The organism is Aeromicrobium sp. UBA7512, from assembly GCF_002476985.1.
Taxonomy (GTDB): Bacteria; Actinomycetota; Actinomycetes; order Propionibacteriales; family Nocardioidaceae; genus Aeromicrobium; species Aeromicrobium phoceense.
In genome coordinates, this window is record NZ_DLNK01000005.1 from 286,467 (window position 1) to 342,141 (window position 55,675).

The 55,675-nt window shown below is 71.3% G+C and carries 58 protein-coding genes and 3 tRNA genes (2 of these 61 only partly in view); 44 read left to right on the plus strand and 17 right to left on the minus strand.

Translation table 11 applies throughout. From position 1 onward, the window contains the following. The 4 genes in view from glpK to B2363_RS07820 are tightly spaced (at most 19 nt apart) and all read left to right on the plus strand, a layout consistent with a single transcriptional unit that may run on beyond the window. Nucleotides 1-975, plus strand: partial view of a glycerol kinase GlpK gene (gene glpK / locus B2363_RS07805; RefSeq protein ID WP_286929512.1) — the 3' portion only. Its footprint begins 534 nt before the window's first position; 975 of the gene's 1,509 nt are visible here — the last part of the coding sequence; the start codon falls outside the window, past its left edge; its stop codon occupies nt 973-975. Beyond that, complete coding sequence (locus tag B2363_RS07810) at nt 972-2,030, plus strand: alpha/beta hydrolase (RefSeq protein ID WP_286929513.1); 1,059 nt, start codon at nt 972-974, stop codon at nt 2,028-2,030. The genes glpK and B2363_RS07810 overlap by 4 nt, the downstream gene beginning before the upstream one ends. Nucleotides 2,031-2,049: 19 nt before the next feature. Beyond that, the gene (locus tag B2363_RS07815; RefSeq protein WP_286929514.1) at nt 2,050-3,777 is read left to right on the plus strand and encodes a glycerol-3-phosphate dehydrogenase/oxidase; all 1,728 of its coding nucleotides are present in this window, start codon (nt 2,050-2,052) and stop codon (nt 3,775-3,777) included. Next, nucleotides 3,774-4,328, plus strand: coding sequence for a nucleosidase (locus tag B2363_RS07820; RefSeq protein WP_286929515.1), 555 nt, complete (start codon nt 3,774-3,776; stop codon nt 4,326-4,328). The genes B2363_RS07815 and B2363_RS07820 overlap by 4 nt, the downstream gene beginning before the upstream one ends. Before the next feature lie 2 nt (nt 4,329-4,330). Here B2363_RS07820 and B2363_RS07825 read toward each other — a convergent pair whose 3' ends face one another. The 3 genes from B2363_RS07825 to orn form a co-directional block, all read right to left on the minus strand. Further along, entirely contained in the window at nt 4,331-4,753 is a 423-nt protein-coding gene (locus tag B2363_RS07825) for a DUF1801 domain-containing protein (RefSeq protein WP_286929516.1), read from the minus strand. A 48-nt stretch (nt 4,754-4,801) separates the two neighbouring features. After that, nucleotides 4,802-4,877, minus strand: a tRNA-His gene (locus B2363_RS07830). 54 nt (nt 4,878-4,931) lie between these two features. Continuing rightward, on the minus strand, nt 4,932-5,540 hold the full coding sequence (gene orn, locus B2363_RS07835) for an oligoribonuclease (RefSeq protein WP_286929517.1): 609 nt from the start codon (nt 5,538-5,540) through the stop codon (nt 4,932-4,934). A gap of 88 nt (nt 5,541-5,628) precedes the next feature. Here orn and B2363_RS07840 point away from each other — a divergent pair, with 88 nt between their 5' ends. Both B2363_RS07840 and B2363_RS07845 read left to right on the plus strand, forming a co-directional pair. Further along, nucleotides 5,629-6,381 (plus strand): DsbA family protein, encoded by a 753-nt coding sequence (locus tag B2363_RS07840; protein WP_286929518.1) that lies wholly within the window; start codon nt 5,629-5,631, stop codon nt 6,379-6,381. Nucleotide 6,382: 1 nt separating this feature from the next. Beyond that, entirely contained in the window at nt 6,383-7,120 is a 738-nt protein-coding gene (locus tag B2363_RS07845) for a DsbA family protein (RefSeq protein WP_286929519.1), read from the plus strand. An 11-nt stretch (nt 7,121-7,131) separates the two neighbouring features. On the opposite strand, the gene B2363_RS07850 is transcribed toward B2363_RS07845, so the two are convergent. Then, nucleotides 7,132-7,350, minus strand: coding sequence for an amphi-Trp domain-containing protein (locus B2363_RS07850; protein ID WP_181755159.1), 219 nt, complete (start codon nt 7,348-7,350; stop codon nt 7,132-7,134). Between the two features lie 21 nt (nt 7,351-7,371). Then, nucleotides 7,372-7,448: transfer RNA gene (locus B2363_RS07855), tRNA-Arg, on the minus strand. 57 nt (nt 7,449-7,505) lie between these two features. Here B2363_RS07855 and B2363_RS07860 point away from each other — a divergent pair. From B2363_RS07860 to secA, 10 genes are read left to right on the plus strand one after another with little or no spacing between them, the layout of a single operon-like run. Continuing rightward, a complete protein-coding gene (locus B2363_RS07860) occupies nt 7,506-8,666 on the plus strand; it encodes a PrsW family intramembrane metalloprotease (RefSeq protein ID WP_286929520.1) in 1,161 nt (386 codons plus the stop codon). A 50-nt stretch (nt 8,667-8,716) separates the two neighbouring features. Then, nucleotides 8,717-10,144: an adenosylhomocysteinase gene (gene ahcY, locus B2363_RS07865; RefSeq protein WP_286929521.1), complete on the plus strand. Its 1,428-nt coding sequence runs from the start codon at nt 8,717-8,719 to the stop codon at nt 10,142-10,144. A 2-nt stretch (nt 10,145-10,146) separates the two neighbouring features. Beyond that, nucleotides 10,147-10,845, plus strand: coding sequence for an MtrAB system response regulator MtrA (gene mtrA, locus B2363_RS07870; RefSeq protein WP_181755162.1), 699 nt, complete (start codon nt 10,147-10,149; stop codon nt 10,843-10,845). After that, the gene (mtrB, locus tag B2363_RS07875; protein ID WP_286929522.1) at nt 10,845-12,374 is read left to right on the plus strand and encodes an MtrAB system histidine kinase MtrB; all 1,530 of its coding nucleotides are present in this window, start codon (nt 10,845-10,847) and stop codon (nt 12,372-12,374) included. Before mtrA ends, mtrB begins: the two co-directional genes overlap by 1 nt. Further along, nucleotides 12,371-14,023 (plus strand): LpqB family beta-propeller domain-containing protein, encoded by a 1,653-nt coding sequence (locus B2363_RS07880; protein ID WP_286929523.1) that lies wholly within the window; start codon nt 12,371-12,373, stop codon nt 14,021-14,023. Before mtrB ends, B2363_RS07880 begins: the two co-directional genes overlap by 4 nt. 60 nt (nt 14,024-14,083) lie before the next feature. Next, nucleotides 14,084-14,776 carry a ComF family protein gene (locus B2363_RS07885; protein WP_286929524.1) on the plus strand — a complete coding sequence of 231 codons (693 nt, stop codon included), beginning with the start codon at nt 14,084-14,086 and terminating at the stop codon, nt 14,774-14,776. A 42-nt stretch (nt 14,777-14,818) separates the two neighbouring features. After that, on the plus strand, nt 14,819-15,442 hold the full coding sequence (gene hpf, locus B2363_RS07890) for a ribosome hibernation-promoting factor, HPF/YfiA family (protein ID WP_286929525.1): 624 nt from the start codon (nt 14,819-14,821) through the stop codon (nt 15,440-15,442). A gap of 28 nt (nt 15,443-15,470) precedes the next feature. Continuing rightward, nucleotides 15,471-16,133: a response regulator gene (locus tag B2363_RS07895; protein ID WP_286929526.1), complete on the plus strand. Its 663-nt coding sequence runs from the start codon at nt 15,471-15,473 to the stop codon at nt 16,131-16,133. Next, nucleotides 16,130-17,344 (plus strand): winged helix-turn-helix domain-containing protein, encoded by a 1,215-nt coding sequence (locus B2363_RS07900; protein ID WP_286929527.1) that lies wholly within the window; start codon nt 16,130-16,132, stop codon nt 17,342-17,344. Before B2363_RS07895 ends, B2363_RS07900 begins: the two co-directional genes overlap by 4 nt. Before the next feature lie 21 nt (nt 17,345-17,365). After that, the gene (gene secA / locus B2363_RS07905) at nt 17,366-20,095 is read left to right on the plus strand and encodes a preprotein translocase subunit SecA (RefSeq protein ID WP_286929769.1); all 2,730 of its coding nucleotides are present in this window, start codon (nt 17,366-17,368) and stop codon (nt 20,093-20,095) included. Nucleotides 20,096-20,122: 27 nt separating this feature from the next. Here secA and B2363_RS07910 read toward each other — a convergent pair whose 3' ends face one another. The 3 genes from B2363_RS07910 to B2363_RS07920 all read right to left on the minus strand — a co-directional run bounded on the left by B2363_RS07910 (nt 20,123) and on the right by B2363_RS07920 (nt 21,488). Continuing rightward, nucleotides 20,123-20,566: an Rv3235 family protein gene (locus B2363_RS07910; protein WP_286929528.1), complete on the minus strand. Its 444-nt coding sequence runs from the start codon at nt 20,564-20,566 to the stop codon at nt 20,123-20,125. After that, on the minus strand, nt 20,563-21,045 hold the full coding sequence (locus tag B2363_RS07915) for a LysM peptidoglycan-binding domain-containing protein (RefSeq protein ID WP_286929529.1): 483 nt from the start codon (nt 21,043-21,045) through the stop codon (nt 20,563-20,565). The genes B2363_RS07910 and B2363_RS07915 overlap by 4 nt, the downstream gene beginning before the upstream one ends. 131 nt (nt 21,046-21,176) lie before the next feature. Beyond that, nucleotides 21,177-21,488: a MerR family transcriptional regulator gene (locus B2363_RS07920; RefSeq protein WP_181755171.1), complete on the minus strand. Its 312-nt coding sequence runs from the start codon at nt 21,486-21,488 to the stop codon at nt 21,177-21,179. Between the two features lie 91 nt (nt 21,489-21,579). Here B2363_RS07920 and B2363_RS07925 point away from each other — a divergent pair, with 91 nt between their 5' ends. Continuing rightward, nucleotides 21,580-22,008 (plus strand): Hsp20/alpha crystallin family protein, encoded by a 429-nt coding sequence (locus tag B2363_RS07925; protein ID WP_286929530.1) that lies wholly within the window; start codon nt 21,580-21,582, stop codon nt 22,006-22,008. 47 nt (nt 22,009-22,055) lie between these two features. Further along, a complete protein-coding gene (locus B2363_RS07930; RefSeq protein WP_286929531.1) occupies nt 22,056-22,547 on the plus strand; it encodes a hypothetical protein in 492 nt (163 codons plus the stop codon). Here the strand turns inward: B2363_RS07930 and B2363_RS07935 are convergent. Further along, on the minus strand, nt 22,504-22,749 hold the full coding sequence (locus B2363_RS07935) for a helix-turn-helix domain-containing protein (protein WP_181755173.1): 246 nt from the start codon (nt 22,747-22,749) through the stop codon (nt 22,504-22,506). The genes B2363_RS07930 and B2363_RS07935 overlap by 44 nt on opposite strands. A 101-nt stretch (nt 22,750-22,850) precedes the next feature. Here B2363_RS07935 and B2363_RS07940 point away from each other — a divergent pair, with 101 nt between their 5' ends. Next, a complete protein-coding gene (locus B2363_RS07940; RefSeq protein WP_181755174.1) occupies nt 22,851-23,483 on the plus strand; it encodes a hypothetical protein in 633 nt (210 codons plus the stop codon). Beyond that, complete coding sequence (locus B2363_RS07945; RefSeq protein ID WP_286929532.1) at nt 23,480-24,595, plus strand: AAA family ATPase; 1,116 nt, start codon at nt 23,480-23,482, stop codon at nt 24,593-24,595. The genes B2363_RS07940 and B2363_RS07945 overlap by 4 nt, the downstream gene beginning before the upstream one ends. Before the next feature lie 8 nt (nt 24,596-24,603). Here the strand turns inward: B2363_RS07945 and B2363_RS07950 are convergent, their stop codons facing one another. Beyond that, the gene (locus tag B2363_RS07950) at nt 24,604-25,326 is read right to left on the minus strand and encodes a hypothetical protein (RefSeq protein WP_286929533.1); all 723 of its coding nucleotides are present in this window, start codon (nt 25,324-25,326) and stop codon (nt 24,604-24,606) included. Between the two features lie 158 nt (nt 25,327-25,484). On the opposite strand from B2363_RS07950, the gene B2363_RS07955 reads away from it, so the two are divergent. After that, nucleotides 25,485-26,891, plus strand: coding sequence for a wax ester/triacylglycerol synthase family O-acyltransferase (locus tag B2363_RS07955; RefSeq protein ID WP_276568722.1), 1,407 nt, complete (start codon nt 25,485-25,487; stop codon nt 26,889-26,891). Beyond that, complete coding sequence (locus tag B2363_RS07960; protein ID WP_181755178.1) at nt 26,888-27,184, plus strand: hypothetical protein; 297 nt, start codon at nt 26,888-26,890, stop codon at nt 27,182-27,184. Before B2363_RS07955 ends, B2363_RS07960 begins: the two co-directional genes overlap by 4 nt. A gap of 3 nt (nt 27,185-27,187) precedes the next feature. Here the strand turns inward: B2363_RS07960 and B2363_RS07965 are convergent, their stop codons facing one another. Genes B2363_RS07965 through B2363_RS07980 form a run of 4 tightly spaced genes read right to left on the minus strand, consistent with a single transcriptional unit; the run spans nt 27,188 to nt 30,599 of the window. Then, nucleotides 27,188-27,670: a DUF2505 domain-containing protein gene (locus B2363_RS07965; protein WP_286929534.1), complete on the minus strand. Its 483-nt coding sequence runs from the start codon at nt 27,668-27,670 to the stop codon at nt 27,188-27,190. Continuing rightward, a complete protein-coding gene (locus B2363_RS07970; RefSeq protein WP_286929535.1) occupies nt 27,667-28,413 on the minus strand; it encodes a PspA/IM30 family protein in 747 nt (248 codons plus the stop codon). Before B2363_RS07970 ends, B2363_RS07965 begins: the two co-directional genes overlap by 4 nt. Before the next feature lie 36 nt (nt 28,414-28,449). Continuing rightward, nucleotides 28,450-29,868 (minus strand): sensor histidine kinase, encoded by a 1,419-nt coding sequence (locus tag B2363_RS07975; protein ID WP_286929536.1) that lies wholly within the window; start codon nt 29,866-29,868, stop codon nt 28,450-28,452. Continuing rightward, a complete protein-coding gene (locus B2363_RS07980; protein WP_286929537.1) occupies nt 29,868-30,599 on the minus strand; it encodes a response regulator transcription factor in 732 nt (243 codons plus the stop codon). Before B2363_RS07980 ends, B2363_RS07975 begins: the two co-directional genes overlap by 1 nt. Before the next feature lie 155 nt (nt 30,600-30,754). Between B2363_RS07980 and B2363_RS07985 the strand changes: the two genes are divergently transcribed. The 3 genes from B2363_RS07985 to B2363_RS16320 all read left to right on the plus strand — a co-directional run bounded on the left by B2363_RS07985 (nt 30,755) and on the right by B2363_RS16320 (nt 35,003). Further along, nucleotides 30,755-32,500, plus strand: coding sequence for an Ig-like domain repeat protein (locus B2363_RS07985; RefSeq protein WP_286929538.1), 1,746 nt, complete (start codon nt 30,755-30,757; stop codon nt 32,498-32,500). Between the two features lie 38 nt (nt 32,501-32,538). Further along, complete coding sequence (locus B2363_RS07990) at nt 32,539-34,470, plus strand: TIGR03960 family B12-binding radical SAM protein (RefSeq protein ID WP_181755183.1); 1,932 nt, start codon at nt 32,539-32,541, stop codon at nt 34,468-34,470. Between the two features lie 149 nt (nt 34,471-34,619). Further along, entirely contained in the window at nt 34,620-35,003 is a 384-nt protein-coding gene (locus B2363_RS16320; RefSeq protein ID WP_422652871.1) for an Lsr2 family DNA-binding protein, read from the plus strand. Between the two features lie 68 nt (nt 35,004-35,071). Here the strand turns inward: B2363_RS16320 and B2363_RS07995 are convergent, their stop codons facing one another. Continuing rightward, nucleotides 35,072-36,265: an ATP-binding protein gene (locus B2363_RS07995; RefSeq protein ID WP_286929539.1), complete on the minus strand. Its 1,194-nt coding sequence runs from the start codon at nt 36,263-36,265 to the stop codon at nt 35,072-35,074. Nucleotides 36,266-36,638: 373 nt separating this feature from the next. Here B2363_RS07995 and B2363_RS08000 point away from each other — a divergent pair, with 373 nt between their 5' ends. Continuing rightward, nucleotides 36,639-37,037, plus strand: coding sequence for a hypothetical protein (locus B2363_RS08000; RefSeq protein WP_286929540.1), 399 nt, complete (start codon nt 36,639-36,641; stop codon nt 37,035-37,037). Between the two features lie 4 nt (nt 37,038-37,041). Here B2363_RS08000 and B2363_RS08005 read toward each other — a convergent pair whose 3' ends face one another. Then, entirely contained in the window at nt 37,042-38,241 is a 1,200-nt protein-coding gene (locus tag B2363_RS08005) for a CynX/NimT family MFS transporter (RefSeq protein WP_286929541.1), read from the minus strand. A 2-nt stretch (nt 38,242-38,243) separates the two neighbouring features. Then, nucleotides 38,244-39,056, minus strand: a complete 813-nt coding sequence (locus B2363_RS08010) for a CAP domain-containing protein (RefSeq protein ID WP_286929542.1) — start codon at nt 39,054-39,056, stop codon at nt 38,244-38,246. 64 nt (nt 39,057-39,120) lie between these two features. Here B2363_RS08010 and B2363_RS08015 point away from each other — a divergent pair, with 64 nt between their 5' ends. The 18 genes from B2363_RS08015 to B2363_RS08100 form a co-directional block, all read left to right on the plus strand. Then, nucleotides 39,121-39,897, plus strand: coding sequence for a TIGR03936 family radical SAM-associated protein (locus tag B2363_RS08015; protein ID WP_286929543.1), 777 nt, complete (start codon nt 39,121-39,123; stop codon nt 39,895-39,897). A gap of 134 nt (nt 39,898-40,031) precedes the next feature. Then, entirely contained in the window at nt 40,032-42,287 is a 2,256-nt protein-coding gene (locus B2363_RS08020; protein ID WP_313600951.1) for an Rne/Rng family ribonuclease, read from the plus strand. Between the two features lie 97 nt (nt 42,288-42,384). Continuing rightward, nucleotides 42,385-42,690, plus strand: coding sequence for a 50S ribosomal protein L21 (gene rplU / locus B2363_RS08025; RefSeq protein ID WP_078701245.1), 306 nt, complete (start codon nt 42,385-42,387; stop codon nt 42,688-42,690). Nucleotides 42,691-42,702: 12 nt separating this feature from the next. Next, the gene (gene rpmA, locus B2363_RS08030) at nt 42,703-42,957 is read left to right on the plus strand and encodes a 50S ribosomal protein L27 (protein ID WP_181755190.1); all 255 of its coding nucleotides are present in this window, start codon (nt 42,703-42,705) and stop codon (nt 42,955-42,957) included. A gap of 82 nt (nt 42,958-43,039) precedes the next feature. After that, nucleotides 43,040-44,620: a GTPase ObgE gene (gene obgE / locus B2363_RS08035; RefSeq protein WP_286929544.1), complete on the plus strand. Its 1,581-nt coding sequence runs from the start codon at nt 43,040-43,042 to the stop codon at nt 44,618-44,620. Then, complete coding sequence (gene proB / locus B2363_RS08040; RefSeq protein WP_181755192.1) at nt 44,617-45,702, plus strand: glutamate 5-kinase; 1,086 nt, start codon at nt 44,617-44,619, stop codon at nt 45,700-45,702. Before obgE ends, proB begins: the two co-directional genes overlap by 4 nt. Before the next feature lie 62 nt (nt 45,703-45,764). Continuing rightward, on the plus strand, nt 45,765-48,755 hold the full coding sequence (locus tag B2363_RS08045; RefSeq protein WP_286929545.1) for a hypothetical protein: 2,991 nt from the start codon (nt 45,765-45,767) through the stop codon (nt 48,753-48,755). A gap of 56 nt (nt 48,756-48,811) precedes the next feature. Further along, the gene (locus B2363_RS08050; RefSeq protein ID WP_181755194.1) at nt 48,812-49,351 is read left to right on the plus strand and encodes a QsdR family transcriptional regulator; all 540 of its coding nucleotides are present in this window, start codon (nt 48,812-48,814) and stop codon (nt 49,349-49,351) included. A gap of 19 nt (nt 49,352-49,370) precedes the next feature. Beyond that, nucleotides 49,371-50,507, plus strand: a complete 1,137-nt coding sequence (locus B2363_RS08055) for a serine hydrolase domain-containing protein (RefSeq protein WP_286929546.1) — start codon at nt 49,371-49,373, stop codon at nt 50,505-50,507. Nucleotides 50,508-50,529: 22 nt separating this feature from the next. Then, complete coding sequence (locus B2363_RS08060; RefSeq protein ID WP_286929547.1) at nt 50,530-51,774, plus strand: glutamate-5-semialdehyde dehydrogenase; 1,245 nt, start codon at nt 50,530-50,532, stop codon at nt 51,772-51,774. A gap of 13 nt (nt 51,775-51,787) precedes the next feature. Continuing rightward, nucleotides 51,788-51,937, plus strand: coding sequence for a hypothetical protein (locus B2363_RS08065; protein WP_286929548.1), 150 nt, complete (start codon nt 51,788-51,790; stop codon nt 51,935-51,937). Nucleotides 51,938-51,939: 2 nt separating this feature from the next. After that, complete coding sequence (gene nadD / locus B2363_RS08070) at nt 51,940-52,566, plus strand: nicotinate-nucleotide adenylyltransferase (protein ID WP_286929549.1); 627 nt, start codon at nt 51,940-51,942, stop codon at nt 52,564-52,566. Next, a complete protein-coding gene (gene rsfS, locus B2363_RS08075) occupies nt 52,563-52,922 on the plus strand; it encodes a ribosome silencing factor (protein ID WP_181755200.1) in 360 nt (119 codons plus the stop codon). Before nadD ends, rsfS begins: the two co-directional genes overlap by 4 nt. Next, complete coding sequence (locus B2363_RS08080) at nt 52,919-53,626, plus strand: histidine phosphatase family protein (RefSeq protein WP_286929550.1); 708 nt, start codon at nt 52,919-52,921, stop codon at nt 53,624-53,626. Before rsfS ends, B2363_RS08080 begins: the two co-directional genes overlap by 4 nt. A 19-nt stretch (nt 53,627-53,645) precedes the next feature. Beyond that, a tRNA-Ala gene (locus B2363_RS08085) sits at nt 53,646-53,718 on the plus strand. 62 nt (nt 53,719-53,780) lie between these two features. Further along, nucleotides 53,781-54,722 (plus strand): quinone oxidoreductase family protein, encoded by a 942-nt coding sequence (locus B2363_RS08090; protein WP_286929551.1) that lies wholly within the window; start codon nt 53,781-53,783, stop codon nt 54,720-54,722. Nucleotides 54,723-54,797: 75 nt separating this feature from the next. Then, nucleotides 54,798-55,349 carry a DUF4956 domain-containing protein gene (locus tag B2363_RS08095; RefSeq protein WP_181755202.1) on the plus strand — a complete coding sequence of 184 codons (552 nt, stop codon included), beginning with the start codon at nt 54,798-54,800 and terminating at the stop codon, nt 55,347-55,349. Then, nucleotides 55,346-55,675, plus strand: partial view of a polyphosphate polymerase domain-containing protein gene (locus B2363_RS08100; RefSeq protein WP_286929552.1) — the beginning only. The gene runs 426 nt beyond the window's last position; 330 of the gene's 756 nt are visible here — the first part of the coding sequence; its start codon is at nt 55,346-55,348; its stop codon lies beyond the right edge, outside the window. Before B2363_RS08095 ends, B2363_RS08100 begins: the two co-directional genes overlap by 4 nt.

Below are 55,675 nucleotides of genomic sequence, written 5' to 3' on the forward strand. Positions count from 1 at the left end.
GGCGGGGTGCACGTCACGGACGTCACCAACGCGAGCCGCACGATGCTGATGAACCTCGAGGACCTCGCGTGGGACGACGAGCTGCTCGAGATCTTCGGCGTCCCGCGGCAGATGCTCCCCGAGATCACGTCGTCGTCGCAGGAGTTCGGCCGGACGACCGAGGACGGGCCCTTCGGCGCCGAGGTGATTCTGGCGGGCAACCTCGGCGACCAGCACGCGGCACTCGTGGGCCAGGCCTGCTTCGAGCCCGGGATGCTCAAGAACACCTACGGCACCGGCAACTTCCTGGTCCTCAACACCGGCACCGAGATCGTGCGCTCGGAGCGCGGACTGCTGACCACGGTGGCCTACCGCTTCGGCGACGAGCCGCCCGTCTACGCGCTCGAGGGCTCCATCGCCGTGACGGGGTCGGCCATCCAGTGGCTGCGCGACCAGCTCAAGGTCTTCGCCGAGGCGGCCGACTCCGAGGCGCTCGCCGAGACCGTGGAGGACAACGGCGGCGTCTACTTCGTGCCGGCCTTCAGCGGCCTCTTCGCGCCGTACTGGCGGTCGGACGCGCGTGGCGTGATCGTGGGCCTCTCGCGCTTCAACACCGTCGCCCACGTGGCCCGCGCCGCCCTCGAGGCGATCTGCTACCAGAGCAAGGACGTGGTCGACGTGATGGTCGCGGACTCCGGCATCGACCTGGAGGTGCTGCGCGTGGACGGCGGGATCACCGCCAACGAGCTGTGCATGCAGATCCAGGCCGACATCCTCGACATCGAGGTCAGCCGTCCCGTGGTGCCCGAGACCACGTGCCTGGGCGCCGCCTACGCCGCCGGGCTCGCGGTGGGCTTCTGGTCGAGCACCGACGAGCTGGTGGCGAACTGGTCGGAGTCCAAGCGCTGGACCCCGGAGTGGGACGACGCCCAGCGCGAGGCCGGCTACCACCAGTGGAAGAAGGCCGTCGAGCGCACGCTGGGCTGGGTCGAGTGAGCGCCGCGACGCGGCACGGGCTCTCCGCCGCGCTGAAGGCCGAGCGCTCGGTGGTGCGAGGCTTCTCGCGGCTGCCCGACTCGGTGGTCGCGCGGCTCGGCCGGCACGCGCCGGTCAACCGCGACGGCGAGACCCTCTCGCCCGAGATCGCGGTCGCGCTGCGGGTGATGAACCGCATCCCCGGCGGTGACTTCACCCAGCACCCCGTGGAGCAGGCGCGCCGCATGCTGACCGACGAGGCGCTCGTCTTCGCAGACGTCTTCCCCGACTTCGCCGTGGAGGAAGACCTCGTGATCCCGAGCGCGGCCGGCCCGATCCCGGCCACGCGGTACCGCGCGACCACCGAGTCGAGGGGCCTCGTCCTGTACTTCCACGGCGGAGGATGGGTGCTGGGCAGCCGCGTCAGCACCGACTCGGCCGTGCGCTTCCTGGCCCTCGAGGCCGGCGTCGACGTGCTCTCCGTGGACTACCGGCTCGCGCCCGAGCACCCCTTCCCCGCGGCCACCGAGGACGCGCTGGCGGCCTGGGACTTCGCGGTGGAGCACGCGGCCGGCTGGGGCCTGGACCCGCGCCGGATCGTGGTCGCGGGCGACAGCGCGGGCGGCAACCTGAGCGCGGTGCTGGCCCGGGACCTGCGCGGTCGGGACATCGTCCCCGCGCTGCAGGTGCTGCTGTTCCCCGTCACCGACCTCTCCACCAAGCACCCGTCCTACGCCGAGTTCTCCGAGGGCTACTTCCTCACCGAGGGGCACATGGACTGGTACCGCGAGCGCTACCTCGCCGATCCCGCGGACGCTCTCGACCCACGGGCCTCGCCGCTGCTGGCCGAGGACCTCGCGGGGCTGCCGCCGGCCTACGTCGCTGTCGCCGGCTTCGACCCGCTGCGCGACGAGGGCATCGCGTACGCCCGCCGGCTGGAGGAGGCCGGGGTGCCCACGACGCTGGCCAGGGAGGGCTCGCTGATCCACGCCTTCATCAACATCACCGGCGTCAGCCGCCCGGCGAGGGAGGCGACGCTGCGGATCGCGAACGCGATCGCGGCAGCCATGGCGTGACACTGGTTGACTGGAGTCCATGCGACCGGTTGCCCTCTCCCCGCAGCACCGCCAGGAGGCGCTCGACGCGCTGGCCTCGGAACACCTCGACATCCTCGTCATCGGCGGCGGGGTCGTGGGCGGTGGTGCCGCGCTCGACGCCGCCACGCGAGGCCTCTCCGTGGGACTCGTGGAGGCGCGCGACTTCGCCTCCGGCACGTCCAGCCGCTCCAGCAAGCTCGTGCACGGCGGCCTGCGCTACCTCGAGATGCTCGACTTCCGCCTCGTCGCGGAGGCGCTCGGCGAGCGCAGCCTGCTGATCGACAAGCTCGCGCCCCACCTGGTGAAGCCGGTGCCGTTCCTCTACCCGCTGACTCACCGCGTGTGGGAGCGCTTCTACGCCGGGTCCGGCGTGGCCCTGTACGACTCGATGGCACTGCTCTCCGGGCGCTCGCGCGGTGTCCCGCGGCACCGCCACCTCACCCGCACCGGTGCTCGGCGCATCATGCCGGGCCTGCGCAAGGACGCCCTCGTCGGCGCGCTGCACTACTACGACGGGCAGGTCGACGATGCCCGCCACACCATGTTCCTTTCGCGCACGGCCGCGGCCTACGGCGCCCACGTCGCCAGCCGCACGCGCGTGATCGACCTCGTGCGCGAGGCCGACCGCGTCGTCGGCGCGCGGGTCAAGGACCTCGAGTCGGGCCGCGAGATCGAGATCCGCGCCCGCCAGGTCGTCAACGCCACGGGTGTGTGGACCGACGAGACGCAGTCCTTCGCCGCCGAGCGCGGCCAGTTCAACGTCCGGGCCAGCAAGGGCATCCACCTCGTGGTGCCGCGCGACCGGATCCGCGGCGAGTCCGGGCTGATCCTGCGCACCGAGAAGTCGGTGCTGTTCGTCATCCCGTGGGGGCGTCACTGGATCATCGGCACGACGGACACGGACTGGTCGCTGAGCAAGGACCACCCGGCCGCCAGCGCGAAGGACATCGCCTACCTGCTCGAGGAGGTCAACAAGGTCCTCGTCGAGCCGCTCCTCGCCGAGGACGTCGAGGGCGTGTACGCCGGCCTGCGCCCGCTGCTGGCAGGTGAGGACGAGGCCACCAGCAAGCTGTCGCGCGAGCACGCGGTGTCCACCTCGGTGAAGGGCCTCGTCGTCATCGCCGGCGGCAAGTACACGACCTACCGCGTCATGGCGAAGGACGCGATCGACGCCGCCGTGCAGCAGATGGGCTCGCTGCTCGATCGTCGCGTGCCGGAGTGCGTCACCGACGACATCCCGCTCCTGGGCGCCGACGGGTACTCCGCCCTGTGGAACCAGCGCCAGGCGCTCGCGGCCCAGCACGGGCTCGGCGTCGGCCGGATCGAGCACCTGCTGAACCGGTTCGGCACCCTTGCCACCGAGGTGCTCGATCTCATCGCCGACCGACCGGACCTCGCCGAGCCGCTCACCGGCGCGGACGACTACCTGCGCGCCGAGGTGGTCTACGGGGTCACGCACGAGGGCGCCCGTCACCTCGACGACATCCTCGCGCGGCGCACCCGGATCTCGATCGAGACGTTCCACCGCGGCACCGAGTGCGCGGCGGAGGCGGCCGAGCTCATGGCCGAGGTCCTCGACTGGTCCGAGGCCCAGCGCGAGCGCGAGGTCGACCACTACCTCAAGCGGGTCGACGCCGAGCGCGAGAGCCAGACGATGCCCGACGACGAGACGGCCGACGCGGCGCGGATGGGCGCCCCCGACGTCGTGCCGGTGGCCCACCTGTGAGCCTCGATCCGGCGAAGGTCCTCGTCATCGCAGCGACAAAGGTCGAGGCCGCCCACCTGCCCCCGGAGGTGCCGCTCGTCCTCACCGGGATCGGGAAGGTCGAGGCCGCGGCCGCCACCACGGAGGCCATCGCGGCGCTGCGTCCCGAGCTGGTCCTCAACGTCGGCACGGCCGGCGCGCTCCGCCCCGGCCTGACCGGGCTCTTCGTGCCCTCGGTCGTCGTGAACCACGACTACTCCGCCGACGCGATCCGCGCGCTCGGCCACGACGCCGTGGACGAGATCGATCTCGCCGGCGGCGACGGCACCGTGCTGGCCACGGGGGACCTGTTCGTCACCGACCCCGTCGTCCGCGACGCGATCGCCGCGCGGGCCCACCTGGTCGACATGGAGGGCTTCGCGGTGGCACGGGCGTGCCAGCGCGCCGGCGTGCCGTGCCGCCTCGTGAAGATCGTGAGCGACGCCGCCGACGACTCCGCACTGGAGTGGACCGCGGTGGTCGACGCCTGCGCTCGGCTGCTCGGGCACTGGGTGCGCGAGCAGCTGGCCTGACCTCAGGGCTCCGGGTCGTCCTCGCGCTCCCACGCGATCGCCACGAGCCGGCGCAGCACGCCGAGATCGACGTCGTCGAGCCTCTTGACGTAGACGCAGCCCGCGCCCTCGGTGTACGTGCCGAGCTCGGGCAGCAGCGCGGCGCCCTCGGGCCGGTCCTTCAGCCCGTAGATCGTCAGCGCCGCCCTGCGGGGCGAGAACGCGACCCTCGGCCAGGTGCCGCGGGTGCGGGGGTTGGCGGGGGAGACGTAGCGGTAGCTGCCGTAGCCCACCATCGACGGGCCCCACATCACCGGATCGGTGCCCGTGACCTCGCCGACGAGCTCGGCCAGCCGCTGGCCGTCCTCACGCCGGCGCGCGGGCGTGGCGGCGGCGAGGAAGGCGCCCACGTCGGCGTCGGTGGGCTGCGTCTTCGGCTCGGCCATGGCTCCATCATGACGAACGGCCCGGAATCGTCGATTCCGGGCCGTTCATGGGGTGGATGACGGGACTTGAACCCGCGGCCACCGGCACCACAAGCCGGTGCTCTACCAACTGAGCTACACCCACCATGTGCGCCTCGCGGCACAGCGCGACGAGTCTACCGGACGTCTCGCGCAGGTCCTACTCGGAGGGGGTGCCCCCGAGGATCTCCGCGGCGACGGCGCGCGCGGTCTCGGTGTCGACTCCCGGATCGGGGGTGAAGACGGTGCGGCGGTAGTAGCGCAGCTCGTCGATGCTCTCGCGGATGTCGGCCAGCGCGCGGTGGGCGCCGCCCTTCTCGGGTGCCGCGAAGTAGGCGCGGGGGAACCAGTGGCGCGCCAGCTCCTTGATGGAGGACACGTCGATCACCCGGTAGTGCAGCCACGTCTCGAGCTCGACCATGTCGCGGGCCAGGAAGGCGCGGTCGGTGCCGATCGAGTTGCCGGCGAGCGGGGTCTTGCCCGGCTCGGTCGCGTACTGGCGGACGTACTCGAGCACCTGCTCCTCGGCCTCGCGAAGCGTGATGCCGCCGGCCAGCTCGTCGAGCAGGCCCGAGGACGTGTGCATCTGCGTGACGACCTCGTTCATCTGCTCGAGGGCGGCCTGCGGGGGCTTGATGATGAGGTCGACCCCGTCGCCGAGGATGTTCAGGTCATAGTCGGTCACCAGGGCCGCGATCTCGACCAGGGCATCGTCGCGGATCGACAGGCCCGTCATCTCGCAATCGATCCACACCAGCTTGTCGTTCACCCCGCCACCCTAGTGCGCGCCACTGACGGATGGGCCGCACCGGGTAGGCTTCCGGCCGTACCGCGTCCATGTCCCGAGGAGCCCGCACGTGACGAACGACCGCCAGGCCCGCGCCGCCCGCGCCGAGCAGATGCGCAAGGAGCGCGAGAAGGCCGAGCGCAAGCAGCGCAACAAGATCACCGTCGCGATCGTCGTCGTGGTCCTCGTGCTGATCGCCGCCGCAGGCTGGGGCGTCAAGTCCCTCTCGGACGACAACGCGAAGAGCACCGAGGTCATCGAGCCGGCCAACCTGACCGAGGGCGGTGTCGACTTCCCGGCCACGGGACAGACGAAGCCCGACGCTCCGGTGATGGAGGTGTTCGAGGACTTCCTGTGCCCCGCCTGCGGCTCCTTCGAACAGCTCAGTGGCCAGTTCCTGCAGGACCAGGCCGCGTCGGGCGCCATCACCCTGCGCTTCATGCCGTTCTCGTTCCTGCACAACCAGAGCACGAACGACTACTCACGCCGCGCGGCCAATGTGGCGATGTGCGCCGTGGACCAGGAGGGCCCGGAAGCCTTCTGGAAGGTCCACACCGCGCTGTTCGCCAACCAGCCCGCCGAGGGCGGAGCCGGCCCGGAGGACGCCGAGCTGATCGAACTGGCCGAGGAGGCCGGCGCACCGGACGTCGAGTCGTGCGTCCGCACCGAGAAGTTCGTCCCGTGGATCGACGAGATGCAGAAGAAGTCGGCCGACGAGCGCGAGGTCTCGGGCACCCCGACGGTGCACATCAACGGCAAGGCCTCCGAGGCGCGCACGCCGCAGGAGCTGCAGGCCGCGATCGCCGAGGCGTCCAAGTCCTGACGTGACGAACGACCGCAAGGCCCGGGCCGCCCGGGCCGAGCAGGCTCGCCTCGAGCGTGAGCGTGCGGAGCGCCGCAAGCGCACCACGCTCACGCTCGCGGCGGTCGTCGGCGCCCTCGTGCTGGTGCTCGGGGTCGCCTGGGGCCTCTCGGCGCTGGGCGGCGACGACGCCGCGGACGGTCCGGTCGTCGAGCCGCGGAACGTGACGTCCGGCGGCGTGCAGCACCCCGGTGCCGCTCGGGCCGGCGCGCCGGTGGTGGAGGTGTACGAGGACTTCCTGTGCTCGCACTGCGCCGACTTCGAGGCCGAGCACGGTGCGTGGCTGGCCGACCGCGCCGAGCGCGGCGACATCGTGCTGCGCTTCATGCCCATGACGATCCTCGACGGCACCGACGGCACCGGCCCGGCGCACGACGCGATGAACGCGGCCTTCTGCGTCGCCGATGCCCAGGGCGCGGAGGCGTTCTGGGCGATGAAGTCGGCGCTGTTCCGCGCGGGCTACGCCTCGGGTGACGAAGAGCCGTCCGAGACCGCGCTCGCGGCCCTGGCGCAGGACGCCGGGGTTCCCGGGGCCGACGCGTGCGTCCAGGACGGCAGGTTCGTGCCATGGCTGAACGAGGCACGCGACGCCGCGCGGGAGCGCGACGTCACGGGCACGCCGTCGGTGTTCGTCGACGGCGAGAGGCTCGACGACGTCTTCGCGGTGCGCTCGGCCGTCGAGGACGCGCTCGCGTCCTGACGCCCGTCAGGTCACCAGCGAAGCTCGATCTCCAGCTCGTTCTCGTCACCGATCTCGACCTCGACGGTCAGCTCGACCTCGTCGGGCACGTCGACCGTGATGCGGTGGCCGTTCTTCTCGAACTCCACCGAGTTGTGGCGCGCGAGCGCGTCGGCGAGGGCGTGCAGCCTGGCGGCGGCCTCCTCGCGGCGGAGTCGCTGGGTCTGGTCGATCTCGAACAGGTCGCTCACGGTTCTCTCCTTCGATTCGGTTGGCGCGCCCGGCAGGATTCGAACCTGCGACCTAGAGATTAGAAGGCTCTTGCTCTATCCAGCTGAGCTACGGGCGCCTGCGGCCCACACTATCGGGGGCGTTCGGTGTGGTGGCGTCGCTCTAGGCTGTCCACGTGACGACGACCGAGGCGCCTGCCGCGCTGCCGCGCGAGGACGACCCGTTCCGCCAGCGTGGCCGCAAGGTCCTCGTCGTGCTCGTGTGGATCTCGGCCCTGGCCGGCGCGGCCGGCGCGATCTTCCTGGCCTCCACGTCGGGATCGGTCACCGGCGCCTCCCTGGCGGTGGTGTACGCCCTCGTCCCGCTCCCGGCCGCGCTGGCCATGTACTGGTGGCTCGACCGCGTCGAGCCCGAGCCGTTCCGCTACAAGGCGGCCGCCTTCGTCTGGGGCGCGGTGATCGCCGTGGCGATCGCGCTGCCGCTGGAGATCGGGATGTCGCGCCTGGGCATGAGCGAGGACTGGCTCATCGCGTTCGGCGCGCCCGTCGCCGAGGAGTTCGCCAAGGGCCTGTTCGTCGTGCTCACGCTCGTCCGGCTGCGCCGCATCATCGACGGGGTCCTCGACGGCCTCATCGTCTCGGGGCTGGTCGCGCTGGGCTTCGCCGCGATGGAGAACGTCGGCTACTACGCCGCCAGCTACCTGGGCTTCGACGAGGTGCCCTATTCCGGCACCGAGATGGCGACCGCCACGTTCGTGGTCCGCGGGCTGTTCAGCCCGTTCGCGCACCCGTTGTTCGCGTCGGCGATCGGCATCGCCGTCGGCCTGTCGGTCTCGCGCACCTCGCGGGCCCAGCGCTGGGGGCTGGTGGCGCTGGGCTACCTCGTCAGCGTCGGCCTCCACGCGCTGTGGAACGGCTCGATCGTGGTCGGCGGCGGTGTGGGCTTCCTGCTGGCCTACGTCGTGCTCGCGTGCCTGCTGCTCGGCCTGGGCGTCACCGCGGTCGTGCTGCGCATGCGCCAGTTCGACGTGATGGCCCGGTCCCTGGGCGACATGGCACGGCGCGGCTGGCTCCACCCGGCCGAGGTGCCGTGGCTGGTCCGGTTCGGCCGCCGGCGTCAGGCCCGCGTGTTCGCCGCGCGCTACGGACCCATCGCCGCGGAGGCCGTCGACCGGTACCAGCAGCTCGCGACCGAGGTCGCCTTCCTGCACGACGCGGTGATGACCGGACGGGCCAAGCCCGAGGGTCCCGACCGCACCTACGCGCTGCTCGACCGCATGTGGCACCTGCGCCCGTTCCTGCGGTTCCCGCCCGCCCTGCCGCCCGGCTCGAGGTGAGTGTGGCGTCGATTCGTTGAGGCTCGGTACTCGCCGGTACGCTGGTGGGTATGGATTATCGCGTCAAGGACCTGTCCCTCCACGAGTACGGCCGCAAGGAGATCGAGCTCGCGGAGCACGAGATGCCGGGCCTGATGGCCATGCGTGAGCGCTACGGCGACACCAAGCCGCTGGCCGGCGCCCGTATCGCCGGGTCGCTGCACATGACGATCCAGACCGCGGTCCTGATCGAGACCCTCACCGCCCTCGGCGCCGACGTGCGCTGGGCGACCTGCAACATCTTCTCCACCCAGGACCACGCCGCCGCCGCGGTCGTCGTCGGCCCGAACGGGACGCCGGACGACCCGCAGGGCACGCCGGTCTTCGCCTGGAAGGGCGAGACGCTGGCCGAGTACTGGGACGAGGCCGAGAAGGTCTTCGACTTCGCTGAGGGCGGCCCCAACGTCCTGCTCGACGACGGCGGCGACATCACGATGCTGCTGCACCTGGGCGTCGAGTACGAGAAGGCCGGCGCCGTGCCGCCGCAGGACAGCACCGACAACGAGGAGTTCAAGGAGGTGCTGCGCGTCCTGGCCCGCTCGCTGGAGACCAAGCCGCAGCACTGGACGAACATCTCCAAGGACATCAAGGGCGTCTCCGAGGAGACCACCACCGGCGTGCTGCGCCTCTACGACCGCTTCCGCGAGGGCACGCTGCTCTTCCCGGCGATCAACGTCAACGACTCGGTCACCAAGAGCAAGTTCGACAACAAGTACGGCTGCCGCCACTCGCTGATCGACGGCATCAACCGCGCGACCGACGTCATGATCGGCGGCAAGGTCGCCGTCGTGTGCGGCTACGGCGACGTGGGCAAGGGCTCGGCCGAGTCGCTGCGCGGCCAGGGCGCTCGCGTCATCGTCACCGAGATCGACCCCATCTGCGCCCTCCAGGCCGCGATGGACGGCTACGAGGTCAAGCGCCTCGAGTCGGTCGTCGAGACCGCCGACATCTTCATCACCACGACGGGCAACTTCGACATCATCCGGGTCGAGCACTTCGAGAAGATGAAGCACCAGGCGATCGTCGGCAACATCGGCCACTTCGACAACGAGATCAACATGGCCGGCCTGGCCAAGATCCCCGGCATCGTCAAGGACGAGATCAAGCCGCAGGTCCACCAGTGGGTCTTCCCCGACGGCAAGAAGATCATCGTGCTGTCCGAGGGCCGCCTGCTGAATCTCGGCAACGCCACCGGCCACCCGTCGTTCGTGATGTCGAACTCCTTCACGAACCAGGTGCTCGCGCAGATCGAGCTGTACAGCAAGGCCGACCAGTACGAGCTGGGCGTGCACGTGCTGCCCAAGCACCTCGACGAGGAGGTCGCCCGCCTGCACCTGGACGCCCTCGGTGTCGAGCTCACCGAGCTGTCGAAGGCCCAGGCCGAGTACCTCGGCGTCGACGTGGCAGGTCCGTACAAGTCGGACCACTACCGCTACTGAGCATGTCGCAACGTCGCCCCAAGAACGATCGGGTGCTGGTCGTCGACGATGACGCGTCGTTGGCGGAGATGCTCACGATCGTCCTGCAGGGCGAGGGCTTCCGTACGTCGGTGTGCCGCACCGGCGACGCGGTGATGGAGGCCTTCGAGGCCTTCAAGCCCGACGTCGTGCTCCTCGACCGGATGCTCCCGGGTCTGGACGGCATGGAAGTGTGCCGCCAGATCCGGGAGGTCTCGGGCGTCCCGATCGTGATGCTGACCGCCAAGGGCGACACGCGCGACATCGTCGACGGACTCGGCGTCGGGGCCGACGACTACATCACCAAGCCGTTCCGCAACAGCGAGCTCATCGCGCGCATCCGCGCCCGGCTGCGCCGCAGCGACCCGATGGGCGCACGGATCGAGTTCGGCGGGATCGTGCTCGACCCCCAGGCCCACACCGTCACCCGTGACGGCCGCCCGGTCTCGCTCACGCCACTGGAGTTCGACCTGCTCGCGTGCCTGATCTCCGCGCCCGAGCAGGTCTTCAGCCGCGAGGCGCTGCTGGAGAAGGTGTGGGGCTACCACCATCCCGGCGACACCAAGCTGGTGAACGTCCACATGACCCGTCTGCGTCAGAAGATCGAGGACGACGCCGACAACCCCAGCGTCATCCGCACGGTGCGCGGCGTCGGCTACCAGGCGATCGACCCGGCGAACTGATGCGCCGGCTCGTCGGGCTGTGGCGCCGTTCGCTGCGGACGCGGGTCGTCATCAACACCCTGCTGCTCAGCGTGGCGGTCATCGTGATCGTCGGCTGGGCACTGCTGCGTGACGTCGCCGGTGGCCTGGCCGACAACCGGCGCGACGCCGCCATCGCCGAGGCCCGCGCGGGCCTCGAGCAGGCCCAGTCCCAGCTCGACGCGGCGGTCGACAGCGAGCCCGCGCGCCAGTCACCGGCCCTGACCCAGCTGGTCGACTCGCTGGCCGCCACGCGCGGGGAGAACCGCGCCTACGAGCTCGTCCTGCAGGGCCCCCTGGCCGAGGCGGGCGGCGCGCCCGTCCGGGCCTCGGGCAACGTGGGGATCGAGGAGGTCCCGGAGTCGCTCGTCGAGCGTGTGAGTGCCGACCAGGGCACGTTCTGGACCTTCTCCGAGCTGGCGCCCTTCGGTGCCGGCGACGATCTCCCGGTCGTGACGGTCGGGGGCCGCGTCACCGCCCAGGGCTCCAACGACCAGTACGCGCTCTACTACGTCTTCTCGATGGCCGACCAGCAGGAGACGCTCGACCTCGTGCGCACGGCGCTGCTCGCCGGCGGCGCCGCCCTGCTGGTGATGGTGACGCTCGTGGCGTGGCTGGTGGCCCGCCAGGTGGTCGAGCCCGTCCGCCTGGCCCGCCGGATCGCGGAGCGCTTCGCCGCGGGCAACCTGGAGCAGCGCATGCACGTCAAGGGCGAGGACGACATCGCCCGCCTCAGCACCTCGTTCAACCAGATGGCCGAGAGCCTGCAGAGCCAGATCCGCCGGTTGGAGAACCTCTCCCGGCTGCAGCAGCGCTTCGTCTCCGACGTCTCGCACGAGCTGCGCACCCCGTTGACGACCGTGCAGATGGCCGGCCAGGTGCTGTTCGAGGCGCGGCCGAAGTTCGACCCGCAGACCGCGCGTGCCGCCGAGCTGCTGCACACCGAGGTCGGCCGCTTCGAGGCGTTGCTGTCCGACCTGCTCGACCTCAGCCGGTTCGACGCGGGCGCGGCCACCCTCGAGCTCGACCCCGTCGACCTGGCCTCCGTGGCGAAGGCGGCGGCCGCCGACGAGGTGCTGTCGCGGGCCGGGATCGTGGGCCGTGCGCGAGGCGTCGGGGTCCCGGCCGTCGTCGACGCCGACATCCGGCGCGTGGACCGCATGGTGCGCAACCTCATCGTGAACGCGGCGCGCTACAGCCAATCCTCGCGGGTGGAGGTCATCGTCGCGCAGGCGCCCGACCGCGTGTCGCTGGCGGTCCGCGACCACGGCGTGGGGATGGAGCCCGAGGAGGTGCGGCGCGTGTTCGACCGGTTCTGGCGCGGCGACCCGGCGCGGTCGCAGGGCGGCACCGGCCTGGGGCTGGCGATCGCCCGCGAGGATGCCGCCCTGCACGGCGGCACGCTCGAGGTCTGGTCGCGCAAGGGCCAGGGCACGGAGTTCATCCTCACCCTCCCGCGCGTCGCCGGCGAGCGCGTCTGGTCGCCCGTCACGAGGTCGGTGTTCGCATGAGCCGCCGCTCCGTCGCCCTGGTGCTCACGCTGGTCGCCGCCCTGCTGACCGGGTGCGCGGGCATCCCCACGTCCGGCCCGGTCGAGCGCGTGGAGGACGAGGCCGGCCTGGGCGAGAGCACCGTGCGCTACACCCCGTCGGGACCCATCCCCGGCATGACCGAGGCCCAGACCGTGCGCGGGTTCCTCGACGCGATGCTCGCCTACCCGGTGACCCACCGCGTCGCCGCGGAGTACCTCACGGCCGAGGCCGCGCAGCAGTGGCGGCCCGGTGGCGGCACCACGGTCTACACCGAGGCCCAGGTGTTCTCCGAGTCGGTCGGCTCGAGCCGGATCGACCTGTCCACCGACGTGCGCCTCGACGAGCAGGGCCGCCTGACGCCTGCCGGCGGGAACCGCCGGATCGAGTTCGACCTCGCCCGGATCGACGGTCAGTGGCGCATCTCCAACCCACCCGACGGGGTGCTGGTCAGCCGGGACTGGTTCGAGGACTACGTGCGCGCGTTCGACCTGTACTTCCTCGACGAGACCGGTCGTCACCTGGTGCCCGTGCCGGTCCACGAGGTCGTGGGCGACCAGCTGGCCACCTCCCTCATGACGAGCCTGGCCCTCGGTCCGCAGCCCGACTCCGCCCCGGGCCTGACCACCGCCGTGCCGCCCGCCGACGACCTGCGCGCCTCCGTGCCGGTGGTGGCCGGGGTGGCGCAGGTGGACTTCTCGCGACGTGTCGGCGAGCTGTCGACCACCACGCAGAAGCGCATCTCGGCCCAGGTCGCGTGGACGCTGAGGCAGGTCCCCGCCGTCACGGACATCCAGATCACCGGCGACGGCACGGTCGTGGCGCCCACGGGCGACCTCGTCCAGGACGCCGGCGGGTGGGCCTCCTTCGGTCCCGACAAGTCGCGGCGCTGGGCCTACGTGGTGGCCGGCGACATCGTCCACCAGGTCGGCCCCCGCGCGCAGCAGCCGGTGCCGGGCGCCTGGGGTCGCTCCGACGAAGGAGCCTCCGCCGTGGTCGTCGCGGAGGACCGCGCGGTCGGCGTGTGGGCCGACCGGGCACGCATCACCGCCGCCGACGGCTCCGACCCGCTCGAGGTCACGGGGGAGGGCTTCCTGCGACCGGTGCTCGACATCGACGCGCAGGCCTGGCTCGTCGACCGACCCGGGGGACGGGCTCGCGTGAGGGTCCACGACGGCACGTCGCTCTCGCTCGTGCCGAGCCCCGGCCTCGCCGACGTCTCGTCGTTCGCCGTCTCGCCCGACGGCGCCCGCTACGCGGCCACGGCCGGGGGCCGGCTCCTGCTCGGCGGGGTCGTGCGGGCCGAGGGCCGGGTCGTGCGCCTGACGCGCCCGGTCGAGCAGGCCACCGAGGACCCCGCGCGCCAGGTCGTGTGGGTCGACGGCTCGCGGGTGGCGCACCTCGGGCCGCGCGGCACGCAGATCCGCTCGGTCCGCATCGACGGCACCGGCGCGGTCGACGCGTGGCCCGGTGGCGGCCAGCTGCTGCCCGACATCGTTCCCGTCGGCCTGGTCGCGACCGCCGCGGCCTCGCCGGACCTCTACCTGATCGACGCCGACGGTGGGGTCTGGCTGCTCGACCGCACGCGCTGGGTGCCGGTCGACGTGCCCGTCGCGCGCGGGATCGTCTGACCGTCCACAGGTCCAGCGCTCGCTCTGGTCCGCCCGGCGTCGCCCGCCCACACTGGGCCGATGGAGCGGTGGTGGCAGGCGGCGGCCGACCTCGTCCTCGGTGCGTGCTGCCCGCTGTGCGGGTCACCCGGAGGCCGGGTCTGCCGGCGGTGCGCGGCGGCCCTCGCGCCCGAGCCCGCTCGCGTCTCGCTCGAGGGCCTCGACGTGGTCGGCGCGGGGATCCACGCCGGCTCGCGACGCGACGCGTTGCTGGCCTGGAAGCTGGGCGGCACCCACGCGCTCGACCCGCTCATGGCCCACCACCTCGCTGCCGCGGTCGTCACGCTGCTCGCTGTGGAGCGGTCCGTGACGCTCGTCCCGGTGCCCTCCACGCGCCGGTCGCGTCGCGAGCGGGGTCGCGACCTCGTGGCCGACCTGGCCACCGCCGCGGCCCGGTCGCTCGGCGCGGTCGGCGTCGACGCCACCTCGCTCGGCTGCCTGAGGCTCGTCCGGCAGACCGGTGACCAGCACGCCCTCGGTCGCCTCGAACGATCGCGCAATCTCGCCGGCAGCATGCGGTCGATCGCGGTTCCGCAGGGGCCCGTCGTGGTCGTCGACGACGTCGTCACGACGGGCTCCACCGCCCGCGAGGCGGCGCGTGCACTCGCGGCGGCAGGGGTCGTCGAGGTACTCGGAGCCGCGGCGGTCGTGGTGGCCTCGGCGGGGTCCGCAGCGGTGGCGGGTCACCCTCCCGACGGGCTACGGTCGAGGTAGCCGAGAAGCTCGGAACCTCGGACACTGGAGAAGGAGTCGGACATGGAAATCGTGGTCACCGGACGCAACAGTGAGATCTCGGAGCGGTTCCGCTCCCATGTCGCCGAGAAGCTCCAGCGGATCGAGAAGTTCGACGGTCGCCAGCGGATCAATCGGGTCGAGGTCGAGGTGACACACGAGAAGAACCCGCGCCAGCACGACAAGGCCGCCAAGGTGGAGATGACGCTGCACTCGCGCGGTCCCGCCGTCCGGGTGGAGGCGGCCTCCACCGATCAGCACTCGGCGCTCGACGCCGCGGTCGACAAGCTGGAGGGGCGCCTGCGCAAGGTGGTCGACCGCAAGATCCGGCACCGCGACAAGCACGCCCCCGGCACCCTCGAGGAGGCCACGGCCGACCTGCGGGTCGCCGGGTCGCCCGAGGAGGACTCCGGCGACCCCCTGGTGCGCCAGGTGGCCAGCATGGAGGTGCAGGGCGACGGCCCGCTGGTCGTGCGCGAGAAGGACCACACCTCGGTCGCGATGACCCTCGACCAGGCCCTCTACGAGATGGAGCTCGTCGGGCACGACTTCTTCCTCTTCGTGGAGAAGGACTCGATGCGACCGAGCGTCGTCTACCGGCGCAAGGGCTACGACTACGGCGTGATTCGGCTCAAGGTCGAGGGGTGAAAGTCCCCGGACGTGGCATGATCGTGCCGTGACTACGAACGCGGATGCGATCCGGGTGCTCCTGGTCGATGACCAGGAGCTCTTCCGGAGGGGCGTCACCATGGTCCTCGGCGCCGACGGCGGTTTCGAGATCGAGGACGTCGACGACGGTGACGCGGCCCTGGAGCGGATCGCGGAGGAGCCGTTCGACGTCGTGCTGCTCGACGTCCGCATGCCCGGTCGCAGCGGCGTGGAGATCTGCGGCGCCATCAAGGAGACGGCTCCCACGACCGGCATCATCATGCTCACGGCCAGTGACGACGAGGCCGACCTCTACGAGTCCATCAAGGCCGGTGCCGCGGGCTACCTGCTCAAGGACGGCTCCACGTACGACCAGGTCGCCGAGGCGGTCAAGCTCGTCGCGGCGGGCCAGTCGCTGATCAGCCCGAGCATGGCCACCAAGCTGCTCGACGAGTTCGTGCACATGGCCAAGGGCCCGGCCCCGTCCACCAGCCTGACCGCCCGTGAGCTGCAGGTGCTGCGCCTCGTCGCCCACGGCAAGAGCAACCGCGACATCGCGGGAGAGCTCTTCATCAGCGAGAACACGGTGAAGAACCACATCCGCAACATCCTGGAGAAGCTGCAGATGAAGTCGCGGATGGAGGCGGCCATGTACGCCGTCCGCAGCAAGCTCATCGACGACGTGCTGTGACACCACGCCTCTCGGCGTTGCAGGCGCGACGCATCGCGCTCGCCGCCCAGGGGTTCACGCGCTCGCAGCCGGCCGAGGTCCGCCGCGAGCACGTCGCCCGCACCGCGCAGCGGCTCGGGTTCTTCCAGATCGACTCGGTCAACGTGCTGCAGCGCGCCCACTACCTGCCGCTGTACTCGCGCCTCGGGCCCTACGACACCGAGCTGCTGCACCGGGCGGCCGGCCGCGCCCCGCGGCTGCTGTTCGAGTACTGGGCGCACGAGGCGTCCCTCGTCGACGTCGACCTGTGGCCCGCGATGAGCCACAAGATGCGCTCGGGGCGTGGGATGTGGGGAGCGATGGCCCGCACCGCCGACGAGAACCCCGACCTGATCGACCAGGTCGAGTCGGCGGTCGCGCAGTGGGGCCCGATCACGGCGCGCGAGCTGGAGGCCCGGCTCGGTGCGCAGGAGCGCGATCGGACGCACTGGGGCTGGAACTGGTCGCAGACGAAGCAGGCGCTGGAGTACCTCTTCTTCGTCGGTCGCGTCTCGTCTGCCCGGCGCAACGCCGCGTTCGAGCGGGAGTACGACCTGCCCGAGCGCGTCCTGCCCGCACGCGTGCTCGCCCTGCCCGAGCCGGCGGACGAGGAGGCGCACCTGACGCTCGTCGGCCATGCCGCGCGGGCCCTGGGTGTCGCGACCGTGCAGTGCCTGCGCGACTACTTCCGCCTGGCGCCCGTCCCCACGGCCGCGGCGGTGAGCACGCTCGTGGCCGCCGGCACGCTCGAGCCCGTGACCATCGACGGGTGGAAGCGTCCTGCCTACCTGCACGCCGAGGCGGCGCGTCCGCGCCGGGTGGAGGCACGCACCCTGCTCAGCCCGTTCGACCCGCTGGTCTTCGAGCGCACGCGCACCGAGCACCTCTTCGACTTCCGCTACCGGATCGAGATCTACGTGCCGGCCGAGCGACGCGTGCACGGCTACTACGTCCTGCCGTTCCTGCTGGGCGACCGCCTCGTCGCCCGGGTTGACCTCAAGGCCGATCGGGCGCGGGGCCGGCTGCTGGTGCCGGGGGCCTTCGCCGAGCCCGACGCGCCCGACTCGACCGCCGCCGAGCTGGCGCAGGAGCTGCACCGGCTCGCCGGATGGCTGGGGCTGGAGGGAGTCGAGGTGGGGGAGCGGGGAGATCTCGCTCATACGCTGGCGACGGAGTGTGCCCGCCCGCACTAGGATGGCCGGGTGCCGAAGATCATCGACAGTATCCTGCGGGCCGGCGAGGGCAAGATCCTCAAGCGCCTCGACCGCATCGCCGACCAGGTCAACGCCCTGGGCGACGAGTTCTCCGCCATGAGCGACGCCGAGCTGCGCGCCATGACCGACGAGTTCAAGGAGCGGCTGGAGGCCGGCGAGTCCCTCGACGACATCCTGCCCGAGGCCTTCGCCACGGTCCGTGAGGCCGCCACGCGCGTGCTCGGCCAGCGTCACTTCGACGTGCAGATCCTCGGTGGCGCCGCGCTGCACCTGGGCAACATCGCCGAGATGAAGACCGGTGAGGGCAAGACCCTCGTCGCCACACTCCCGTCCTACCTGAACGCGCTGTCCGGCAAGGGCGTCCACGTGGTCACCGTCAACGACTACCTGGCCAAGTACCAGTCCGAGATGATGGGCCGCGTCCACCACTTCCTGGGCCTCACCGTCGGCGTCGTCGTCGCGGGCCAGACGCCCGCCCAGCGCCGCGAGGCCTACGCCTGCGACATCACGTACGGCACAAACAACGAGTTCGGCTTCGACTACCTGCGGGACAACATGGCCGACTCCCTCGAGGAGTGCGTCCAGCGCGGCCACAACTTCGCCATCGTCGACGAGGTCGACTCGATCCTCATCGACGAGGCCCGCACGCCGCTGATCATCTCGGGCCCCACCGAGGACGAGGTCAAGTGGTACGGCGAGTTCGCCCGCATGATCGACGGGATGCGCATCGACGAGCACTACGAGGTCGACGAGAAGAAGCGCACCGTCGCGGTCACCGAGAAGGCCATCGACGTGGTCGAGGACCAGCTCGGCATCGCGAACCTGTACGACGCGGTCAACACCCCGCTCATCGGCTTCCTGAACAACGCCGTCAAGGCCAAGGAGCTGTTCAAGAAGGACAAGGACTACGTCGTCATCGACGGCGAGGTCCTGATCGTCGACGAGCACACGGGCCGCCTGCTCGAGGGCCGCCGCTACAACGAGGGCCTGCACCAGGCGATCGAGGCGAAGGAGGGCGTCCGGATCCGCGAGGAGTACCAGACGCTGGCCACGATCACCCTGCAGAACTACTTCCGTCTCTACTCCACCCTCTCGGGCATGACCGGTACGGCCATGACCGAGGCGGCCGAGTTCGACAAGATCTACAAGCTCGGCGTCGTGCCCATCCGCACGAACAAGCCGATCCGCCGCGACGACCTGCCCGACCTCGTCTACCGCACCGAGGACGCGAAGTTCAACGCCGTCGTCGACGACATCGCCGCGCGTCACGCCAAGGGCCAGCCGGTGCTGATCGGCACCACCAGCGTCGCCAAGAGCGAGCGACTCAGCAAGCAGCTCAAGAAGCAGGGCATCGCGCACGAGGTCCTGAACGCCAAGCACCACGACCGCGAGGCCGCGATCGTCGCGCGCGCCGGTCACAAGGGCGCGGTCACCGTCGCCACCAACATGGCCGGCCGTGGTACCGACATCATGCTCGGCGGCAGCGTCGAGTTCCTGGCCGACGCCGAGCTGCGCAGCAAGGGCCTCGACCCCGTCGAGACCCCCGACGAGTACGACGCCGCCTGGACCGAGGCCCTCGAGCGCATCGAGAAGCAGGTGGCGGCCGAGAAGGACGAGGTCGTCGCGGCCGGCGGCCTGGCCGTCATCGGCACCGAGCGTCACGAGTCCCGTCGCATCGACAACCAGCTGCGTGGCCGCTCCGGCCGTCAGGGCGACCCGGGCTCCACCCGCTTCTACCTGTCGCTCGAGGACGACCTCATGCGCCTGTTCAAGGGCGAGTGGGTCAACTGGATCCTGCAGACGATGAAGATCCCCGACGACGTGCCGATCGAGAACAAGCGCGTCACGAAGTCGATCGCTTCGGCGCAGGGCCTGGTCGAGGCGCAGAACTTCGAGACCCGCAAGAACATCCTCAAGTACGACGACGTCATGAGCGCCCAGCGCGAGGTCGTCTACTCCCAGCGCCGCCGGGTGCTCGAGGGCGAGGACCTCGAGCCGCGCGTGCGCCAGATGATCGAGGACGTCACGGGCGCCTACGTCGTCGCGGCCACCGAGGGCTACCCCACGTCGTGGGAGCTCGACAAGCTGTGGACCGCGCTGCGCACCCTCTACCCGATCTCGCTCGACCACGAGCAGGTCGTCGAGGAGGCCGGCGGACTGGAGCGGATCGACGCCCCCACGCTGCGGGCGCGGGTCGTCGAGGACGCCCTGTCGGCCTACGACAAGCGTGAGGCCGAGCTGGGCGACGAGGTCGCCCGTGAGCTCGAGCGCCGTGTCGTGCTGAGCGTGCTCGACCGCAAGTGGCGCGAGCACCTGTACGAGATGGACTACCTCCGCGAGGGCATCGGCCTGCGCGCCTACAGCCAGCGCGACCCGCTGGTGGAGTACCAGCGCGAGGGCTACGACCTGTTCAACGCGATGATGGAGGGTATCTCCGAGGAGTCCGTGGGCTACCTGTTCAACCTCAGCGTCGAGATCGAGGTCGACGAGGACGACGAGGGCGACGAGCCCCCGCACATCTCGGCCAAGGGCCTCGAGCCGGACACCACGCCCAAGCAGCTCTCGTACTCGGCGCCGTCGGAGGACGGCTCGGCCATCGCGGTCGAGGAGTCCGTCGTCGACGACGACGAGGAGCTCGACCCGAACGAGCTGGCGCGCCAGAACAAGGCCAAGGAGGCCGCACGCCGCAAGGCCAAGGCCGCTCGCCAGTCGCGCAAGAAGAACCGCTGACCCACGCCTGCACGGCGCGCTGAGGGGCTACGCCCACTCGGCCGCCGTGCAGCGCCATGTCGTGCGCCCCTGGTGGTCGCGACCGCGCTGCAGCCGGACCGCCAGCGCGTGGGACCGGCCCCGGTGCACCATCCGGGCTGCGATCTCCGCCGCGGCGGGGTCGACCATCGCGATGTGCACCGAGACCACGCGCGGGCTGTGGCGCGGGCCGCCGGCGACGAACCGCTCCGCGAGGTACCGGTGCAGCTGCTCGTAGACGTCACGGCTCAGCCACGGCCCCAGCTGGCGCACGGGCCGGATGCCGGTGATGACCTCGGCGAGCGCCTGCGTGAACCGCGCGCAGCGATGCCGCAGCTCGCTGGCGTCGCCGCGCTCGACCGGCACCGGAACCAGCGGCGGTGAGGGGGCGAAGGGCAGGGGCACCTGCCGTGGCCCGAGCGGATCGGTGGCGAGTGCGGTGGCGGTGATCATGGTGCTCCTGGCGGATCGAGGCGTTGGCCGGGCTGGATGAGGTCGGGGTCGTCGCCGATGACGTCGCGGTTGGCGCGGTACCAGCGGTCGACGGCGGCCCCGACGCTGGCGTCGTCCGCTCCGGGGGACCGGCTGCGGACGATCGACCAGAGGCTGTCGCCGGGAGCCACGACGTGGGCCGACGGCTCCGGCGGTGGCCGCTTCGGTTCCGGTGCGGCCGTGAGCGGCCGGTCGGGCAGGGCGAGCCCGTGCAGGGTCTCGACGCCGCCGGGCGTCGCTCGCGCGGGTGACTGCACCGAGACGACCGCGCCGGTGACGAGCAGCGCCCGCAGCAGGGGAGGGGCGAGCCGGGCCGCGAGCCGCCTGTCGGCCAGCGCCACCAGCAGGACCAGGCCCCACCACGTGATCCACAGCGCGAGCACCCCGGCCAGAACCACGCGCAGTGCCTCCTCGGGTCCCGAGGTCGACAGGTCGAGCATCCGATCCCCCGATCGTGACTGTCACTGACGTCGGATGAATGCATTTGACGACAGATGACGTGATGAGCGACCAGCGAACCGCATGCCGCGGAGCCCGTCAATGCCGGCGACGGGACCGTGTGGATGAAGGCTCAGTGCGAAGTGGGGCGGCGCCGCAGGCGCTCGTTCTCCCGGCGCAGACGCGCGAGCTGCTCCTCGAGCGCCAGGACGCGCTCGATCCCGGCGAGGTTCAGCCCGTCGGCGAGAAGGTCGCGGATGCGGACCAGCCGCCGGATGTCGGCGCGGCTGTAGCGGCGGGTGCCGCCCGCGGTGCGGAGGGGCTCGAGCAGTCCACGGCGTTCGTAGACGCGCAGGTTCTGCACCTGCATCGACACCATCTCGGCGGCGACCGAGATGGCGTAGACGCCGTCCTCGTCGCCCTCGTGCCTGGCCGTCCACTCCATGACCTGAACTGTACTTGACAAGGAATATGAATTCGCCAATATAGGTTTTAACGGATGAGATCCACCCATCACTCGCAAGGAGGAACCGACGATGATGATCCGTACGACCGACCCGTTCCGCGACTTCGACCGCATCACCCAGCAGCTGCTCGGGACGACCAACCGCCCGGCGTTCATGCCGATGGACGCGTGGCGCGAGGGTGACACCTTCGTCGTGGAGTTCGACCTCCCCGGGGTGGCGAAGGACAGCGTCGACCTCGACATCGAGCGCAACGTCCTGACGGTGCGCGCCGAGCGGGTCGCCCGCAACGGCGACTGGGAGATGCTGGCGTCCGAACGTCCGCGCGGCGCCTTCAGCCGCCAGCTCGTGCTGGGCGACAACCTCGACCTCGAGCGCATCGAGGCCACCTACGAGGACGGCGTCCTCGGGCTGCGCATCCCCGTGGCCGAGCGCGCGAAGCCGCGCAAGATCGAGATCGGCGGCGCCCGCAGCGGCGACGCCGCCGCGATCGAGGCCTGATCCCCACGACACCGTAGGGCCTTCGTCGAAGGCCCTACGGTGTCCTCATGCGCTGGGACCGACTCTTCGCCGACCTCGAAGGCGCGGCGATCGACGAGCACGCCGACGAGCGTGACGCCCTCGCGGACGACCTGCGCGAGGAGCAGTGGGCCGCCCTGGGCTGGACCGACCTGCTCGGCGGCCCCGACGTCCGCCTCGACGTGGCGGGTCTCGGCGAGATCGGCGGCCGGGTCGCCGGCGTCGGGGACGTGCTGCTCATCGAGGACGCGGGCCGTCGGGTCATCGTGCTGCCGGAGGCGGTCACCGCCGTGTCGGGCAGCGACGGCCGTGCCGCGACCGCACCGGCGACGTCGCGGACCCGTCGTCAGGTCGCCCGCGCCGTGAGGGACGCGGGGGTCGAGGTGCGGGTCGTCCGTCGCGACGGACGGGCCGTGGAGGGTCCGATCGTCGCGGTCGGTGCCGACTTCGTCCAGGTGGCCGCCGGCGCCCGGCGGGTCAGTCTGCCGTGGGGATGGATTGCGGCTCTCGTGCAGCGCTGACCCCGGTGTCGCGCGCGGTGCGCTCGTACTGGCGTGCGATGTAGTCCTCGAGCGCGCTCGCCTCGATGCGCCACATCTTGCGCCCTCCGACCTGGAAGCCGCGCAGCTCGCCGGACTTCAGCAGACCCCAGACGACGCGCACGTCGACCTTCAGGGTCTCGGCGACGTCGTTCGCCGTGAGGAACTGGTGCTGGGGGGCCATGACGCCATTCTCACACGCAGGACCTGCGACGAGGCGTAGGTCACGACCGGACTGTGGACGACCGGTGGCCGTGCCACGTCGCGACCCCGTATGACTGGCACATGCATGTCACGGGGGGTGACACGTCCCGGCGCGCGCTCGCCCGGCGCACCTCGATCTCCAGATGGCGCAATCCACGACTCGTCCTGGGTGCCGTCCTCGTCCTGATGTCCGCGATCGCCGGCGGCTGGCTCGTGGCCACCGCACGCGACTCCACCGACTATTGGCTCGTCCGTGCCGAGGTCCGAGCCGGCGAGCCCGTCGATCCGGCCGACCTCGCTCCCGTCTCCGGGCGCCTCGAGTCGGCGGCGACAGCGGGTCTGCTCGCCACGCGCGACGGCGTGCCCCGCGGGGTGTGGGCGCGCGATGCCTCTCCCGGCACGCTCCTGGTGCGCGACGCGATCGCCGACTCCGCCGACCGGGGCCGCGAGCTGGCGATGGCCGTTCCCGGCGGGACCGCACCACCGGACCTCGAGGCGGGGGAGCGGGTCGACGTGTGGGCCGGCCCCGGCGAGTCCGGTGACCCGGGCGCCCGCACCCGCCGCGTGCTCGTGGACGTCTCCGTCGTCTCGGTCTCCCGGGTCGACGGCACGGGCACCCGCACGCTCGTCGTCGACGCGGGACGCGGGGGTCCCGGGGCCGACGTGGTCTCCGCCCTGTCCACGGGGCACCTGACCGTCGTGCGGGTCCCGTGACCGCCACCGAGCCGCTGCGCGTCGCGGTCGCGGCGTGCGGGGCGCACTGGGAGGCCGCGGCCCTCGCCGAGATCGAGCAGGACCCGCGGATGCTGCTGGTGCGCCGGTGCGTGGACGTCGCCGACCTGCTCGCCACCGCGGGCACGCACCGGCTCGACCTCGCCCTCGTGGCGGTGGGCAGTCCCGGTCTCGACGCCGGCGTCGTCGAGCGCCTCGTCGAGCTGGGAGTCCGTTGCGCCGCGGTGGAGGGCGACGGGGCCGCGCTCGGCATCGACCACGACGCCCGGCTCGGGCACCTCGCCGCCGCGGCGTCGGTGCCCGTGGCGCGGCCCGAGCGCGACGCCGATCCCGGGACGCTCGTGGCGGTGTGGGGCGCCACCGGCGCGCCCGGCCGCAGCAGCCTGGCGGTGTCGCTCGCGGCGGCCTCCGCGGCCCGTGGTCGCCGCACCGCGCTCGTGGACGCCGACGTGTACGGCGGGTCGATCGGGCAGCTGCTAGGCGTGCTCGACGACGTCAGCGGCGTGATGGCCGCGTGCCGCGACGTCACCCGCGGTCGCGCGGCTGCCATCGACACGCACCTGCTCAGCCTCGGCCCGCACTGGGACGTGCTCACCGGCCTGCCCCGGTCCGACATGTGGCACCACCTGCGCCCCGACGCCCTCGAGATCGTCCTGCGCGGGCTGCGGCGCGACCACGACCTCGTCGTCGTCGACTGCGGGTTCGGTGTGGAGGCCGCGATGGGACAGGGGCCGTCGCGCGACCTGGTGACCCGCCGCGTGCTCGACCTGGCCGACGAGGTGCTGGCGGTCGGCCGTGTCGACCCGGTGGGGCTGGCCCGACTGGTGCGCGCGCTCGACGACGCCGCCCCGTGGCGGCGCCCGCCGCGCCTCGTGCTGAACGGGTTCCGGGCCTCGCTGGGCTGGACCGAGCGCGAGGTCGCCCAGACGGTGCGCGAGCTCACGGGGCACACGCCGTGGGCGTTCCTGCCCCAGGACGGACCGGGCCACGACCTCGCGCTCATGACCGGCCGGCCGCTGCGTGAGGTGGTGCCGACGTCGGGCTACGTCACGCGGGTGGAGCGGCTCGCCACCGAGCTGGTGACCACTCGGTGAGCCGGCCGTCAGCGCAGGAGGTAGCGCCCTTCGCCGACCGTGTCGTAGATCGCGACGACCTCCGAGGTGAGGGTGACGGCCCCGACGACGAAGAGCGCCACGAGCGCGCCGCGGGCGAGCCACGGTCCAGCCCCCGGCATTCGTGGCCCGGCCCAGCGCGCGAGGAGCCAGCCCGCGACGAGCAGGACGGCGACGGGCAGCAGCGGGAAGACCCACGGCACGAGTCCCACCCACGTCCAGCGGCCACGCAGCAGGGCGCCGTCGTCGCGCACGAGCCGGTCCACCGCCGGCGGCATGAGCAACAGGAAGACGAGGGGGACCGCGAGCGTGAGGGCGATCGCGGCCCACGTGGGCTCGAGCAGGGTGAAGTCGGGCCCGTCCTCGTGGACGAGCACCGCCCCCACCATCACCGTGCCGCCGACGGCGGCGCACGCGCGGCAGAACCACGTCGGTCCGGGTGCCAGCCCGCGCAGCGCGAGGTAGATCCCGGCGCCCAGCACACCGAGGACCGTGCCGGTGGCGAGCAGCTGGAACGTGCCGCTCGCGGTCACCTCGCCCATGGGGAAGCCATCGCTCGTGATGACGCCGTGGTCCTCGCGGTTGAGGCTCGCGAGCAGCCCCATGAAGAGCCGTCCGCCCACCCCTCCGACGAGCAGGCCCAGGACCGCTCCGACGCACGAGGCGGCGGCCAGTCGTTTCGCAGCAGGCGCCGCGTCCGTCCTCAGGCGCATCTTCGCTCCTCCGATTTCCTTCGAGGCAGGATGGCACGCCGGCGGGTTCGCTGTCAGCGACTCGCGCCCCTTTTCGTTGCCGCTCCGGTGGCCGCGACGGGTGGTAAGTTTCGGGGCTACCGCCGGACCGGATCTTCGCCAGGACAGCAGGGGAGCGCATGCAACGACTGAGTCCTCTCGACGCGATGTTCCTGCACCAGGATCGTCCCGAGACGCCCCGCCACGTCGCCTCCCTCGCCATCCTCGCGCCGGGTGACCGGCCCCTGGACTACGACCGTCTGATCCAGGTCATCAACGACCGGATCGACCTCGTGCCCCGCTACCGGCAGGTGCCGCGGGGGATCCCCGGCGGCATCGGCATGCCGGTCTGGGTCGACGACGAGCACTTCGACCTCTCCCTGCACGTGCGGCGCTCGGCCCTGCCCAAGCCGGGCGGGCGCGACGCCCTGCACGAGCTGGTGGGCCGGCTCATCGCCCGCCGGCTCGACCACGAGCGTCCCCTGTGGGAGCTCTACCTGATCGAGGGCCTCCAGGGCGGTGAGCTGGCACTGCTGTTCAAGTCGCACCAGGCGCTCGTCGACGGCTCGCACACCGTCGACCTGGCACAGGTGCTGCTGGAGGAGACGCAGCGCGACCGCGCGATCCCGCACGAGGAGTGGACCCCCCGGTCCGCCCCCGGCACGCTCGAGCTGCTCACCGGCTCGGTGCGCTCGCAGGTCAGCCACCCGGCCGAGCTGCTGTGGAGCGGCGAGTACCAGTGGTCGCGGGTCGTCTCCCGCCTGCCGGGACTGGGTCCGGACGGCACCGCCCACGGGGCGCTCACCGCCTCCCCGTCGCGCCACCGCCGCTTCACCTCGGTCAGTGCGCCGCTCACGGCGTTCCGGCGGGTCCGCGACGAGCACGGTGGAACCGTCAACGACGTGATCCTGGCGGCGATCGCCGGCGGGCTGCGCGGCTGGATGCTCACCCGGGCCGAGCCCGTCACCGCCAAGACCAGCTTCCGCGCGATGGTGCCGATGTCGGTGACCCGCGACGGGCCGGCGGAGGGTGGTCACCCGACCTCGCTCGGACCGCTCGTGCGCGGCCTCATGCTGAACCTGCCGGTGGGGGAGTCCAACGCCGTCGTGCGGCTGCACCAGGTGTCCTACGCCCTGAAGGGCCACCGCGAGACGGGGTCGGCGGTGGCGGCCAACAAGCTGGCCAACCTGCCCGGCTTCGCCACGTCCACCTTTCACGCGGTCGGTGCGCGCGTGGCCGCCGACGAGGCGAACCGGCCCTACCACCTGGTCATCACGAACGTGCCTGGCCCGCAGGACCCGGTCTACATGGCAGGGCAGCAGCTCAAGGAGATCTTCCCGGCCATCCCGCTGACGGGCCACCGGGCGATCTCGGTGGGGGTCACGTCGTACGACGGGCACGTCTTCTTCGGCATCGTCACCGATCGCGAGGCGGTGCCCGACGCCGACGTCCTGGGGCAGTGCATCCTGGAGGCGTTGGAGGAGCTGACCGAGACGATCGGTCACCGGCGCGCCCGGGCTCCCCGCGGACGGAAGAGGCCTACATGACCCGTGTCTACGCGGCGGCCGACGTCGCCCTGCTGCGCACCCTCGCCCAGGACGAGCCGGTCACACCCGAGCGCTTCACGGCCGCCTCGCAGGGTGAGGAGGACGAGTACGACGCACTCCTGACCGTCGCCGAGCAGGGCGCGGTAGTGGTGTGCGCCGAGCTCGACGACGCCGACGCGCCGATCCGGCTGAGCGACGTGCAGTCGTTCCACCTCGACGCCGACGGCAGCGGCGACCTGGCCTGGTACGCGCCGCAGGAGCTCGACGAGGTCATCGAGCTCCTGGGCGACTGAGGCTCAGATCTGGGTCTTGCCGTACTCGACCTCGTCACGCAGCGAGGCCGTGATCGCCTTGGCGACCTCCGGCTCGATGCGGCGGCCGATGAGCGGCAACGACACCTTGACGTCGCCGTCCACCGACATGGTGGAGACGTTCCCGGACCCGGCGATCGTCGAGGTGCCGAGCATGCGGGCGGGCTGGCCGTGGATGTCCACCGAGACCTCGGCGGTGCGGGTGCCGGCGGGATCGGCCGGGCCCCACTTCTCGACCTGCGTCACGGTGACCGAGTCGCCGGTGAGCTTCTTGACGAAGTCGGGCATGTCCGACTCCATCGTGCGCACGATCGTGACGACGGTGGCCGCGCCCTGCTCCTCCACGGTGACGGTGTAGTCGCGGGCGCCCTGGCGCTCGCACGACCGCTCGCGGAAGCCCTGGTCGCTGACGAGTCCGAAGACCTGCTCGGGGCTGGCCGGGTACTCGAACTTCTCGGTGAGCTTCACGCGTTCTCCTCGGGGGTGGGGTTGCCCTGGCCGAGCCCCTTGAGCTCGGCCAGGCGGGCCTCGACCTCGAGCTGGCCGGCGTCGGCCTCCAGCTCGGCGAACTGCGAGTCGAGACTGGAGGTCGAGAGCTCCTGCTGGCCGAGGACCTGGGCCTCGACGCGGCGGACGCGGTCCTCGTAGCGGCTCAGCTCGCTGGTGGGATCGAGGATGTCGATCGACTTGATCGCGTCGTTGACCTGCGCCTGCGCCTCGGCCGAGCGGTGGCGGGCGACGAGCTCGTCGCGCTTGGAGTTCAGCTCGGTGAGCTTGCCCCGCATGCCGACCAGGCCGGTCTTGAGCTTCTCGACGACCTCGCTCTGCTGCGCGATCATCGGCGCGGCGGCCTTGGCCTCGTTCTCGGCGGCGATCTGCTTGCCCAGCGCGAGCTTGGCGAGCTGGTCGAACCGGTCGGCCTCGCCGGCGTGGCCCTCGCGGCGCAGCTGGTCGGCCTTGTTGGACGCGGCGATCGCCTTGCCGCCCCACTCCTTCGCGGCGGCGACGTCCTCGGCGTGGTCGGCCTCGGCCAGGCGCAGGTTGCCGATCGTCTGCGCGACCGCCTGCTCCGCCTCGGCGATGGAATTGGTGTAGTCGCGGACCATCTGGTCCAGCATCTTCTGCGGGTCCTCCGCCTTGTCGAGCAGCGCGTTGATGTTCGCCTTCGTCAACTGGGAGATGCGTCCGAGGATGGACTGTTTCTGAGCCATGCGTCGATCATGGTGCACCGTCCAAACAGGCCGCAACTAATCGGCGGCGAAGGCCAGGGTGAACGTCGTGTCGCCGGGCCGGCTGGTCAGCGACGCCTCGCCCCCGTGGGCGAGCATGATGGCGCGGACCAGCGACATGCCCAGTCCCGCGCCGCCCGATGACCGGGTGCGCGAGGAGTCGCCGCGCGTGAAGCGCTCCCACACGACCGGCTGCAGGTCCTCGGGGACGCCCGGCCCGTCGTCGTGGACCTCCACGCGGGTCGGACCGGCGAGGACGCGCACCGTGACCGTCGTCCCCTCGGGCGTGTGGCGGGTGGCGTTCGTGAGCAGGTTGGTGACGGCCTGGTGGAGCCGCAGCTCGTCGCCGACGACGGTCAGGGGCTCCGGCGGCACCTCGAGTCGCCAGCGCCGGTCGGGGTCGACCACGCGCGCGTCGGCCACGGCCTCGACGACCAGGTGGGTGAGGTCCACCTCGCGCTGCTCGAGCGCGCGTCCCGAGTCGAGCCGGGCCAGCAGCAGCATGTCCTCGACGAGCGTCGTCACGCGTCCCACCTCGGACTCGATCCGGGCCATGGCCTCGGTCGGGTCGGCGTCGGTGCGGCGACTGAGCTCGGCGTAGCCGCGGATCGTCGTCAGGGGGGTGCGCAGCTCGTGGGAGGCGTCCGCGAGGAACCGGCGCACCTGCTGCTCGCTGTCGTGGCGGGCCCGCAGCGCGTCGTCGACGTGCCCGAGCATCTGGTTGAACGCGGCGCCGACCCGGCCCACCTCGCTGGTCGGGTCGGTGAGCTCGTCCGGCACGCGGGGGAGGGAGGCCACCGCGCCCGAGGCCAGCGGCGTCTCGGCGACCTCGTGGGCCGTCGCCGCCACCTGCCGCAGGGGCCGCAGCTGGTGACGCACGATCTGGCGCGCCCCGACGGCCGCGACGCCGATGCCGAGGAGCGAGAGCAGGATCTCCCAGCGGACCAGGCTGCCGATCGTGTCGTCGACCCCCGCGGTCGGCAGCCCGAAGGCCACGCGGTCGCCGGCGGCGTTGGTCGTGGCGGCGACCCGGTAGGAGCCGACGCCCGGGAGGTCCATGGTGCGCGGCTCGTCGCCGACCTCGGCCTGGCTCATCTCGTCGACCGCCGCCGGCGGGAGCTGGCTCAGCCCGCCGGCGGCGGTGATCTGGACGCCGATGCGGCAGGCGGAGCCGAAGACGGCCGTCACGCTGCCGGCGTTCTGGCCCGGGGGGAGGGTGGGCAGCTCACCGCAGTCGGTCACGAGTGCCCCGCCGCCGCGCCCCGGCCCCTCCACGCGCTCGGCCCGCTCCACCGCCTGCTGGAGGTCGCCGTCCAGCCGCTCCATCAGCGTCGACCGCATGATGACGGTGGCGGTGAGCGCCACGAGCAGGCAGACCACCGACACCAGGGCCACGGCGGAGGCGATCAGCCGTCCGGTCAGGGTGCGAGGGCGCATCACGGTGCCGCCGGAGCGGCCTTGAGGATGTAGCCCGCCCCGCGCTTGGTGTGGATCATCGGCTCGCGCCCGGCGTCGATCTTCTTGCGCAGGTAGGAGATGTACAGCTCGACGATGTTGTCGTTGCCGCCGAAATCGTAGTCCCACACGCGGTCGAGGATCTGCGCCTTCGACACGACGCGGCGCTCGTTGCGCATGAGGTAGCGCAGCAGCTCGAACTCGGTGGCCGTCAGCTCGATCGGTGTCCCGCCGCGGGTGACGTCGCGGCTGTCCTCGTCGAGCTCGAGGTCGCCGACGACGAGGGTGGAGCTCGAGTCCTGCCGGCGTCCGCCCGCGCGCCGCAGCAGCGCGCGCAGGCGGGCCACCACCTCCTCGAGGCTGAACGGCTTGGTCACGTAGTCGTCGCCTCCGGCCGTGAGCCCGGCGATCCGGTCCTCCACGGCATCGCGGGCGGTCAGGAAGATCACCGGCACGTCGGGGGAGAGGGCGCGCACCTTCGCCAGCACCTCGAGACCGTCGTAGTCGGGCAGCATCCAGTCCAGGATCATCGCGTCGGGAGCGAACTCCCGCGCCGCCGCGACGGCCTTGCGCCCCGTGCCGGCCGTGCGCACCTCGAAGCCCTCGTAGCGCAGGGCCATCTGGAGGAGCTCGGCGATGTTGGGCTCGTCATCCACGACCAGCACCCGCAGCGGGGTGCCGTCCGGACGGGTCAGGTCGGGCGTGACGCTCATGCGGTCCAGTGTCGCGCCTGAGGGGGCGAATCGGTTGAGCATCGGCTGTGGAGTGGCTGTGAGCCCCGGAATGACAGCGATGTCATTAACACAGAGGAACCCTAAAGTTCAACTTTAAGTTCATTTCGGCGTGTCGGTGTCGTAGGCTGTCGGCCATGCGTCGTTTGGGACTGGTGGGACTCGTGTGCCTTTTCGTGGTGTCGGGGCTCTCGGCCACCACCACGTCGGCCCAGGCGTTCACCCTGATCTGCACGGCCAAGACCAAGGCGCAGGTCGCCAAGTGCGACACCTCCGGATACGCCGACGTCATGCACCTCATGCACTGGCGGATGTACGCCGGGCACAACTGCACGAACTACGCCGCGTACCGGATGAAGAGGGCCGGCGTCCCCGAGCCGCGGATCCTCATGGGCAACGCGCGCGACTGGCACACCAACGCCAAGAAGCTGGGCTACCCCGTCGACAACCGTCCCGCCGTCGGGGCCATCGCCCAGTGGTCGAAGGCCGCCAGCCACGTCGCCTACGTCGAGCAGGTCGGCTCGGGCTTCCTCGTGCTGTCCGAGGACAGCTACACCTCCAAGACGTTCCGCCGGTACCGGGTCAACACGGGTGACTCCTGGTACCCCGAGCGGTTCATCCACTTCAAGGACCAGAAGGCGCCGGTCGCGCCCGCGCCCGTCGAGCCGTCGCCCACGCCTGCTCCCGCACCCGCGGTGGCGTCGGCCGTCTCCGTCTCGGGCCCGGCGAAGGTCAGCACCCGGATCCAGCCGAAGGTCACCGTGCGCGTGAAGGCCTCCAAGGGCGTCGTGCCGGAGGGCAGGGTGCGGCTGCGTCGCGGTGGCGTGACGGTCAAGACCGTCACGCTCAAGCCGGGTCACGCAGGATCCCTCGCGGTGACGCTCCCGCGGATGAAGCGGGGCAAGCAGTGGGTCTCCGCCGTGTTCGACGGCAACGCCAAGGTCCGCAAGTCGACCAGCCGCACGATCAAGGTCGTCGTCACGAAGCCCCCGAAGGTGGTGTCGGCGAAGACCACGATCACCCTGCCGTCGACCACCGTCGCCGCGGGCTCTCGTCCGGTCGCCACGGTCGCCGTGACGCCGTCCGACGGCCGCACCACGACCAACGCGGTCTCGGTGTACGTCGACGACCGGCGCATCGCGTCGCCGGTGCTCGCCAAGGCTCACCGGGGCAAGGTCTCGGTACGCCTGCCGGCGCTCACCGCGGGCCGGCACACGATCCGGGCCACCTACTGGGGCTCCAAGACCGTGAAGCGCTCCAAGGCCCGGACCACGGCGTTCTCGGTCGTCGAGCCCACCACGGTGTCCGCCGCGGTGGCGAAGCCGACGGTGCGCTCGACGGAGCCGGCGCAGGTCGTCGCCACCGTGGACACCGCACGCCGTGTCGCCCCCACCACGGGTGAGGTCTGGGTGCTCGCCGACGGCGCGAAGGTCGCCGCAGCGACCCTGACGCCCGCGGCACGCGGCACGCTCACGATCCCCGTGCCGGGCCTGGCGCCCGGGACGCGGAGGATCTCGGTGGAGTACCGCGGTGCCGCCTACCAGCTCGCGTCGACCAGCGCCGAGGTCTCGCTCGTCGTCCAGGAGCGCACGACCACGGCCACCGCCCTGTCGGCCACCTCGGTGAAGTCGACCGCGCAGGCGAAGCTGACGATCACGGTCCTGTCGGCCCGCAAGGCCGGGATCACGTCCGGCTCGGTCGTCGTGACGGACGGGACGAAGCGGATCGCGACCGCCACGCTCACGCCCGCCTCGAAGGGCAAGGTCGTCGTGACGCTGCCGAGGCTCGCGGTCGGCAAGCACGCGATCACGGCCTCGTTCGGCGGCACGGGGCTGATGGAGCCGTCGGCCAGCGGCGCGCGCACGCTGACCGTCACGAAGTAGCGTCCGGCGCACTGCTCGCGGCCACGTACGCTGGTGCCATGCCTGTCGACTCCGTCTACCCCCGGCTCGAGCCGCTGCTCGCGGGGGTCTCCAAGCCCATCCAGTACATCGGCGGCGAGCTGAACTCGACCGTCAAGGACTGGGACGAGGCCGACGTTCGCTGGGCGCTGATGTACCCGGACGCGTACGAGGTCGGCCTGCCCAACCAGGGCGTCCAGATCCTCTACGAGGTCCTCAACGAGCGTGATGGCATCCTCGCCGAGCGCACGTACGCGGTCATGCCCGACATGGAGGCCGTGCTCCGCGAGCACGACATCCCGCAGTTCACCGTGGACGCGCACCGCCCGGTCGGGGCGTTCGACCTGTTCGGGTTGAGCTTCTCCACCGAGCTCGGCTACACGAACATGCTGACCGCGCTCGACCTGGCCGGGATCCCGCTGCACGCCGTCGACCGCGACGACTCGCACCCGATCGTGCTGGCGGGCGGGCACAGTGCCTTCAACCCCGAGCCGATCGCCGACTTCGTCGACGCCGCCGTGATGGGCGACGGCGAGGAGGTCGTGCTCGCGATCAGCGAGGTCGTGCGCGAGTGGAAGGCCGAGGGCCGTCCCGGCGGCCGCGACGAGGTGCTGGCCCGCCTGGCCGCGTCCGGTGGCGTCTACGTGCCGAAGTTCTACGACGTCTCCTACCGCCCCGACGGGCAGATCGGCGCCATCGCGCCGAACCGTCCGGGTGTCCCGGTGCGGGTCGCGAAGCACACGCTGATGGACCTCGACAGCTGGCCGTACCCGAAGAAGCCGCTCGTGCCGCTGGCCGAGACGGTGCACGAGCGCTTCAGCGTGGAGATCTTCCGCGGCTGCACGCGCGGCTGCCGCTTCTGCCAGGCCGGCATGATCACCCGCCCGGTCCGCGAGCGCTCGATCCAGACGATCGGCCAGATGGTCGACAACGGCCTGAAGGAGTCCGGCTTCGAGGAGGTCGGCCTGCTGAGCCTCTCCAGCGCCGACCACTCCGAGATCGGCGAGGTCGCCAAGCAGCTCGGCGACCGCTACGAGGGCACCAACACGTCGCTCTCGCTGCCCTCGACCCGCGTGGACGCCTTCAACATCACGCTGGCCAACGAGTTCAGCCGCAACGGCCGCCGCTCGGGCCTCACGTTCGCGCCCGAGGGCGGCAGCGACCGCCTCCGCAAGGTCATCAACAAGATGGTCAGCGAGGACGACCTGATCCGCACCGTCTCGGCCGCGTTCTCGCACGGCTGGCGCCAGGTCAAGCTCTACTTCATGTGCGGGCTGCCGACCGAGACCGACGAGGACGTCCTGCAGATCGGTGAGCTCGCGAAGCGCGTCATCGACACCGGCCGCGAGGTCTCCGGGCGCCGCGACATCCGGTGCACCGTGTCGATCGGCGGCTTCGTGCCCAAGCCGCACACGCCGTTCCAGTGGGCCGCGCAGCTCGACCACGAGACCACCGACGAGCGCCTGCGCAAGCTGCGGGCCTCGGTGCAGTCCGACAAGCGCTACGGCAAGGCGATCGGCTTCCGCTACCACGACGGCAAGCCGGGCATCGTCGAAGGACTCCTCTCGCGCGGCGACCGCCGCGTGGGGCAGATCATCGAGGCGGTGTGGCGCGACGGCGGTCGCTTCGACGGCTGGAGCGAGCACTTCAGCTACGACCGCTGGGCGCAGAAGTCGGCCGAGGTGCTCACGCCGCTGGGCGTCGACCTCGACTGGTTCACCACGCGCGAGCGCGACCACGACGAGGTGCTGCCGTGGGACCACATGGACTCCGGCCTCGATCGCGAGTGGCTGTGGGAGGACTGGCAGGACTCCATCGACCCCGACGGCGCCGCCGAGGTCGAGGACTGCCGCTGGACGCCGTGCTTCGACTGCGGCGTGTGTCCTGAGATGGATCTGGAGATCCAGATCGGCCCGACCGGGCAGAAGCTCCTGCCGCTGTCGGTGGTCTGACCCTCTGACCTGCATAAATGACCTCGCCTCACCGAAGCAGCACTATTCAGGGCAAGTAAGACATTGGAAGTCGGCGCTTGCGTTCTTGATGGTGATGCAGTCAGATAACGGTTCAAGTCGCCGGGGTCGTGTGGGGGAGGGGAGGCGTGATGACGCGTGCCAAGCGGCGGGCCACCGAGATCAGTGCGGTGCGGGCGTGGGCGCGAGCCCAGGGGTATGAGGTGGCGCCCAAAGGACGCCTGGCCGGATTCGTTTTGGATGCTTACTACGTCGATACCGGGCGAAAAGTCATCGACGCGTCTGGGCGACAACCCCGTCGACGCGCGGATGTACGAGCGATGGAGCGATCAAGGAGAAGCGCGGACTCCGAGCAGGTGCGGACGAAGGTCACGGTCGAGGTCGTGGTGATCGACGACGGGAAGACCTTCCCGTACTCGCCGGAGCTCCTCCTGCCTTCCGAGCACGAGTCTCAGCCGCGTCCAATGGCTGAGAAGCGACTCTCTCCGCCGTCGGCATTCCGGTGGCCGCGCTAGCGTCCGGTGCGCATGTGGTCAGTTTTGCCGAAGGCACTCAGGTTGCCTTCCAGCCCTGCCTCTTCGCGTCAGTAGTCCTCATCAAGACTTCGCCGCTGGAGGAAGTCCCGGAAACCAGGGGCGGTGTAGCGGTAGGCGCCCTTCCTCTCGCGGAAGAGAACATTCGCCCCGACCAACCGACCTAGCAGGACATTGATGTTGCCGGGGGACTTCGGGGACTCGGTGTTGAGCTCGGAGACGTTCAGCGGAGGGTAAGAGCAGCGAGCGGTCGCGAGCAGCAAGTCCTGCTCGGCTGGCGTCAAGGATGCGATGCGCGGCTCATAGAAGTCGCTGTCGAGGCGCTCATAGATCCGACCCTCAATGACATTCAGTGTGTCCGTAGTCATCCCTGTTAGGCCTGCATCCACGGTTGCGTCCCAGAGTTCAGCGCCCCAGAGCTGAATGAAGTATGGGTAGCCCTCGACCTCGTCGAGCACGCGATCCACTAGATCCGGCACTGCGGCGATCTGGCTGTCCGCCAGTGGCTTCACGAACGCGTCGCGGGCTGCTTCGCGGTCGAGAGAACGGACCTCGACCCCCTGAAACATCCGTTCCGAGTAAGTGCGGGCATTGAGGAGGTTGACCGCCAAGGTCGGGAGTCCGCAAAGAACGAGGCAGATAGGCACATGCTCTTTCTGAAGAGTCGAGACGGCAGCGACCAGCGTAGAAAGGGCGTGGTTTCCGTCGGGTCCCTTGTCGTCAGTCAAGATCTGCGCTTCGTCAAGAAGGATCGCCAGTCCATGCCGGCTCTTGCCCTCCGCCACCTTCACGCTTTCCAAGATCGCTTCGCCGAGCTCCGCCGTCTGGCTAGAAAGGTCACCTGCGAGCGACCACTCGAAGCCTTCGTACGACACTGTCACGGCGCGACGTGCGCCTTCGACCACAGCAGAGGCTTTGGCTTTCACGCGAGCGATCCGGGAAAGCCGCTTCTCGAGTGCGGCGAACTGGTTACTCAACTCTCCGAGAAGCGGCTCTTCGGCGTTCATGCGTGGTTCCACCTCGAGCGTGATCGTCGCCCACTCCATCTCCTCGGCGATCTCCCTGAAGCGACCGAGAAGGACGGTCTTGCCGACGCCTCTCAGGCCAGAGATGCGGATGTTGCCGGGGATCTCCGGCGCCGAGCGAAGGACGCGACGGAAGCGGCTCAACTCGTTGTCGCGTCCGGCGAGGTGAGGAGGTGTCAGGCCCACACCGGGGCGGTAGGGATTGCGTTCGGCGTCCACCCAAAGGACATTACAGTAACTCTGTAATGTTTTTAGAGGTTCAACGGCTTTGCCAAGCTTCTTACACGATCTCTGTAATGTTCCTTGACTGGATTGGTGCGGGTCCGGTGATTGCGCCGCCCGAGGCCGTGCCGTCCGGGGATGGAACCGCCGCGGGATGAGAGACAGACGTCCTGCGGTCCGTCATCCCTGACCGGGCGGGTGGCATTTCCGATCCGGGTCGTTCCCCGCGAGACGGCTCTTCGTAGGATCGGAGCCATGATCGCTGCTCCGGCATGTGTTTCGCCAAAGGGTTCCTTCTGGCCTGAGATGGATCTGGAGATCCAGATCGGCCCGACCGGGCAGAAGCTCCTGCCCCTGTCGGTGGTCTGAGATGGGGAAGCAGTCGCCGCGCCAGTCGCTGGCGTTCGCCGCCCTCACCGGCCTGGCGTCGATCGTGCCCGTCGGACGCGCCTCACGCGGCGTCAGGCTCGGCGTCGGGGCCGCGTCGGGCGCTCTGGCCGGCGGGGCGACCTACGTCGCCCTGAACCGTCCCGACGTCATCGCCGCCCCTCGCGAGCCGGTGCCGGCCCCGCAGTCGGCCGCGATCGGCGCGGGGGTGGGCGCCCTGGTCGTCGGCGCGACCGTCGTGGGGTTCGTGGTGGACCGCGCGTTCGAGCAGGCGCTTGTGCGCCGGCACGTCCCGCACCCGCGCCTGGTGCTCGGCGTCGCCGGGGCCGTGCTGTCCTACGCGCTCGACGTGCTGGATCGCCGCTTCGACACGCCGGACTGACCCGCTAGCGCAGGGTGTCCTCGAGCATGCGGGGACGGCTGATGACGATGCCCGCCGTGGTGATCACCAGGGTCGAGGCGATGAGGGCGATGAGGGGTGCGTCCCACGAGCCGGTGGCGTCGTGGAGGGCGCCGACGCCGAAGGGACCGAGTCCCGCCAGGAGGTAGCCGAGCCCCTGCGTCAGCAGGGACAATGCCGTCGTGGCGGCCGGCGTGCGGGTGCGCTTGCCGATCATCGCCAGGACCCAGGTGAAGGCGCCGCCGCCGAGCCCGAGCAGTACCGACCACAGCACCGGGAGACTCGCCGGTGCCAGCAGCACGCCGAGCCATCCCGCGGCCGTGACGGTGCCGAAGAACAGCGGCAGGATCGGCGTGTCGCCCGTCCGGGCCATGAGCCACGGCAGCGCCAGCGTCAGGGGAATCCCGACGCCGGTGATGACCCCCAGCAGCACGCCGGCCTGGTGCTCGCCGACGCCTCCGTCGATGAGGATCTCGGGGTACCACCCGAACTGCGCGTAGGCCCCGGCCGACTGGGCGCCGAAGCAGGCGACCATCGCCCATGCCAGGGGAGAGCGGACGATCTCCCTCATCGGCAGGCGGTTGCCCGTGGCGGGACCGGTGTGGACGTCGTGCCGCAGCAGGGTCAGCCACGGCAGGACTGTGAGGGCGGCGAGCAGGGCCCACGCCGCCAGCCCGGGGCGCCACCCACCGAGCGCCTCGCTGAGGGGGACGGTGGTGATCGACGCGATCGTGGCGCCCGCCATGATCGCGGCCCCGTAGAGGGCGCTGATCAGCGGGATGCGATCGGGGAAGTGGACCTTCGCCAGGGGCGGCAGGATGACGTTGCCGACGGCGGCGCCGGCCAGGGCGATCGCCGTCGTGCTGAGGAACAGCACCGTGTCGTCGAGCAGGGTCCGGGCGACGAGGCCGGCGGCGAGCAGGGCCAGCAGGGCCACGGTGGCGTGGTGCAGCCCGAAGCGGCGGACGAGCCCGCCCGAGCTGAAGCCGATCACCGCGAAGCACAGCACCGGCAGGGTCGTCAGCACCCCCGCTGTGGTGGGCGTCATGGAGAGGTCCTGGCGCACCTCGGGCAGGATGACGCCGAGGCTCGCGACGACGACGCGCAGGTTCAGGGCGAGCAGGACGATGGCCGCGCCGACGAGCCAGCGGCCGCCGGTGGTCGGCGTGGTGGGGGAGGAGCTCACGGTCAGCGCGGCGTCCCGAAGTCCTGGACCCAGTACGTGCCGTACCGGGTGTCACCCGTGGCGTAGCCGACGCCGAGCTCGGTGAACGGGCCCATGATGTTCCTGCAGTGGCCCGGGCTCGCCAGCCACGCTTCGACGACCTGCTTCGCCGAGTCCTGGCCGGCCGCGATGTTCTCGCCCAGGCGGGACCAGTCGTACCCCTGCGCGTCGACGCGGTCGCTCAGGTCGGATCCGTTCGACCCGGTGTGGCTGAAGAAGTCGTGGGTCGCCATGTCGACGGCGTGCCGTCGCGCAGCGGTCGAGAGGCGCGACTCGAGGCGCACGGGACCGCGGGCGGCGAACGACTCGGAGCCGCACGAGCGTGCCGTCGAGCGAGCCTGGTTCACGCGCGACAGGATCTCCTTCGATCGCGCGTCGGGGCTCCACGGAGCGCGGACGGTGACGGTCCTGACCCGGGTGTTGACGGCGCGCAGCCGACCCTTCGCCGCGACGCGGACGTGCAGCTTCGTCGCCGCGCCCGCCTTCGTGCCGAGGCGATGGGTGAGGACGACCCGGCCGTACCTGGTCGTCCGGGCGCGGTCGGCGCGCACCCACCGGCCGCCGACGTGCCGCTGCAGCGAGACGACGCGCCGCGCCGACGCCCTGCCCCTGACGGTGACCTTGACCGCGAGCCGCACCGTGGCGCCGGGCGCGGCGGTCTGGCTCGCCGTGCTGAATCCCGCGACCTTGGTGGGAACCGTCGCCGCGGCTCCCGCGGGGGCACTGCCCAAGACCAGCGCGGAGGCGGTCAGGAGCAGGGCGATCGTGTGACGCATGGGACCAAAGGTAGCGGCGCGGACGGGACCCCGGCCCCGGAACGGGCCGCCGTACGCTGGTGGGGTGAGCAACGACGGCAGCAGGACCCTGGAAGGCACCCCGAACCCGGAGGCCCCGAACCCGCAGCTGCCGATCGTGCAGAAGCTGCGCCTGAGGTACGCCAAGCGGGGTCGGATGCGGTTCACCAGCCACCGGGACTTCGCCCGCGCCTTCGAGCGGGCCATCCGCCGCGCCGGCCTGCCGATCGGCCACTCGTCGGGCTACACCCCGCACCCCAAGATCTCGTACGCGGGCGCCTCGCCGACCGGCGCCGCGAGCGAGGCCGAGTTCGCCGAGATCGGGCTGACGCGGCCCATGGAGCCGGCCGAGGTCCGCGACGCCCTCGACGCGGCGCTGCCGGACGGTCTCGACGTCGTCGACGTGGTCGTGTCGCCCGGTGGAGCGCTGGCCGACCTGCTCGAGGCGAGCCGGTGGTCCATCGAGCTGCCCGAGGTCTCTCCCGAGGCCGCCAGGGCCGCGGTCGAGGCCTTTCTCGCCCGCGACGAGGTGCTCGTCGAGCGCATGATGAAGCGGGGTCTGCGCACCTTCGACTGCCGCGCCGCCGTGGTCCGTCTGGACGTCGATGACCGGACCGGCGCGCAGGGGTGTGCGATACTGGACGTGGTCGTACGCCATGACACCCCGTCGGTACGACCGGACGACGTGATCACCGGACTGCGCACCCTGTGCGGCCTGCCGATCGAGAAGGCGCCGCTGGCGACCCGCTCGAGCCAAGGGCCGCTGGATGTTCGGACCGGTACGGTCGGCGATCCGCTCGCCACCGGCCGCGACGCACCGTGAGGTGTCGACCGCGGCAGGTCGGGTGGAGAGTCGAGTGACAGGCCTAAGCGCCGTCCTGAGACAGACTTGAGGTCCCACGGGACCATTGACCAGCCCGGTGGGTGGCTGCGCCGCTGCCGGGCGAAGGAGAGCACATGCTCGATCCGAACGACGCGGCCGACACGCCCGAGACTCCCACCGACGACGCCTCCGAGGCGCCGCTGGTCACCACCACCCGCACGCGCCGCCGCGCCGCGGGTCGTCCCGCCGGCCCGCCGGCGGCGGTGTTCGCCCCGCCCGTCGAGGAGGCCCCCGAGCCCGACCCGGTGACCGACGAGGACGAGGACGCCGACGACGAGCAGGACGAGGCCACCGAGGTCGCGCCCAGGGTCTCCACGCTGCCCCCGGTCGGTGCGATGTTCCAGGCGCCGCCGGCCGAGCTGGCGCCCCCGCGCGAGCGCAAGCGGGTCGAGCCGCAGGACGACGCCGACGGCGACCAGGACGACGACGAGGACGGCTCCGGCGACGACGACGGGGGCGAGGGCGGACGCCGCCGGCGCCGCCGCGGAGGACGCCGCCGCCGCAAGAGCGACCAGGACAACGGCGACGACGAGGGCGAGTCCGGCTCCGACGAGTCCGACTCCGAGTCCGGCGACGACGACCAGTCCAGCTCCGGCTCCACCACCACCCGTCGTCGCCGCCGCCGTGCGCGCGCCGGCGAGGGTGCCGAGGGTTCGCCCGACGACCCCGAGAACACCGTCGTCAAGGTGCGTGAGGGCCGTACTGCCGAGGACGAGATCACCGGCGTCACCGGCTCCACCCGCCTCGAGGCCAAGAAGCAGCGCCGCCGCGAGGGCCGCGAGGCCGGCCGCCGCCGGGCGCCCATCGTCAGCGAGGCCGAGTTCCTGGCCCGCCGCGAGGCCGTCGACCGCGAGATGGTCGTGCGCCAGCGCGACGACTACACGCAGATCGCGGTGCTCGAGGACGGCGTCCTCGTGGAGCACTACGTCGCCCGCGAGTCCCAGACGTCGCTGATCGGCAACGTCTACCTGGGCAAGGTGCAGAACGTGCTGCCCAGCATGGAGGCGGCGTTCGTCGACATCGGCGCGGGCCGCAACGCGGTCATCTACGCCGGCGAGGTCGACTGGTCGAACATCCAGAACGGCAAGCAGCGCAAGATCGAGGACGCGCTCCAGCCGGGCCAGACGGTGCTCGTGCAGGTCTCCAAGGACCCGATCGGCCAGAAGGGCGCCCGGCTGACCAGCCAGGTCAGCCTGCCCGGCCGCTTCCTGGTCTACGTCCCGGGCGGCGGCAGCAACGGCATCAGCCGCAAGCTCCCCGAGAACGAGCGCGCGCGCCTCAAGGGCCTGCTCAAGGAGGCCCTGCCCGAGAGCGCCGGCGTGATCGTGCGCACCGCCGCCGAGGGCGCCACCGAGGACCAGCTGCAGCGCGACATCGCCGCGCTGACCGCACGCTGGGAGGACATCGAGAGCAAGGTGGCCGCCGGCAAGGCGCCCCAGCTGCTGTACTCCGAGCCCGACCTGATGATCAAGGTCATCCGCGACCTGTTCAACGAGGACTTCGCGTCGCTCACCATCCAGGGCGACGAGGCCTGGGACATGGTCGCCGGGTACATCGCCCACGTCGCGCCCGATCTCGAGGAGCGCGTCAAGCGCTGGCAGGGCGACGACGACATCTTCGCCGCCCGTCGCCTCGACGAGCAGATCCACAAGGCGCTGGACCGCAAGGTCCACCTGCCCTCGGGTGGCTCACTCGTCATCGACCGCACCGAGGCGATGGTCGTGGTCGACGTCAACACGGGCCGCTTCACCGGCTCGGGCGGCAACCTCGAGGAGACCGTCACCAAGAACAACCTCGAGGCGGCCGAGGAGATCGTGCGCCAGCTGCGCCTGCGCGACCTCGGCGGCATCATCGTCATCGACTTCATCGACATGGTGCTCGAGAGCAACCGCGATCTCGTGATGCGTCGCCTGGTCGAGTGCCTGGGCCGTGACCGTACGCGCCACCAGGTCGCGGAGGTCACCTCGCTGGGCCTGGTCCAGATGACGCGCAAGCGCATCGGCACCGGCCTGCTGGAGTCCTTCAGCCACGACTGCGAGGAGTGCCAGGGTCGCGGCGTCGTCATCCAGGACGCCCCCGTCGAGCCGAAGAAGGACGAGGGCCAGCGTCGCGGGCGTCGCGGCGGTCGCTCGGGCCGCGGCGGTGGCGGCAACGGTGGCAACGGAGGCGGCAACGGCAGCGGTGGCGGACGCCAGCAGCGTCAGGGCAAGGACGAGGAGTCCAGCTCCGAGCAGCCGCAGGCCGAGAAGGCGCCGGAACCGCAGCCCGTGGCTGAGGCGCCGCAGGCCCAGGAGGCACCCGTTTTGACCGACGACGGGGCACCCGAGTAGAATCGACAGTCGGTGCGCTCGGCGCGCCGCTCAGACTTTTTTTGCAGGACCCAGTTCAAGACCCAGTCTTTTTCAGTACAGAGTGAGGAATCCCGTGGTGTACGCAATCGTGCGCAATGGCGGCGGCCAGGCCAAGGTCGCGGTCGGCGACGTCATCTCGATCGACCAGGTCCAGGCGACCGAGGGCGACACCGTCCAGCTCGCCGCGGTCATGGTGGTCGACGGTGACCAGGTGACGGCCGGTGCCGACGCCTCCAAGGTCAAGGTCGACGCCGAGGTCATCGGTGGGCTCAAGGGCCCCAAGATCATCATCCAGAAGTACAAGAACAAGACCGGTTACAAGAAGCGCCAGGGTCACCGCCAGAAGTACACCCAGGTCAAGATCACCGGAATCTCCAAGTAAGGGACTGACGACATGGCACACAAGAAGGGCGCAGCCTCCACCAAGAACGGTCGCGACTCCAACGCCCAACGCCTCGGCGTCAAGCGTTTCGGCGGCCAGCTCGTCAACGCGGGCGAGATCATCGTCCGTCAGCGTGGCACCCACTTCCACCCCGGCTCCAACGTGGGCCGTGGCGGCGACGACACGCTCTTCGCCCTCGCCCCCGGCGCGGTCGAGTTCGGCACGAAGCGCGGCCGTCGCGTCGTGAACATCGTTCCGGGGCAGTGACGCGCAGATCTTCCTGAGGAGGGCGGTCCGCTGATGCGGGCTGCCCTTTCTCTTTTTTCCCACCCACCGTCCAGGAGAACCCATGGCGATCCCCTCGTTCGTTGACCAGGTGACCCTGCACGTGTCCGGAGGCAACGGCGGCAACGGCGTCGCCTCGGTCCACCGGGAGAAGTTCAAGCCGCTCGGCGGTCCCGACGGCGGCAACGGCGGGCACGGCGGCGACGTCATCCTCGTCGTGACGCCCGACGTCACCACGCTGATCGACTACCACCACGAGCCCCACCGCAAGGCCACCAGCGGCGCGCCCGGCGCGGGCTCGAACCGCAACGGCGCCAACGGCGAGGACCTCGTCCTCAGGGTTCCCGACGGCACCGTCGTGCGCGACGCGAACGGCGAGGTCCTGGCCGACCTGGTCGGCGCCGGCACCGAGCTCGTCATCGCGGCCGGCGGCCGCGGCGGGCTCGGCAACGCCGCGCTCGCCTCCAGCAAGCGCAAGGCCCCCGGCTTCGCGCTCAAGGGCGAGCCGGGCGAGGAGCGCACGGTCACCCTCGAGCTCAAGGTCGTGGCCGACATCGGCCTGATCGGCTTCCCCTCAGCCGGCAAGTCCAGCCTGATCGCGTCGCTCTCGCGAGCCCGTCCGAAGATCGCCGACTACCCGTTCACCACGCTGGTGCCCAACCTCGGCGTCGTGCGCGCGGGGGAGACCACGTTCACCGTGGCCGACGTCCCCGGACTCATCGAGGGCGCCAGCGAGGGCCGCGGCCTCGGTCACGACTTCCTGCGCCACGTCGAGCGGTGTGCCGCCCTCGTGCACGTGATCGACTGCGCCACGGTCGAGCCCGGTCGCGACCCGCTCACCGACCTCGACATCATCGAGGCAGAGCTCGCCCGCTACGGCCAGTACGCCGACGTCGACTTCTCCGACCGGCCCCGCCTCGTGGCGCTGAACAAGACCGACGTCCCCGACGCCGCCCAGATCGCCGAGTTCGTCATCGGCGAGTTGCGCGAGCGCGGCCTGCGGGTGTTCGAGGTCTCGGCCGCGAGCCACGCCGGCCTGCGCGAGCTGTCGTTCGCGATGGCCGAGATCGTCGCCGCCCGTCGCGCCGCCGAGCCCCACCGCGAGGCCACCCGCATCGTGCTGCGCCCGCCGGCGCCCTCGGGCGTGGGCCGCGAGTTCGAGGTCCGCAAGATCGACGGCCGCTGGCACGTCATCGGCGAGAAGCCCGCTCGCTGGGTGCGCCAGACCGACTTCAGCAACGACGAGGCCGTCGGCTTCCTCGCCGACCGGCTCAACCGGCTCGGCGTGGAGGACCACCTGCTGTCCCTCGGCGCGACCGCCGGTGACGACATCGTCATCGGTGCCGCCAACGAGCTCGAGCTGGGTCGCGACGAGGTCGTCTTCGACTTCGATCCGACGATCACCGCGGGCGCCGAGGTGCTCGGCCGCCGCGGCGAGGACCTGCGCCTCGACCAGAGCAACCGCCGCACGAACCAGGAGCGTCGTGAGCTGCTGGCCGCGCGCCGTGCCTGGGAGCTGGAGGCCGTCGCGCTGCGCGCCGAGGGCCGTGAGCCCGAGCCGTTCGACCCCAGCACGATCATCCCGGACTGGACGATCGGTGAGGAGTACCCCGGCGACGACGAGCTCGACGAGGACGAGCAGTGAGGGTCGTCGTCAAGGTCGGCTCGTCATCGCTGACCACCCCCGACGGTCATCTCGACCCCGACCGGATCGGCACGGTGGTCGACGCCGTCGTCACCGTGAGGGCGCGCGGTGACGAGGTCGTCCTGGTGTCCTCGGGTGCCATCGCCGCAGGCCTCGGTCCGCTGAACCTGCCGCGGCGCCCCCGCGACCTGCCCACGCAGCAGGCCGCGGCCGCCGTGGGCCAGCGCGCGCTCATCGCGCACTACTCGGAGTCCTTCGCGGCGGCCGGGCTCGTGGTGGGCCAGGTCCTGCTCACGGTCGACGACGTCAGCCGGCGCAGCCACTACCGCAACGCCCACCAGACCTTCGCGAAGCTCCTCGAGCTCGGAGTGGTGCCGGTGGTCAACGAGAACGACACCGTGGCCACGTCCGAGATCCGCTTCGGCGACAACGACCGGCTCGCCGCGCTCGTGGCGCACCTGGTGCATGCCGACGAGCTCCTGCTGCTGTCCGACGTCGACGGCCTCTACACCGGACACCCCGACCTGCCCGACTCCCGGCCCATCCGCGAGGTGCGCTCGGAGGCCGACCTGGCCGGCATCGACGTGGCCCGGGTCGGCTCGGCCGTCGGCACGGGCGGCATGGTGACCAAGCTCGAGGCCGCGCGGATCGCGACGGCGGCCGGCATCCCGGTGCGGCTCACGTCGGCCGCGCGTGCGGTGGAGGCCGTGGAGGGCGAGTCCGTCGGCACCCTGTTCACGCCCACCGGCAAGCGCCGGGCGGCGCGTCTCATGTGGCTGGCGCACGCCAGCGAGACCCGCGGGCGCCTCGTGCTCGACGCGGGTGCGCGACGCGCCCTCGTCGAGCGAGGTGCCTCCCTGCTGGCCGCCGGGATCGTGGCCGTCGAGGGCGACTTCGCGGCCGGCGACCCGGTGGACGTGGTCGACCCCGAGCACGTCGTGATCGCGCGCGGGCTGGTGAACTTCGACAGCGACGAGCTGCCCGAGATGCTGGGGCGCTCCACCGCCGACCTGGCGGCCGAGCTGGGTCCCGAGCGGGAGCGCGAGGTCATCCACCGCGACGACCTCATCCTCATGTCCTGAATCAGGACCACTTGCCACGGACTCACCACCAGTGACACGGTCGAGTCACGGGAGGTGGACCGATGTCCGCACCGCAGCCCAGCAAGGTCGTCATGGAGCTGCGCGTGCACGGCGTCCGCGGCACGCCGACCGACTCGATGCTGGGGGTCCCGCCCGAGGACGTCGTCCAGGTGGCCGGCGACCGGCTCACCGGGTTCTACCGGATCGCCGGCGGCGCCGACCCGCCGCTGCGCACCCTGCCGAAGGGCCTGTCCCTCGAGGCGTACTCGTGGGGTGAGCTGACCTCGGGCGTCCGCGGGGTCCTGGGCTGGGTGACCCGCGTGCTGTGGCTGGTGCTGCTGCCCTTCGCGCTGGTCAACCTCGCGTTCTGGGCGCGCACGCAGGCCGGCGAGGACAACGGCCAGGCCCGGTGGGGCATGCGTGCGGTCCGCGTTAGCGCCGTGATCCTGACGGTGATCGCGATGCTCACCGTGAGCTTCATCGCGATCGACCTCGTCGCGTGGCAGTGCTTCCGGGCGAACGCGATAGCCTGCCCCGTGCTGCCCGACTGGATGGACCGGATCGCCGGCCTGTCCGCGGGGGCGCGCATCGCCGTGATGTCGCTCGTGCCGCTGGGCGCGCTGCTGGCGCTCGTCGCCCTGTCGTTCCAGAGCCTGGCGCGGTACGAGGCCGCGGTGCACGAGACCGAGGTCACGATGACCGACGCCAAGCGGGCCGAGCCCCGTGCCAGCATCCTGGAGCACCCGCTGATGTGGCGCGGCGAGCAGCGCACGCGGCGTCTGCAGCGGCTGCACATCGCCGCCGGGCTGACCACGGTGGTGCTCTACACCGGGATCCACATGCTCGTCCGTGGCGGTGGGGGATGGCTGTGGCCGACCACCCTCGCGGCCGCGCTCATCATGGTGCTCGTCGTGCTGCGGACCATGACGGTCGACGAGGACGACCTCGAGTACCGCGACGAGCCGAACCTGGGCCGGCTCACGCGCCGGGTGTTCCCGTGGACCGGACCGGGGCGCCTGATGCGACGGCTGCCGCTGGACATCCTGGCGTGGACGGCCCTGGGCGTGGTGGTGGCGCACCTGGCGGCGCTGTGGACCGCAGAGCTCTCCTTCGCCAAGCAGGAGCTCGCCTGGTACGGCTCGAACCTGTGGTTCATCGGACTCTTCGTCCTGCTCACGGTGGTCCACGTCATCGTGTTCGTGGGTGGCCGCGTGCGCCTGCGGTGGACCTTCGTGGTGGTGCTCGCGATGGTCGCGCTGGTGGTGTCGGGCTGGTTCGTCCCGGCCGGGTGGCTGGCGGTGGAGACCCTCGCGGCGTGGGGCCTGCTGCTGTTGTTCCACCGCAACCGCAGCCGGCTGGCCGGGAACCGGTGCGTCGCGTGGGGTGGTGCCGGTGCGTCCGTGATGCTGGGCGCGGCCACGATGGTGGCACTGCTGTTCACGTCCGCCGGGGCGGTCGCCGCCTCGAACTTCCTCAACGGCGACTCGCAGACCGTGGCCGACCTCATCACCGTCCGGAACGAGCGCTCGCCGGTGTCGGCACAGGGCGAGCCGCGGCTCGTCGCCGCCGGCGACGTGCGGCTCGACGGTGCCCGCGTGGTCCTGGAGAACGGCGCCGTGCGGGTCACCCACGGCACGGTCCGGACCGACGCGCTCGCACGCGAGAGCGACGGCGTGGCCTCCTACGCGACGGCGTCGACGATGGTCGACAAGGCGGTGCTGCTGCTCCCGCCGGGCACCACCACGGTGCAGCTGGTCGGGTCCTGCTTCGGTCGCGGTGACGACCCCGCCTACCCCGCGCAGGAGCCGTGCACCGGTGAGTCCAAGGGCTTCCGCACGGCGGGTGCGCTCGACGTGTCGCCCTCGTGCATCCTCGATCGAGCCCTCGTGCCGTGCCTGCGGGTCGTGGCCGCCGACGGCAGGGTGGCGCTCAAGGTCAACGACCCGCCGCAGACGCCGCTCGTCGTGCCGCAGGTGCTGGTGTGGACCCCGCTCATGCTGTCGTCGATGCTCGTCCTCGGCGGTGTGCTGACCGCGGTGATGGTGGTGCTCTACCGGACGAAGGCCGCACCGGCCATCCGCGACCTCGTCCTCGGCGACGATCCCGAGGTTCCCTCGCAGGACCGCGACGGCGTCACGGACGCTCGGGTCGCGGCCGGGCTGGCCCACCGGGTCGAGCGCCTGCTCGACGGCTCGGGCACGCTGACGACGGCTCTGGCACTGACGACGCTGGCGCTCTCCTCGGGCGGGCGAGCCCCGTGGTCGGTGTACCCGGGGCTGCGGGACGTCGCCACGATCTCGCTCTACATCGCCCTGCTGGGCAGCATCGGACTGATGATGGCCGGCGCGCGGGTGCGGCGCTCACCCACGGCCCGTCGCAACGTGGGCATCCTGTGGGACGTCACGACCTTCTGGCCGCGGGCGGCCCATCCCTTCGCGCCGCCCTGCTACGCCGAGCGCGTCGTCCCCGAGATCACGGCGCGGGCCCGCTGGGCGCTGGGGGACGACGACTCGAGCGCCGTGGTGCTGTCGGGACACAGCCAGGGCTCGCTGATCTGCGTGGCGGTGGCCTGCCGGCTCAACGGCCGGGCGAAGCAGCTGAGGCTGCTCACCTACGGCAGCCAGGTGCGCGCCATCTACGGCCGGGTCTTCCCTGCCGCGGCCGGACCCGACGCGCTGGGCTACGTCCCGACGCCGGGAGCGACGGGGCTTCGCGAGGCCTGGCCCGACGTCCCGGACGGGAGGCCGGGCGGTGAGCCGGCCGTCACCGGGCTGCGGTTCCTGCTGGCCCGACCCGAGCACTGGGTGAACCTGTTCCGGCGCGGCGACCCGCTGGGGTATCGCGTCTACTCCGACTGCGACGACCCGGTCTACGACAGGCCGACGCTCGAGGTGCGCCCGAACGGGTCGGGGGATCCCGGGTCGCTCGTGATGACCCACGGTGGCTACCAGCACTCGCCCGAGTACCGGATCGCCATCGCCCAGTGGACCGGCGAGACCGTGCACGTGCCCCCGACGGACCCGACGCTGGCGGTGCCGTTGCCCCCGGCCTGATGCACCAAATCTGAAAAACATTGCACGCGCGCCGCCCATGGGGCAGGATGCGTGACGTGGATCACACGACGCAGGCCATCGTGCGCGCGGCCCGCCACGCGCTGATCGCCGGCGAGCCCGTGGACGTCGGACGTGTGGCGGCCGAGGTCGGGGTGGACCGCAGCACCGTCTTCCGCCGCGTGGGCCGTCGTGACCGCCTCATCGCCGAGGCGCTCTGGGAGACCACCGAGAAGCTCGCGTGGCCTGCCTCCGTCGAGGCGTACCCGCCCGGCACGCCGCACCGCGCCGCCCGCGTCCTGCGGGCCTACGTGCGGTTGCTGATCGACGAGCCGTGGTTCCGCGAGTTCCTGCACCGCGATCCGGCGCGGGCCCTGCGGATCCTCACCACTGCCGAGCTGCCGACGCAGGGGCGCATGCTCGCGCTCGTGACCGGGCTGATCGCGAGCGAGCCGCCAGGACCGGTGGACCTGGCGCCCGACGCCCTGGCCTTCGTGGTGGTCCGCGTCGCGGAGTCGTTCATCTACGCCGACTTGATCACCGGGGCAGCCCCCGACGCCGATGCGGCGTACCGAGTTTTCGTCGCCCTCCTGGGGTGACCGGATGAAGGAGAGAGACATGACCGTTCACGGAGACACCGACCCGCGATTCGACCGGCTGCGCGAGGTCTTCGCCGCCAATCTGGAGTCGGGTGAGGAGCTCGGTGCCGCGATCGCGGTCGACCTCGACGGCGAGACGCTCGTCGACGTGTGGGGTGGGCACGCCGACGTCGCCCGCACCCGCGCGTGGGAGCGGGACACGATCGTCAACGTCTGGTCGACCACCAAGGAGGTCACCGCGCTGGCGATGCTGACGCTGGTCGAGCGCGGACTCGTCGACGTGGACGAGCCCGTGGCCACCTACTGGCCCGAGTTCGCCAAGAACGGCAAGGAGAACGTGCTGGTGCGCCACGTCATGTCGCACACCTCGGGCGTCTCCGGCTGGGACCAGCCCTTCGTCGTGGAGGACATGTACGACCGCGAGGAGTCGACCGCGCGGCTGGCCGCGCAGGAGCCGTGGTGGGAGCCGGGCACGGCCTCGGGCTACCACGCCATGAACCAGGGCCACCTGCTCGGTGAGATCGTCCGGCGGGTGACCGGGCGGACCCTCACGCAGTACGTCGCCGAGGAGATCGCCGGCCCGCTCGGCACCGACCTGCAGATCGGCGCGCAGGAGCAGGACGACGACCGCGTCGCCGAGATCGTGCCGCCCCCGCCGCTGCCGATCGACTTCTCGCAGATCGATCTCGAGTCGCCGATGGCCCGCACGTTCATGGGGCCGATCGCGGACGCGGCCGCCGCGAACACCACCGCGTGGCGTCGCGCCGAGCTCGGCGCCCTGAACGCGCACACGAACGCGCGGGCGCTGGCCCGGACCTTCTCCGTGGTCTCGCGCGGGGGAGAGGTCGACGGGGTGCGGCTGCTCTCACCCGCGACCATCGACGTGATCTTCCGCGAGCAGTCGCGGAACGTTGACCTCGTGCTCGGCGTGCCGCTCCGGTTCGGCATCGGGTTCGCGCTGCCCGAGCCGGCGACCCTGCCCTACATCCCCGAGGGGAGGATCTGCTTCTGGGGCGGCTGGGGCGGATCCCTGACGGTGATGTTCCCGGACCGCGGCCTGACGATCTCCTACGTCATGAACAAGATGGCTCCGGGCATCATCGGCTCGGAGCGCTCCGCGGCCTACGTCAAGGAGATCCTCGCCGCGGTGGGGTGAGCGGTCGAACTAGACTCGCCGCATGGGTACCGAGGTCCGCGAGGCCGCTCTCCGCGCGCGTGACGCCGCGCGCGTGCTGGCACTCGCGACGCGCAAGGACAAGGACGCGGCACTGACCGCGATGGCCGAGGCGCTCGTCGCCGGCACCGACCGCATCGTCGCCGCGAACCGCGACGACGTGGCGGAGGCGAGGGCCGAGGGGACCCCGGAGAACGTGATCGACCGGCTGGCGCTCGACGCCGACCGCGTCGCCGCCTTCGCCCAGGGCGTGCGCGCCATCGCGGCACTGCCCGATCCGATCGGCGAGGTCGTGCGCGGCTCGACCCTGCCGAACGGCCTGCAGCTGCAGCAGATCCGCGTGCCCATGGGTGTCATCGGGATGATCTACGAGGGTCGTCCCAACGTCACGGCCGACGCCGCCGCGATCTGCCTCAAGGCCGGCAGTGCGTCGCTGCTGCGCGGGTCCCGCTCGGCCCGCCGGTCGAACGCCGTGATCGTGGAGATCATGCGCGACGCCGTGGCCTCGGCGGGCCTGCCGGCGGACGCGATCCAGGCGATCAGCGCCGAGGACCGCAGCACGTCGACCGACCTGATGACCGCCCGCGGTCTCGTCGACCTGGTGATCCCGCGCGGGGGAGCCGGCCTGATCCGCACGGTCGTCGAGCAGTCCACCGTGCCGGTCATCGAGACCGGCACCGGCAACGTGCACGTCTACGTCGACGCGGACGCCGACCTCGACATGGCGCTGGACATCGTCCTGAACTCCAAGACCCAGCGCAACAGCGTGTGCAACGCGGCCGAGTCGCTGCTCGTGCACCGTGCGGTGGCCGACGAGTTCCTGCCGCGCGTCGTGAAGGAGCTCCAGCACCGCGGCGTCTCGATCCACGGCGACGAGGCCTTCCGTGCGTTCGACGGCGTCGACGCGGCCACCGAGGACGACTACGCCACCGAGTACCTGGACGCCCAGATCTCGGCGCGGGTCGTCGACTCGGTCGACGAGGCGATCGACCACGTCCGCCGCTACAGCTCGGGCCACACCGAAGCCGTCGTCACGCGATCGTTGGAGGCTGCGCGCCGCTTCACGATGGGCGTCGACTCGGCGGCCGTCATGGTCAACGCGTCCACCCGGTTCACCGACGGCGGCGAGTTCGGATTCGGTGCCGAGATCGGCATCTCGACGCAGAAGCTGCACGCCCGCGGGCCGATGGGACTGACCGAGATGACCACCACCACCTACGTGGTGACCGGCACCGGCCAGACGCGCTGATAGATTGTCGCCCATGCTCGATCTGATGCTGGCCGCCGAGGAAGCGGCCCACCACGGCGAGGCCGCCATCAACCCCTGGATCATCGGCGGCATCGCCCTCGGGATCCTGATGGTGCTGCTGCTCATCACCTTCCTCTTCGGATTGGGTCGCGAGCACACCTGAGCATGACCGACCGTCGCCGCCGCATCGGCGTGATGGGCGGCACGTTCGATCCCATCCACCACGGACACCTCGTTGCCGCCAGCGAGGTGCAGTCGTGGTTCGACCTCGACGAGGTCGTCTTCGTCCCCACGGGCCAGCCCTGGCAGAAGTCCGAGCGCCAGGTCTCGCCCACCGAGGACCGCTACCTCATGACCGTCATCGCCACGGCGGCCAATCCGCGCTTCACCGTGAGCCGGGTCGACATCGACCGCCCCGGCCTCACCTACACGATCGACACCCTGCGCGAGCTCGCCGCGCGGTACCCCGATGACGACCTGTACTTCATCACCGGCGCCGATGCGATGGCCGCGATCCTGACCTGGCGCGACCATGCCGAGCTGTTCGAGCTGGCGCACTTCGTCGGCTGTACCCGTCCCGGGCACGAGATGGACGAGTCCACGCTCGAGGGACTGCCCAGGGAGCGGGTCACCCTGGTGGAGATCCCCGCCCTGGCGATCAGCTCCACCGACTGCCGCGCACGGGTGCACAGCGGCGAGCCGGTCTGGTACCTCGTGCCGGACGGCGTCGTCCAGTACATCGGCAAGCACCGCCTCTACCAACCCCACGACCCACCGAAGGATCACTCATGACCGCCACCGATCGCGCGATCGAACTGACTCGGGCCGCCGCACTCGCCGCGGCCGACAAGCAGGCGGCCGACATCATCGCCTTCGACGTCTCGGAGCAGCTGGCCATCACCGACGTCTTCCTGCTGTGCTCGGCCGCGAACCAGCCGCAGATGAACGCCGTCAAGGACGAGATCGAGAAGAAGCTGCTCGAGATCGGCGCCAGGACCATCCGCCGCGAGGGCCAGCGCGAGTCGCGCTGGATCCTGATGGACTACGGCGACATCGTCGTGCACGTGCAGCACTCCGAGGAGCGCGCGTTCTACGCCCTCGAGCGGCTGTGGAGCGACTGCCCGACCATCGACCTGAAGCTGCCGTGAAGCCGGGTTCGAACCCGGGCCGCCGGGTCATCCTGTGGCGGCACGGTCGCACCGAGTGGAACGTCGCCGGTCGCGTCCAGGGCCAGACCGACATCCCGCTCGACGAGGTGGGTCGCCAGCAGGCCGAGGACGCCGCCGCGCGCCTCGCGTCGCTGCAGCCCGCCCGCATCGTCAGCTCCGACCTGTCGCGCGCCGCGGACACCGCGCTGGCGCTCGCGGCACGTACCGGTCTGGAGGTCGAGCTCGACCCGCGGCTGCGCGAGCTGGCGTTCGGCGCCCGCGAGGGCCTGACGTGGCGCGAGTCGTGGGAGCGCTTCCCCACGGAGATGCAGGCCTGGGCCGACGGCGACGAGACCCGCATCGAGGGTGCCGAGACGCACGCCCAGGCGGGCGCCCGCCTCGACGAGGCCCTGCGCGAGCACATCGAGCAGCTGCCGCTCGGCGAGACGCTCGTCGTGGTCGCCCACGGTGCCGTCCTGCGCACCGGCGCACTCACCTTCCTCGGGATCGCCGAGCAGTCGTGGCGCCAGTTCGGCGGCCTGTCGAACTGCCACTGGTCGGTGCTGCAGGAGGCCCGGTGGGAGGACATGTCGCAGTGGCGGCTGGCGGAATGGAACTCCGGATCGCTGCCCGAGCCGGTCATGTCCGACGACGAGGCGGACGAACCCGACCCCGGTTTGGGGAAGTCGGGGGCGAGCAGGTAATCTTGTCGAGGTTGTTAGCGGGGCATTGGCGCAGTTGGTAGCGCGCTTCCATGGCATGGAAGAGGTCAGGAGTTCGAATCTCCTATGCTCCACCGGACAGAGGCCGACCCACCGGGTCGGCCTCTTCTCATGTCCAGTGCGACAGACTTGCCCCATGGCGCGCTACGTGACGTACTCGCAGACCGGCGGACCCGAGGTCCTCGAGCTGCATGAGGGCCCTGAGCCCACCCCCGGCGAAGCCGCGGTGGTCGTCGAGGTGCGGGCCGCGGGCGTGAATCCGATCGACATCAAGCTGCGGGCGGGCATCCGGCCGTCGCCGCCGTTCGACGAGCCGCGCCGAGCAGGCTTCGACGGCGCGGGCGTCATCTCGGCCGTCGGGCCGGGCGTCGACGGTTGCGGTGTCGGTGACGCCGTGGTCGTGCAGAACACGCAGGGCACCTACGCGACCCACGTCGTGGCGTCCCCGGGGAACCTCACCGCTCTGCCCTCCGGCGTGGACTTCGAGGTCGCCGCCGCGCTCGGCGTGCCGGTCTCCACGGCCTATCAGGTGCTGCGCTCGCTCGGCGTCGAGACGGGCGACCGGCTCCTCCTGCACGGCGGGTCAGGAAGCGTCGGCCAGGCCGTCATCCAGCTGGCCCGCTCGGCCGGGGCCGAGGTCGTCGCCACGGCCGGCGAGCGCAACCACGAGCGCCTGCGCGAGCTGGGGGCGGTCCCGGTCGCCTACGGCGAGGGTCTGCTGGACCGGCTGCGGGAGGCCGCGCCCGAGGGCTTCACCGTCTCTCTCGACTGCGCGGGCACCGAGGAGGCGCTCGCGGCGAGCATGGAGCTGGTCGACCACACGCGGATCGGCACGATCGTGCAGGGCGCGCAGTACCACGAGCTCGGCCTGCAGGCGTGGTCCGGCGGCTCGCCCGAGCCGCTGACCCCCGAGCAGCAGGGATGGCGCGACGAGGCTGTCGCGGCCGTGCTGCCCCTCGTCGCCGCCGGCGCGTTCGAGGTCGAGATCGGGCGGGTCATGCCGCTGGACGACGTCGTCGAGGCGCACCGGATCAGCGAGCGTGGGGCCGTGCGGGGAAAGATCGTCCTCGTCCCCTGAGTCGTCCCCGGCGTCCACAGCCGGCCCACAAGCGAGCCACACCGACCGCTGACGCTGCGTTGGTGTGCTGTTCACATGAACTCGTACCTGGGCTACGCAGCCGATCTCGTCGCCATCACCGTGATGGTCTTCGTCCTGTTCCTGCCGCGCGGCGGCCGTCGCGAGTTGGTGGTGGCCTACCTCGCGGTCAACGTCGGCGTCCTCGCCGTCGCCGCCGTGCTGTCCTCGAGTGGCGTGAGTGCCGGACTCGGTCTCGGGATCTTCGGCGTGCTGTCGATCATCCGGCTGCGCTCGGAGGAGCTCTCGCAGCGCGAGGTCGCCTACTACTTCGTCGCTCTGGCACTCGGCCTGCTGGGAGGACTGGCCCCGGCCGACTCCTGGCTCGCGCCGGGTCTGATGGTGGCGCTGCTGGCGGTGCTGTGGATCGGTGACCACCAGCGGCTCGCGGGTGGTGGTGGCGGCGGTCAGGAGCTCGTCATCGACCGGGCGATCACCGACCCGTCGGAGCTGGCCTCCCACCTCACCGTCCTCCTGGGCGCCGAGCCGGGGAAGATCGAGGTGCGCCGGACCGATCTCGTCAACGACACGACGACGCTCGTCGTTCGTGGCCTGGGTGGCTCCCGATGACCCTCCTGGCCCAGCGGCTGGAGCCGGTGGGGCTCGCCGAGCTGGTGCAGGACGCGGCGCTGCTGACGCGTGTCGACCGCAAGTACCTCGTGCGGGCCGATGCCGTGGATGAACTGCTGGAGGACGCTCCCGCCGGCACGCGCGAGCTGGAGATCGACGGTCTCCGGACGTTCGCCTACCGCTCGACGTACCTCGACACCCCGGACCTGGCCGCCTACCACCTGGCCGGCCGCGGCCGGCGCCGCCGGTTCAAGGTCCGGTCGCGCGCCTACGAGGACACGGGTACCTGCTGGCTCGAGGTGAAGGTGCCCGGTCCACGCGGCACG

Coding starts and splice junctions, on each gene's coding strand:
- B2363_RS07815 (WP_286929514.1), top strand. CDS start 2,050: ATGCGACCGGTTGCCCTCTCCCCGCAGCACCGCCAGGAGGCGCTCGAC.
- B2363_RS07825 (WP_286929516.1), bottom strand. CDS start 4,753: ATGGCCGAGCCGAAGACGCAGCCCACCGACGCCGACGTGGGCGCCTTC.
- ahcY (WP_286929521.1), top strand. CDS start 8,717: ATGGATTATCGCGTCAAGGACCTGTCCCTCCACGAGTACGGCCGCAAG.
- mtrA (WP_181755162.1), top strand. CDS start 10,147: ATGTCGCAACGTCGCCCCAAGAACGATCGGGTGCTGGTCGTCGACGAT.
- mtrB (WP_286929522.1), top strand. CDS start 10,845: ATGCGCCGGCTCGTCGGGCTGTGGCGCCGTTCGCTGCGGACGCGGGTC.
- B2363_RS07880 (WP_286929523.1), top strand. CDS start 12,371: ATGAGCCGCCGCTCCGTCGCCCTGGTGCTCACGCTGGTCGCCGCCCTG.
- B2363_RS07885 (WP_286929524.1), top strand. CDS start 14,084: ATGGAGCGGTGGTGGCAGGCGGCGGCCGACCTCGTCCTCGGTGCGTGC.
- hpf (WP_286929525.1), top strand. CDS start 14,819: ATGGAAATCGTGGTCACCGGACGCAACAGTGAGATCTCGGAGCGGTTC.
- B2363_RS07910 (WP_286929528.1), bottom strand. CDS start 20,566: ATGATCACCGCCACCGCACTCGCCACCGATCCGCTCGGGCCACGGCAG.
- B2363_RS07915 (WP_286929529.1), bottom strand. CDS start 21,045: ATGCTCGACCTGTCGACCTCGGGACCCGAGGAGGCACTGCGCGTGGTT.
- B2363_RS07920 (WP_181755171.1), bottom strand. CDS start 21,488: ATGGAGTGGACGGCCAGGCACGAGGGCGACGAGGACGGCGTCTACGCC.
- B2363_RS07925 (WP_286929530.1), top strand. CDS start 21,580: ATGATGATCCGTACGACCGACCCGTTCCGCGACTTCGACCGCATCACC.
- B2363_RS07930 (WP_286929531.1), top strand. CDS start 22,056: ATGCGCTGGGACCGACTCTTCGCCGACCTCGAAGGCGCGGCGATCGAC.
- B2363_RS07935 (WP_181755173.1), bottom strand. CDS start 22,749: ATGGCCCCCCAGCACCAGTTCCTCACGGCGAACGACGTCGCCGAGACC.
- B2363_RS07940 (WP_181755174.1), top strand. CDS start 22,851: ATGCATGTCACGGGGGGTGACACGTCCCGGCGCGCGCTCGCCCGGCGC.
- B2363_RS07950 (WP_286929533.1), bottom strand. CDS start 25,326: ATGCGCCTGAGGACGGACGCGGCGCCTGCTGCGAAACGACTGGCCGCC.
- B2363_RS07955 (WP_276568722.1), top strand. CDS start 25,485: ATGCAACGACTGAGTCCTCTCGACGCGATGTTCCTGCACCAGGATCGT.
- B2363_RS07960 (WP_181755178.1), top strand. CDS start 26,888: ATGACCCGTGTCTACGCGGCGGCCGACGTCGCCCTGCTGCGCACCCTC.
- B2363_RS07970 (WP_286929535.1), bottom strand. CDS start 28,413: ATGGCTCAGAAACAGTCCATCCTCGGACGCATCTCCCAGTTGACGAAG.
- B2363_RS07975 (WP_286929536.1), bottom strand. CDS start 29,868: ATGCGCCCTCGCACCCTGACCGGACGGCTGATCGCCTCCGCCGTGGCC.
- B2363_RS07980 (WP_286929537.1), bottom strand. CDS start 30,599: ATGAGCGTCACGCCCGACCTGACCCGTCCGGACGGCACCCCGCTGCGG.
- B2363_RS07985 (WP_286929538.1), top strand. CDS start 30,755: ATGCGTCGTTTGGGACTGGTGGGACTCGTGTGCCTTTTCGTGGTGTCG.
- B2363_RS07990 (WP_181755183.1), top strand. CDS start 32,539: ATGCCTGTCGACTCCGTCTACCCCCGGCTCGAGCCGCTGCTCGCGGGG.
- B2363_RS16320 (WP_422652871.1), top strand. CDS start 34,620: ATGACGCGTGCCAAGCGGCGGGCCACCGAGATCAGTGCGGTGCGGGCG.
- B2363_RS08000 (WP_286929540.1), top strand. CDS start 36,639: ATGGGGAAGCAGTCGCCGCGCCAGTCGCTGGCGTTCGCCGCCCTCACC.
- B2363_RS08010 (WP_286929542.1), bottom strand. CDS start 39,056: ATGCGTCACACGATCGCCCTGCTCCTGACCGCCTCCGCGCTGGTCTTG.
- B2363_RS08020 (WP_313600951.1), top strand. CDS start 40,032: ATGCTCGATCCGAACGACGCGGCCGACACGCCCGAGACTCCCACCGAC.
- rpmA (WP_181755190.1), top strand. CDS start 42,703: ATGGCACACAAGAAGGGCGCAGCCTCCACCAAGAACGGTCGCGACTCC.
- obgE (WP_286929544.1), top strand. CDS start 43,040: ATGGCGATCCCCTCGTTCGTTGACCAGGTGACCCTGCACGTGTCCGGA.
- B2363_RS08045 (WP_286929545.1), top strand. CDS start 45,765: ATGTCCGCACCGCAGCCCAGCAAGGTCGTCATGGAGCTGCGCGTGCAC.
- B2363_RS08055 (WP_286929546.1), top strand. CDS start 49,371: ATGACCGTTCACGGAGACACCGACCCGCGATTCGACCGGCTGCGCGAG.
- B2363_RS08060 (WP_286929547.1), top strand. CDS start 50,530: ATGGGTACCGAGGTCCGCGAGGCCGCTCTCCGCGCGCGTGACGCCGCG.
- B2363_RS08065 (WP_286929548.1), top strand. CDS start 51,788: ATGCTCGATCTGATGCTGGCCGCCGAGGAAGCGGCCCACCACGGCGAG.
- nadD (WP_286929549.1), top strand. CDS start 51,940: ATGACCGACCGTCGCCGCCGCATCGGCGTGATGGGCGGCACGTTCGAT.
- rsfS (WP_181755200.1), top strand. CDS start 52,563: ATGACCGCCACCGATCGCGCGATCGAACTGACTCGGGCCGCCGCACTC.
- B2363_RS08090 (WP_286929551.1), top strand. CDS start 53,781: ATGGCGCGCTACGTGACGTACTCGCAGACCGGCGGACCCGAGGTCCTC.
- B2363_RS08095 (WP_181755202.1), top strand. CDS start 54,798: ATGAACTCGTACCTGGGCTACGCAGCCGATCTCGTCGCCATCACCGTG.